49 protein-coding genes (1 of these 49 running past the window's edge) are annotated in these 57,671 nt (G+C 57.5%); 11 read left to right on the forward strand and 38 right to left on the reverse strand.

Annotated features, from left to right (window positions below; all coding sequences use genetic code 11):
- Window positions 1-144: 144 nt before the first annotated feature.
- On the forward strand, window positions 145-1,014 hold the full coding sequence (locus B2590_RS15185) for a DUF6279 family lipoprotein (protein WP_286811770.1): 870 nt from the start codon (window positions 145-147) through the stop codon (window positions 1,012-1,014).
- Between the two features lie 16 nt (window positions 1,015-1,030).
- Here B2590_RS15185 and B2590_RS15190 read toward each other — a convergent pair whose 3' ends face one another.
- From B2590_RS15190 to B2590_RS15210, 5 genes are all read right to left on the reverse strand, one after another.
- Window positions 1,031-1,801: an SDR family oxidoreductase gene (locus B2590_RS15190; protein WP_036204289.1), complete on the reverse strand. Its 771-nt coding sequence runs from the start codon at window positions 1,799-1,801 to the stop codon at window positions 1,031-1,033.
- Between the two features lie 16 nt (window positions 1,802-1,817).
- The gene (locus B2590_RS15195) at window positions 1,818-2,507 is read right to left on the reverse strand and encodes a histidine phosphatase family protein (RefSeq protein WP_286811769.1); all 690 of its coding nucleotides are present in this window, start codon (window positions 2,505-2,507) and stop codon (window positions 1,818-1,820) included.
- Complete coding sequence (locus B2590_RS15200) at window positions 2,507-3,571, reverse strand: phosphotransferase family protein (protein ID WP_286811768.1); 1,065 nt, start codon at window positions 3,569-3,571, stop codon at window positions 2,507-2,509. Before B2590_RS15200 ends, B2590_RS15195 begins: the two co-directional genes overlap by 1 nt.
- A gap of 41 nt (window positions 3,572-3,612) precedes the next feature.
- Entirely contained in the window at window positions 3,613-4,428 is an 816-nt protein-coding gene (locus B2590_RS15205; RefSeq protein WP_286811767.1) for an SDR family oxidoreductase, read from the reverse strand.
- A 210-nt stretch (window positions 4,429-4,638) separates the two neighbouring features.
- The gene (locus tag B2590_RS15210; RefSeq protein WP_286811766.1) at window positions 4,639-5,850 is read right to left on the reverse strand and encodes an acyl-CoA dehydrogenase family protein; all 1,212 of its coding nucleotides are present in this window, start codon (window positions 5,848-5,850) and stop codon (window positions 4,639-4,641) included.
- A gap of 120 nt (window positions 5,851-5,970) precedes the next feature.
- On the opposite strand from B2590_RS15210, the gene B2590_RS15215 reads away from it, so the two are divergent.
- Window positions 5,971-6,864 carry a LysR family transcriptional regulator gene (locus B2590_RS15215; RefSeq protein ID WP_286811765.1) on the forward strand — a complete coding sequence of 298 codons (894 nt, stop codon included), beginning with the start codon at window positions 5,971-5,973 and terminating at the stop codon, window positions 6,862-6,864.
- A gap of 10 nt (window positions 6,865-6,874) precedes the next feature.
- Here the strand turns inward: B2590_RS15215 and B2590_RS15220 are convergent, their stop codons facing one another.
- On the reverse strand, window positions 6,875-7,231 hold the full coding sequence (locus tag B2590_RS15220; protein WP_036204277.1) for a hypothetical protein: 357 nt from the start codon (window positions 7,229-7,231) through the stop codon (window positions 6,875-6,877).
- A gap of 162 nt (window positions 7,232-7,393) precedes the next feature.
- On the opposite strand from B2590_RS15220, the gene B2590_RS15225 reads away from it, so the two are divergent.
- The gene (locus B2590_RS15225; RefSeq protein WP_036204275.1) at window positions 7,394-8,560 is read left to right on the forward strand and encodes an isocitrate/isopropylmalate dehydrogenase family protein; all 1,167 of its coding nucleotides are present in this window, start codon (window positions 7,394-7,396) and stop codon (window positions 8,558-8,560) included.
- Here the strand turns inward: B2590_RS15225 and B2590_RS15230 are convergent.
- The 3 genes from B2590_RS15230 to B2590_RS15240 form a co-directional block, all read right to left on the reverse strand.
- Complete coding sequence (locus B2590_RS15230) at window positions 8,547-9,116, reverse strand: DUF1439 domain-containing protein (protein ID WP_036204273.1); 570 nt, start codon at window positions 9,114-9,116, stop codon at window positions 8,547-8,549. The genes B2590_RS15225 and B2590_RS15230 overlap by 14 nt on opposite strands.
- A gap of 116 nt (window positions 9,117-9,232) precedes the next feature.
- The gene (locus B2590_RS15235; protein WP_007152033.1) at window positions 9,233-9,424 is read right to left on the reverse strand and encodes a CPXCG motif-containing cysteine-rich protein; all 192 of its coding nucleotides are present in this window, start codon (window positions 9,422-9,424) and stop codon (window positions 9,233-9,235) included.
- 5 nt (window positions 9,425-9,429) lie between these two features.
- Window positions 9,430-10,656: a pyridoxal phosphate-dependent aminotransferase gene (locus B2590_RS15240; RefSeq protein WP_286811764.1), complete on the reverse strand. Its 1,227-nt coding sequence runs from the start codon at window positions 10,654-10,656 to the stop codon at window positions 9,430-9,432.
- Between the two features lie 259 nt (window positions 10,657-10,915).
- Between B2590_RS15240 and B2590_RS15245 the strand changes: the two genes are divergently transcribed.
- Window positions 10,916-11,899, forward strand: coding sequence for a D-2-hydroxyacid dehydrogenase (locus tag B2590_RS15245; RefSeq protein ID WP_085681465.1), 984 nt, complete (start codon window positions 10,916-10,918; stop codon window positions 11,897-11,899).
- A gap of 83 nt (window positions 11,900-11,982) precedes the next feature.
- Here the strand turns inward: B2590_RS15245 and B2590_RS15250 are convergent, their stop codons facing one another.
- The 4 genes from B2590_RS15250 to B2590_RS15265 form a co-directional block, all read right to left on the reverse strand.
- Entirely contained in the window at window positions 11,983-12,648 is a 666-nt protein-coding gene (locus B2590_RS15250; protein ID WP_007152036.1) for a LuxR C-terminal-related transcriptional regulator, read from the reverse strand.
- 44 nt (window positions 12,649-12,692) lie between these two features.
- Entirely contained in the window at window positions 12,693-14,639 is a 1,947-nt protein-coding gene (acs, locus tag B2590_RS15255; RefSeq protein ID WP_286811763.1) for an acetate--CoA ligase, read from the reverse strand.
- A gap of 300 nt (window positions 14,640-14,939) precedes the next feature.
- Entirely contained in the window at window positions 14,940-16,478 is a 1,539-nt protein-coding gene (locus B2590_RS15260) for a fatty acyl-CoA reductase (RefSeq protein ID WP_036204264.1), read from the reverse strand.
- A gap of 225 nt (window positions 16,479-16,703) precedes the next feature.
- Window positions 16,704-18,017: an AAA family ATPase gene (locus tag B2590_RS15265; RefSeq protein ID WP_085681467.1), complete on the reverse strand. Its 1,314-nt coding sequence runs from the start codon at window positions 18,015-18,017 to the stop codon at window positions 16,704-16,706.
- 319 nt (window positions 18,018-18,336) lie between these two features.
- On the opposite strand from B2590_RS15265, the gene B2590_RS15270 reads away from it, so the two are divergent.
- From B2590_RS15270 to B2590_RS15285, 4 genes are all read left to right on the forward strand, one after another.
- Complete coding sequence (locus tag B2590_RS15270) at window positions 18,337-20,313, forward strand: HDOD domain-containing protein (RefSeq protein WP_278366803.1); 1,977 nt, start codon at window positions 18,337-18,339, stop codon at window positions 20,311-20,313.
- 23 nt (window positions 20,314-20,336) lie between these two features.
- Window positions 20,337-22,511: an EAL domain-containing response regulator gene (locus B2590_RS15275; RefSeq protein WP_286811771.1), complete on the forward strand. Its 2,175-nt coding sequence runs from the start codon at window positions 20,337-20,339 to the stop codon at window positions 22,509-22,511.
- A 239-nt stretch (window positions 22,512-22,750) separates the two neighbouring features.
- Window positions 22,751-23,404 carry a class I SAM-dependent methyltransferase gene (locus B2590_RS15280; protein WP_007152042.1) on the forward strand — a complete coding sequence of 218 codons (654 nt, stop codon included), beginning with the start codon at window positions 22,751-22,753 and terminating at the stop codon, window positions 23,402-23,404.
- A 49-nt stretch (window positions 23,405-23,453) separates the two neighbouring features.
- Window positions 23,454-24,461: a DUF2156 domain-containing protein gene (locus B2590_RS15285; RefSeq protein WP_199448178.1), complete on the forward strand. Its 1,008-nt coding sequence runs from the start codon at window positions 23,454-23,456 to the stop codon at window positions 24,459-24,461.
- Here B2590_RS15285 and murI read toward each other — a convergent pair.
- Window positions 24,439-25,290 carry a glutamate racemase gene (gene murI, locus B2590_RS15290; RefSeq protein WP_199448179.1) on the reverse strand — a complete coding sequence of 284 codons (852 nt, stop codon included), beginning with the start codon at window positions 25,288-25,290 and terminating at the stop codon, window positions 24,439-24,441. The two genes, B2590_RS15285 and murI, sit on opposite strands and share 23 nt — an antisense overlap.
- Entirely contained in the window at window positions 25,287-26,108 is an 822-nt protein-coding gene (gene nudC / locus B2590_RS15295; protein ID WP_199448180.1) for an NAD(+) diphosphatase, read from the reverse strand. Before nudC ends, murI begins: the two co-directional genes overlap by 4 nt.
- Window positions 26,109-26,250: 142 nt before the next feature.
- Between nudC and plsB the strand changes: the two genes are divergently transcribed.
- Entirely contained in the window at window positions 26,251-28,719 is a 2,469-nt protein-coding gene (gene plsB / locus B2590_RS15300) for a glycerol-3-phosphate 1-O-acyltransferase PlsB (RefSeq protein WP_041335072.1), read from the forward strand.
- Window positions 28,720-28,736: 17 nt separating this feature from the next.
- Here the strand turns inward: plsB and B2590_RS15305 are convergent, their stop codons facing one another.
- The 7 genes from B2590_RS15305 to ppc form a co-directional block, all read right to left on the reverse strand.
- A complete protein-coding gene (locus B2590_RS15305; RefSeq protein WP_075195970.1) occupies window positions 28,737-29,546 on the reverse strand; it encodes a class I SAM-dependent methyltransferase in 810 nt (269 codons plus the stop codon).
- Window positions 29,546-29,908, reverse strand: coding sequence for a UDP pyrophosphate phosphatase (locus tag B2590_RS15310; protein WP_286811760.1), 363 nt, complete (start codon window positions 29,906-29,908; stop codon window positions 29,546-29,548). The genes B2590_RS15305 and B2590_RS15310 overlap by 1 nt, the downstream gene beginning before the upstream one ends.
- Window positions 29,909-29,993: 85 nt before the next feature.
- Complete coding sequence (locus tag B2590_RS15315) at window positions 29,994-30,791, reverse strand: undecaprenyl-diphosphate phosphatase (RefSeq protein WP_036204238.1); 798 nt, start codon at window positions 30,789-30,791, stop codon at window positions 29,994-29,996.
- Between the two features lie 36 nt (window positions 30,792-30,827).
- The gene (gene tsaB, locus B2590_RS15320) at window positions 30,828-31,523 is read right to left on the reverse strand and encodes a tRNA (adenosine(37)-N6)-threonylcarbamoyltransferase complex dimerization subunit type 1 TsaB (RefSeq protein WP_075195972.1); all 696 of its coding nucleotides are present in this window, start codon (window positions 31,521-31,523) and stop codon (window positions 30,828-30,830) included.
- 4 nt (window positions 31,524-31,527) lie between these two features.
- Window positions 31,528-32,181, reverse strand: coding sequence for an adenylate kinase (gene adk, locus B2590_RS15325; protein WP_036204233.1), 654 nt, complete (start codon window positions 32,179-32,181; stop codon window positions 31,528-31,530).
- A 216-nt stretch (window positions 32,182-32,397) separates the two neighbouring features.
- Window positions 32,398-33,768, reverse strand: a complete 1,371-nt coding sequence (locus B2590_RS15330; protein ID WP_036204230.1) for an HDOD domain-containing protein — start codon at window positions 33,766-33,768, stop codon at window positions 32,398-32,400.
- Window positions 33,769-33,806: 38 nt separating this feature from the next.
- The gene (gene ppc, locus B2590_RS15335; protein ID WP_126810480.1) at window positions 33,807-36,452 is read right to left on the reverse strand and encodes a phosphoenolpyruvate carboxylase; all 2,646 of its coding nucleotides are present in this window, start codon (window positions 36,450-36,452) and stop codon (window positions 33,807-33,809) included.
- A 103-nt stretch (window positions 36,453-36,555) separates the two neighbouring features.
- Between ppc and B2590_RS15340 the strand changes: the two genes are divergently transcribed.
- A complete protein-coding gene (locus tag B2590_RS15340; protein WP_007152054.1) occupies window positions 36,556-36,789 on the forward strand; it encodes a hypothetical protein in 234 nt (77 codons plus the stop codon).
- 83 nt (window positions 36,790-36,872) lie between these two features.
- Here the strand turns inward: B2590_RS15340 and B2590_RS15345 are convergent, their stop codons facing one another.
- From B2590_RS15345 to cysM, 5 genes are all read right to left on the reverse strand, one after another.
- Complete coding sequence (locus B2590_RS15345; protein ID WP_007152055.1) at window positions 36,873-37,217, reverse strand: hypothetical protein; 345 nt, start codon at window positions 37,215-37,217, stop codon at window positions 36,873-36,875.
- Between the two features lie 128 nt (window positions 37,218-37,345).
- Window positions 37,346-38,203, reverse strand: coding sequence for a nucleoside triphosphate pyrophosphohydrolase (gene mazG / locus B2590_RS15350; protein WP_286811759.1), 858 nt, complete (start codon window positions 38,201-38,203; stop codon window positions 37,346-37,348).
- On the reverse strand, window positions 38,200-40,437 hold the full coding sequence (gene relA / locus B2590_RS15355; protein ID WP_286811758.1) for a GTP diphosphokinase: 2,238 nt from the start codon (window positions 40,435-40,437) through the stop codon (window positions 38,200-38,202). Before relA ends, mazG begins: the two co-directional genes overlap by 4 nt.
- A gap of 58 nt (window positions 40,438-40,495) precedes the next feature.
- Entirely contained in the window at window positions 40,496-41,833 is a 1,338-nt protein-coding gene (rlmD, locus tag B2590_RS15360; RefSeq protein ID WP_286811757.1) for a 23S rRNA (uracil(1939)-C(5))-methyltransferase RlmD, read from the reverse strand.
- Between the two features lie 36 nt (window positions 41,834-41,869).
- Entirely contained in the window at window positions 41,870-42,763 is an 894-nt protein-coding gene (cysM, locus tag B2590_RS15365) for a cysteine synthase CysM (protein WP_036204217.1), read from the reverse strand.
- Window positions 42,764-43,011: 248 nt separating this feature from the next.
- On the opposite strand from cysM, the gene B2590_RS15370 reads away from it, so the two are divergent.
- Window positions 43,012-45,900: an ATP-binding protein gene (locus tag B2590_RS15370; RefSeq protein ID WP_091641843.1), complete on the forward strand. Its 2,889-nt coding sequence runs from the start codon at window positions 43,012-43,014 to the stop codon at window positions 45,898-45,900.
- A 15-nt stretch (window positions 45,901-45,915) separates the two neighbouring features.
- Here the strand turns inward: B2590_RS15370 and pdxJ are convergent, their stop codons facing one another.
- From pdxJ to B2590_RS15425, 11 genes are all read right to left on the reverse strand, one after another.
- Window positions 45,916-46,650 (reverse strand): pyridoxine 5'-phosphate synthase, encoded by a 735-nt coding sequence (gene pdxJ / locus B2590_RS15375; RefSeq protein ID WP_286811626.1) that lies wholly within the window; start codon window positions 46,648-46,650, stop codon window positions 45,916-45,918.
- Window positions 46,651-46,654: 4 nt separating this feature from the next.
- Window positions 46,655-47,383, reverse strand: coding sequence for a DNA repair protein RecO (gene recO, locus B2590_RS15380; RefSeq protein ID WP_041335061.1), 729 nt, complete (start codon window positions 47,381-47,383; stop codon window positions 46,655-46,657).
- 7 nt (window positions 47,384-47,390) lie between these two features.
- Window positions 47,391-48,308 carry a GTPase Era gene (era, locus tag B2590_RS15385; RefSeq protein ID WP_036204205.1) on the reverse strand — a complete coding sequence of 306 codons (918 nt, stop codon included), beginning with the start codon at window positions 48,306-48,308 and terminating at the stop codon, window positions 47,391-47,393.
- Window positions 48,308-48,997 carry a ribonuclease III gene (rnc, locus tag B2590_RS15390; RefSeq protein WP_007152064.1) on the reverse strand — a complete coding sequence of 230 codons (690 nt, stop codon included), beginning with the start codon at window positions 48,995-48,997 and terminating at the stop codon, window positions 48,308-48,310. The genes era and rnc overlap by 1 nt, the downstream gene beginning before the upstream one ends.
- Window positions 48,994-49,383 (reverse strand): DUF4845 domain-containing protein, encoded by a 390-nt coding sequence (locus B2590_RS15395; RefSeq protein ID WP_036204200.1) that lies wholly within the window; start codon window positions 49,381-49,383, stop codon window positions 48,994-48,996. Before B2590_RS15395 ends, rnc begins: the two co-directional genes overlap by 4 nt.
- A gap of 29 nt (window positions 49,384-49,412) precedes the next feature.
- The gene (gene lepB, locus B2590_RS15400; protein ID WP_036204197.1) at window positions 49,413-50,198 is read right to left on the reverse strand and encodes a signal peptidase I; all 786 of its coding nucleotides are present in this window, start codon (window positions 50,196-50,198) and stop codon (window positions 49,413-49,415) included.
- An 11-nt stretch (window positions 50,199-50,209) separates the two neighbouring features.
- On the reverse strand, window positions 50,210-52,012 hold the full coding sequence (gene lepA / locus B2590_RS15405) for a translation elongation factor 4 (protein ID WP_091641849.1): 1,803 nt from the start codon (window positions 52,010-52,012) through the stop codon (window positions 50,210-50,212).
- A gap of 104 nt (window positions 52,013-52,116) precedes the next feature.
- Window positions 52,117-54,843: a bifunctional diguanylate cyclase/phosphodiesterase gene (locus tag B2590_RS15410; RefSeq protein WP_036204191.1), complete on the reverse strand. Its 2,727-nt coding sequence runs from the start codon at window positions 54,841-54,843 to the stop codon at window positions 52,117-52,119.
- A 143-nt stretch (window positions 54,844-54,986) separates the two neighbouring features.
- Window positions 54,987-56,441, reverse strand: a complete 1,455-nt coding sequence (locus B2590_RS15415; protein ID WP_081899258.1) for a DegQ family serine endoprotease — start codon at window positions 56,439-56,441, stop codon at window positions 54,987-54,989.
- Between the two features lie 106 nt (window positions 56,442-56,547).
- Window positions 56,548-57,006, reverse strand: coding sequence for a SoxR reducing system RseC family protein (locus B2590_RS15420; RefSeq protein ID WP_036204183.1), 459 nt, complete (start codon window positions 57,004-57,006; stop codon window positions 56,548-56,550).
- A protein-coding gene (locus B2590_RS15425) for a MucB/RseB C-terminal domain-containing protein (RefSeq protein WP_414673270.1) crosses the window boundary here: on the reverse strand, window positions 57,003-57,671 show its 3' portion. It continues 381 nt past the right edge of the window; 669 of the gene's 1,050 nt are visible here — the last part of the coding sequence; its start codon lies beyond the right edge, outside the window; the stop codon is at window positions 57,003-57,005. The genes B2590_RS15420 and B2590_RS15425 overlap by 4 nt, the downstream gene beginning before the upstream one ends.

Here is a 57,671-nt window from a genome sequence, read left to right on the forward strand (position 1 = left end):
CGATGAACCATAAAAAAGCCCCGGTTCAACCGGGGCAAGTTTTTTCAAAAGATGCAAAGAATCAACTCTTCAACCTGACTCTGAGGTGTTATACGTCACTCATCGTTTTTGGATCAGGTTACCCGCTTTTCCCGAGGACCGGTCATGATTCGGATTGTTTCCATTGCGTTGCTGGGCCTGGCACTCCTGGCCGGCTGCAGCTCCACCAAGATGGCGTATCGCTATGCGGACTGGGGCATCGTCTGGTGGGTGGACGACTACATACCCATGACCGCCGAACAGGAATCCCGGCTTGAGCAGGACATCCGTGGCCTCCGCCAATGGCATTGCGCCACTGAATTGCCACGCTATTCCGAGTGGCTTGCCCAGTTAAAAAGCGATGTTCGCTCTGGCAACCTGAGTCAATCCACCGTTACCCACCACCAGGAACAGCTGCTTTCCTTTTTTCCCCCACTCATGGAGCGCGCAAGGCCGGCAGCCACACGCCTGTTATCAAGCCTCAGCGATGAACAGGTTCAACAATTGGCCAGCAATATGGAAGAGAGCCAAAAAGAGCTGGAAGACGAGTTCCTGGCGGACAACCCGGAACAAACCCGGGAAGCCCGGGCCGAGCGCACGATGGAACGGGTTGAACGCTGGCTGGGGTCCCTCAACGAGCGACAGCGTGACACGGTCAACGCCTGGTCGGAAGGCCGGGGCAAGCAGACTGAAATCTGGCTGGAGGGGCGTCGGAATTGGCAACAGGCGTTAATCGATGCCCTGACAACGCGAGACAGCGACGATTTTTCAGATCGAGTTCATTATCTAATGAGCAACTACGAAGAAGTTCGGGGGGAACGATACCAGCGGATGATGTCAAAAAGCCGGGCAGCCATGGCCGGCCTGATGACCGATTTACTGCAGCAGGCCGACCAGCGCCACCTTGACCACTTGCTGGAACAGGCGGCAACCATGCAGGGCGATTTCGATACCCTCGCCTGCACCAGCGAGGGTACCGGAAGCCTTAACGGCTAACGTCAGGACGCCCGGCTCAGATCGTCAGGTAACCGCCGTCCACGTTAATGCAGGTGCCTGTGGTATAGCTGGAAGCACCCGACGCCAGGTAAAGGACCGTGCCGGCCATTTCGTCCGGGTCTGCCACCCGCTTCATGGGGATGTGGGCCATCGCCTGCTTCTTGATGGCTTCGTTGCTGGTCAGCGCACTGGCGAACTTGGTGTCGGTCAGCCCCGGCAGCAGGGCGTTTACCCGAACCTTCTGCTGCCCCAGTTCCATGGCGAAGGACTTTGTCATGGATATCACCGCTGCTTTGGTGACGGAATAAATACCCTGGAAATGGCCAGGGTTGACGCCATTGACCGAGGCCACGTTGATAATGGACCCACCGCCATTCTTCTTCATGATCTGTGCGCCGCGGGCACACATGAAGAAATAGCCGCGAATGTTCACGTCCACCGTCTTGTGGTAGGCGCCCAGATCCGTGTCTTCGATGGGGCCGAAATAGGGGTTGGCTGCGGCGTTGTTCACCAGAACATCCAGCTTGCCGTGTTTCGATTCGATGTGCTGCCAGATGTCTTCAATCTGATCCATTTCGCCAATGTGGCAGGCATAGGCTTCGGCGCTGCCCCCGGCTTCGCGGATGCTACTGGCAACCGCCTCGCAACCGTCAATCTTGCGGCTGCTGACAATCACATGGGCGCCGTAGTTCGCCAGGGTGCGAGCAATGCTCTCGCCGATGCCACGGCTGGCGCCGGTAATCAGGGCCACTTTCCCACTCAGATCAAACAGGTCTTGCTTACTCATTCTTCACCTCAGTTCGTTATCGGAAGGTCACCAGGGAGGGATCTTCGGCTTCCAGGTGACTGTAATTGTTGAACACCGCCAGGCTGCGCCGGGCCCCGGAATGCAGAACCCGGGTAACACTGGTATTGGCAATCACGGAATTCATATCCAGGGCCTTGCGATCACTCAGTTCCAGAAGATGCTGGGCGATCACGGCAATCGGGCCGCCGGATGTGGATACCAGGGTCTCGCCACCATCGGCATACTCAATCAGTTGCTCCAGCGACGTAATCACCCGCTGACGGAACGCTTGCCAACTTTCGGTGTATTCGTGATCGTGTCCGCCACTGACCCAGCGCTGCATGGCTTCCTCGAACACCTGCTGGAACGCCCTTGCCGGCTTGGGGAAGGCTGCCAGATCACGCGCCATGCGTTCGCGGTCTTGCCACTCGGGGCGCAAACGCTCCACCACCTGGGTATGATCAAACTCGTTGAAGCCATCCACCGCCAGCATGTCTGGCAGTGCATCACCGTAACCACTGGCGATCGCCTCTACCGTTTCCCTATGGCGCTCCATGTTGCCGCCGAAGACCGCGTTGGGCGTCACCTTGCCCGCAAGCCACCGGCCGAGGACACGCCCCTGCTCCCAGCCACGAGGAGAAAGCTGGTCATAGTTTTCCTTGCCGAAACTGGCCTGCCCGTGGCGAATCAGATAGATCGTTGCCATTACAGGTCACTCGCCTCGATCAGTCGCTGACAGCGTTTTTCCAGGTAGTTCGCGGCATGGCCAAAGGCGGCGAATCGCTTGTCTTTGGTCTGGCCATGGTAAAAACGGTAATAGATCTGCTGGACGATCACCGCCAGCCGGAACAGGCCATAGATCTCGTAGAAATCGAAGTTGTCGATCTTGCGGCTGGATTTCTCCGCGTAGTAAGCGACCACTTCCTTGCGGGTCAGCATGCCCGGCTGGTGGGTCGGCTGTCGACGCAACATCTGGAACGGGCCCTCGTCGTCGGCCTCAATCCAGTAGGCCAGGCTGTTGCCGAGATCCATCAGCGGGTCGCCGATGGTCGCCATTTCCCAATCAAGAACACCAATCACCTCGAACGGGTTGTCCTGATTGAGCACCACATTGTCGAAGCGGTAGTCGTTGTGAATGACCACCTGGGCAACGTCGTCCGGCATCTTGTCGTTCAGCCAGCCCATCACCGTTTCAAAGTCACCCACGTCATCCGTCTTCGCCTTGCGGAAACGGTCACTCCAGCCACCAATCTGGCGCTGCACATAACCGGCGCCCTTACCCAACTTATCAAGGCCGGTGGCCTTGGCATCGACATTGTGCAGGTCCACCAGTTTGTCGATCACATTCAGGCACAGCTTGCGGGTATCCGCCTCACTGAGCTCAAAGTCCTTGGGGAAATCCTGGCGCAGGATGATGCCTTTCAGGCGCTCCATGATGTAAAAATCGCAGCCCAGAACGTCGTGGTCGTCGCAGATGGCGACAATGTTCGGAACATATGGGAATTCGGGCTTGAGAGCCCGCATCACCTTGGCTTCCCGCAACATGTCGTGGGCAGACTTGGCAATATGGCCAAACGGCGGGCGGCGCAACACGTAAGAACGATCGCCATAGTCCACCTGGTACGTCAGATTGGATGCGCCACCGGGATACTGTTTGATCGCAGGCGCGCCTTCCAGGTCCGGGATGGCCTGCTTCATGAAGCGGTCAACGGCCGCAATATCCAGCTCTTCACCTTCGCGGATATCAACAGCCTGGTCGATCTGGGTCATACGGCTCTCCCTTACTTCCTGATTCTGTGTTAAATAATGACTTAGGCCTTGCCGCCCATTTTCTTCATCCAGCGCTTGCTTTCCTGGTACATCAACCAGTCAAACGCCTTGGGCGCGTGGCGTTTGAGTACCCACATGCGACGCTCTTTGGCGTGTGGCAGCACCCAGAAATCGCCTTTCTCTACCGAACGAACGATGTCATCGGCCACGTTTTCAGCAGTGATGGTGGAGCGTTTCATCAGTTTGTTGACGTTCTGCTGAATGCCCGGAATATCCGACCGCATGCTGCTGGTCAGATTGGTCTGGAAAAACGCCGGGCATACGCAGCTAACGTGTATACCGGAGTCTCGCAGCTCCTGGCTGAGGGTTTCCGAGAGCGCAATCACACCGGCCTTGGACACATTGTAGCTGTCCATCAACGGCGCGAGCATAAGCCCGGCCATGGAGGCAATGTTCACAAACGTGCCAGAACCTTGTTTCTTGAACTGCGGGGTAAACGCCTTGCAGCCCCGAACGACACCCAACACGTTGATGTCCATGATCCATTCCCAATCGGCCATGGTGGTGTCTTCGATGGAGCCCGCGGAGGCGACACCAGCGTTGTTCACCACCACGTCTACCCCACCCCATTTGCCGGTGAGGTCCTCGCAGATCTTCTCAAGGTCGGTCAGTCGGCGCACATCGCACTCAACAAAGTAACCTTCGCCACCCGCATTGTTGATCTCCTGCTCTACGGCAATGCCCTGCTCGGGATTAATATCGCCAATACAGACCTTGGCGCCTTCTTTGGCATACCGCAATGCAATAGCCCGGCCCAGGCCGCTGGCCCCGCCGGTTATAAATACTCGCTGTGTCATCTGTGTTTCACCGTTGTCTTAGTTATCTTAATCCGTGCAAGAGCTGAAACCCCGAAAAGCCAACTCGCAAGGTTTGACTGAGCGGACGGACGGGGTGTTCTGAAACTGTACGGAGCCATGGATGGCGGAGTCCAAGCGTCACATGGATGTGCCGAAGGAGCGTGTTTCAGAACACCCCGTCCGTCCGCTCACACTCCGAAACTAGCGGGCTCACTTCCGGTACTTTGCCAGCTCCAGACGAGCAACCATCGCACGGTGAACCTCATCCGGGCCATCAGCCAGGCGCAAAACCCGAGCATAGGCGAACAGCTGAGTCAGTGGGAAATCATCGTCGCTGACACCAGCACCACCGTGAATCTGAATCGTATCGTCCACAATCTGCTGAAGCATCTTCGGAATCACCGCCTTAATCATGGACACTTCCTGCAAGGCTCCAGAGATACCCTTGGTATCCAATGCCCAGGCGCATTTCAGCGTCAGCAAACGCGCCTGCTCAATCGCCATACGGGCATTGGCAATCACATCCGGATTACCGCCCAGTTTAGCGATCGACCGACCAAACGCCTCACGACTGGTCGCCCTTTTGATCATCAACTCCAGAGTACGCTCCGCCGCCCCAATGGCACGCATGCAGTGGTGAACACGCCCCGGTCCAAGACGGCCCTGGGCAATCTCGAAGCCACGGCCGGGGCCCGCAATAAATGCAGTCTTGGGCAGGCGCACGTTGTCAAAGGACACAACACCGTGACCGTAGGGCTCATCATAGGCGCCAAACACCGGCAGCATTCGCTCAATTTTGACCCCAGGGGTATCCAGCGGCACCAACACCATGGAATGGCGGCGGTGCTTATGGGCATCCGGATCGGTCAGGCCCATGAAGATGGCAACCTTGCAATCCGGGTGGCCAACGCCGGTGCTCCACCATTTGCGACCGTTGAGAACAACCTCGTCGCCATCCACAGTGGCCGTGGCTTCCATGTTGGTGGCGTCTGAAGATGCCACAGCTGGTTCTGTCATGCAGAAAGCGGAGCGTACTTCACCGCTTTGCAGACGGGGCAGCCATTCGGCTTTCTGCTCTTCAGAACCGTAGTGAATCAGCACTTCCATATTGCCGGTATCTGGCGCGTTGCAGTTGAATATCTCCGGGGCGATGAAACTGCGGCCGGTTTCTTCGGCAATCAGGGCGTAGTCGGAGTTGAGAAGCCCACACCCATGTTTTTCATCCGGGAAGAACATGTTCCACAGGCCCTGAGCTTTGGCCTTTGCTTTCAGCTCCTTGATGATGGGCAACACCACCCAGCGGTTTTCCTGCGCCATCAGTTCCTTGTGGTACTGCTCTTCAATCGGGAAAATCTCTTCCTGCATGAAAGTTTTGACACGCTTGAGATAGTCCTGGCCCTTCTCGGAAATACTGAAATCCATTGCCATGTCCTCTTGGTTTGACCGATATGAAGCCAGTCTAGTTTTCTGTCCACTATTACGCGACTGAATAATTCTTATCGTTTATCATAAAAATTACTTATTCGCTAAGTGGAGGCGCCCGTGGCACTCAATCGACTGGATCTGAACCTGTTGCACGTTTTCGACACCATCTACCGGGAAGGTAGCCTCACCCGCGCGGCCCGAGCCCTGCATCTCACTCAGCCAGCAGTCAGCCACTCTCTTTCACGCCTGAGAGAACATTTTGACGATCCGCTGTTCAGCCGTCAGGGCAACCAGATGGTGCCCACTCCCCTGGCCCGTCGTTTCCTGGAGTCCATGCGCCCAGGGCTGACCCAGATACAGAGTGCGGTCAACCAGTTCCACGCCTTCGACCCTGCCAATCAGCGCAAAACCTACTCGCTGGCCTTGCGGGATATCCTCGAGTCGACGTTCCTGCCCAAACTGATGGGCCGGCTGGAAAGCTACCCTGAGTTGGAGATTGTCAGCCAGCGGGTGCCCCGGCGGGATATGGAAACCCAGCTAGCAGCGGGCAAACTGGATTTTGCGGTGGATGTGCTGTTGCCCGTCAGCAATCAGACAGGTCATGAACTATTGCGACACGACAGGCTGGTGGTGCTGGCGAGAAAGGGCCACCCGCTCACCAGCGACGGCCTGACCTTGGACAAGTATCTCGAAGCCAAGCATGTACTGGTTTCGTCCCGCTCGGAAGGACCTGGCATTGAGGATTTCGAGTTATCGCGGTTTGGGGTGCAACGAGACATACGCCTGAGGTGCCAGCATTACTACGCCGCCTGCCGGGTGGCTGAGGGAACCGACCTGTTGCTGACCATGCCGGAAAACTACGCGCGGATCATCGCGGAACGGGCTGACATCGATATTCTGACCACTCCGGTAGACCTGCCCGGTATCGATGTGCATCTGTACTGGCACAAGGCCTATGAGCGGGAGCCAGCGCTTATCTGGTTCCGGGGCCAGTTGGCCAGCGTCGTGTAAGTGCCTTCAGTCAGTATGCCCCCACCAGTTTCAGGAAACCAAGAAATCCGGCGGCGGTAATCCCCAGTGACGCTACAACAATGCCGAAGCCCCACCAGATCGCTGCGCCGTCAGACACTTCAGTGTCATGTCCGCGCAAGGTGCGATAAAACGCCCAGGGGCCAAGAATAAAGGCACCCAACACCGCAAACACCAGCCCCACGCTGACGCCCGCAAATGTCCAGGTGGCCAGCACCGTGGCGCGATCAGACACCTGTTCCTTGACGCCATGGCGAAGCAGGAACTGTTTGCAGAAGAACCAGATCAGGGCGAACAGGATGATGACAAACAACAGTCCGCCAACGACGGTAATCAGGCGATAGAACAAGGTAAATCCTCAGTAAAATTAGTCAACCACAGCACTATAACCAGCAATCCATAACTGGTAAAACAAACGAGGGGTTAAATGGTGTGGAATCCCCATGGCACATGACTACACTGAATCACACAACTGACGCTACGATCACAGCAACAGGAAGGAGTATCCGGAATGGCCCAGAAAACCCGAATTGCGGTGACCCCCGGTGATGGCATCGGTCCTGAAGTGGTTGCCGAGGCGGTACACTGCCTGGAGACCCTGCGCAAACGACACGATTTGCCGATGGAGTGGACACGCTTTCCCTGGCCATCCCATGCCTGGCACGAAGAGAACGGCGAATCCATGCCGGCTGATGCTCTGGACCAATTGAAATCCTATGACGCCATTCTCCTTGGCGCTCTGGGCGACCCCGGCCCGGTCGACGACCCGGACCGTTACCTGCTGCCAGACAGTATCTCCCTGGCCCCCCTGCTGGACATGCGCAAGGGATTTGATCAGTGGGTCTGCGAACGGCCCGCCAGGCTGCTTCCCGGTGCTCGCCAGTATCTGGCGGATGAACGCGCCAAGGACATCGACATGCTGGTGATTCGAGAAAACAGCGAGGGCGAGTACGTTAGCCAGGGCGGGCGGCTCCGTAAGGGCGCACCGGATGAAGTGGCTACCCAGATGGAAGTATTCACCCGCCGGGCGACCGACCGGATTATCCGCTATGGCTTCGAGCAGGCCCGCCTGCGAGCCGCCGCACGCGCCGAAGAAGGCCGCACCCGACACTTCCGTACTCTGGACGGTAAAACCTGCGAAAGCCAGGTGTGCATCGTGACCAAACGCAATGCCCTGCGCTATTGGGGAGACATGTACACCGAAGCCTTCGAAGAAATGGCGAAACAGTACCCCGACGTAGCAACGCACCACGAACTGGTGGATGCGGCCTGCATGAAGTTCGTTCAGGCGCCCTGGGCGTTCGATGTGGTGGTGGCCAGCAACCTGCAGGGTGACATCCTGACCGACCTGGCAGCCGTATTGTCCGGCGGCATGGGCGTGGCGCCCTCCTGCAACCTGAACCCCGACGAAAACGGCATGCCCTCGATGTTCGAACCAACCCATGGCAGCGCACCGGATATTGCCGGCCAGGGCCTGGCTGACCCCACAGCAATGCTGTTCACCACGGCACGCATGCTGGAGTGGCTGGGGCGGAAGGACCCGGCTGTGGCCGCTGCCGGGCGGGAATTGTTTGACGCAGTAGCCGCTGATCTGGCGGAGAACGCCGGCAAATCCAGGGGTACACAGGAAATCGGCGCCGCCGTGCGCGAACGCCTGGAATCACTTACTCGGCCATAACGAATTCAAGCCGCCCGGGCGCAACCCTCACGTCCATGGGCACCATGCCGAACATTCGCTGGGTGAAGTCCGCTTCATCCAGCCGATACACCGGCATGGTTTCCAGCATCTGGGCAACCACCCGCATGACGTTATCCGTAACCGGTTTGAGATCCCCTTTGAAAAACGACGAATCGATGCTGCTTTCCAACAGTTGCAGCCGCCGAATGTAGATCGCTTTCTCCTTACTGTCGTAAACAGGCGCTCCTTCCACTTTCAGGGCAATATCGACTGGCAGCTTTGCCATCAGCGCATTCAGGGCGACCTGTCCTCTCAGGTCAATGACCGCCACGTCACGGCCATCCGGGCCAAGGGTAATGTCCGCATTGCTCAGGCTCAGGCTAAGTGGCGACCCGCTCTGCAGCTGCCGGCGATCAAAGTCACTGACGGTATCCTGAAAGTGGCGCTCCAACGTCGCTTCGGAAATGGAATAGGGTGACAGGCTGGCACAGCCGCCTAGAACAAACATGGATAACAGAATAACGGCCGAAAACAGGCGGGTTGATGCGTTGACCATCGAAAGACTCTCCTTTGCAGTTCCTCCTATCCTGAGCCAAGGTGGCTGCCCGGGCAAGCCGGGCAGGTTAATCATCGTTCAGGAATGAATAGACACCGCCGAAGGTTGGCGGGCGGTTATTCGTTCTCGGCCCGGACGGTCACGGAGGGGGTCAGGTTCTCGTCGAGGACCACGTGGACCAGGATGGGCTGACAGCACACCTGGCAGTCCTCCACGTACTCCTGATCTTCCACCGAAGGGTCGACGCTGAGATCCAGCGTCTCCCAACAGTAGGGGCATTGCACAAGCACTGAGTCCAGAGCCGACATGACGGTCAGAACTGCTGCTTGGCCATCCAGGGGATGATCCGGTCGAAGGCTTCATCCAGTTTCTCGCACGTGGTCGAGAAACTGATCCGAACGGCGTTCGTGCACCCTTCCCCGAAGGCATCTCCCGGCACCAGGCAAACACCCGTTTCCTTGAGCATTCTCAGCGCCAGATCGGAGCCGTCCACGTGGGGCGGCAAATCCGGGAATGCAAAGAAGGCGCCACCGGGTTTGTACCCTGTCAGATACGGTGTCTGGTCGACCAATTCCACCACCTTGTCGCGGCGTTCACGGTAGATGTCCACCATGTTCTTGACGCATTGCTGGTCTCCGGTGAGTGCCGCGACGCCCGCGAACTGGGACGGCGTGTTGGCGACAGAGGTGGTGAACATGTGAAAACGCCGCAGCGACTTGATCGCCGCCTGGCTTGCAATCACCCAACCTACCCGCAACCCGGCCATACTGTAGGTCTTCGAGAAGCTGCTGATGCACATGATGTTGTCCAGGTCCATTGAGCAGTTCAATACACTGGCGAAGTCGTCATCGTCAAAGATGAGGTGATCATAGACCTCGTCGGCGTATACCTGGATTCCCCGGTAGGCGCACTCTTCCAGAATGGTCTCGACGGTAGTGCGGGGGTATACGGCCCCGGTGGGGTTATTGGGGTTGTTCAGGATCAGCGCAAACGTGCGCGGCCCCATGGCCCGGATTACTTCGTCCGGATCCAACTGGTGGTCGTTATCCGCCCGGGTGGGCACAAACTTGACCTCACCACCGTTCATGCGAATCAGCGGTGCGTAAAGCAGGAACGACGGGTCAGTCACGATGAACTGCCGGCCTGGCGCGGACGTCGCAGAGATCGCCAGGTACATCGCCTCGGTCGCCCCGCTGGTGATCAGGATGTTGTCCCGGGTCAGCTTGCGATCGTAGCGTGCGCCGTAGTAATCCCGCAGGGCAACCAATAACTCGGGCAGGCCCGCGTCCATGGTGTACCCCGTCTGCCCGGCATTGAGCGCGTCAATATAAGCGTCAATGACATGCTTGGGGGTTGGCAAATCCGGCTGACCGATGGAAAGATGAATGACATCCTTCATGGTGGCCGCCATATTCACCATGCGACGAATGCCCGGCACCGGAACCGCCTGCATCGCCGGGTTCCAACTGGCCTTGTTCTTCCGGTATTTCACTTTACGCGGTTTGGTCTGGCCGGCTTCTCGATTGGCGGCTTCTGCCATAAACACCTCCTGGACGCGGGGCAAAATAGTAGCTACTCCTGCAGGTTAGTCAGTAAACAGGGGCCGTACAAGACATAAAACAGAAAGATTGGATTACCGGAACGAAACGCCGTAGTACCCGCTATAACAAGGGCTACGACCTTTATCTTATATGGGGTCAGGTTGACCAGTTCAGGCTCAGATACCAGACTGTAGACTCGACATCCGGACTGTCGATTCCCGCGGCCGGACGCGGACAAACTGCATTGGCGGAGGACAGATGACCCAACACAGCAAACCGGTTGTAACCGTTCTGACAGCGCCCGGTGAAAACGAGCCTCCTGGCATGGATGCCCTGCGGGCACGAGCAGAGGTTCGCTTTGCCTCTGACGAGCCCACTCTGCGGGACACCTTGCCGGGCACCGACGTAATGATGGTGACGGACTTTCGTACCGAGGCCCTGGCCGCCGCCTGGCCGTCGGCGGACAAACTGCAGTGGATTCACGCCACCAGTGCCGGCGTGGATGCCTTGATGTTCCCGGACCTTATTGAAGGCGACGTTACCGTAACCAACGCCCGAGGTATCTTCGACCGCACCATTGCCGAGTACGTGCTGTGCACGATTCTGATGTTCGCCAAGGATTTCCCCCGCTCCCTGCGCCTGCAGGCTGAGCACAAATGGCAGCACCGGGACACCGAAAGAGCTGAAGGCAAACAGGTACTGATCGTTGGAGCCGGTTCCATCGGCGGGCAGATTGCCCGGCTATGCAAGGCCGCCGGCCTGAAACCCCACGGCATTGCCCGCAAACCCCGCCACGACGATCCGGATTTTGTCGCGGTTCACGGCAATGACGACCTCACCGAGCAACTGGGCCTGGCGGATTTCGTAGTCATCGCCGCCCCACTGACCCCCCAGACCGAAGGCCTATTCAACGAAAAAGCCTTCAAGGCCATGCGCAAGTCCGCCCGCCTGATCAACATTGGTCGCGGGCCCGTGGTGAAAACCGACGACCTGATTGCCGCCCTGAACAACGGCGACATCGCCGGCGCGGCGCTAGACGTGTTCGAGGAAGAGCCCCTACCGGCGGATCATCCGCTCTGGGATATGGAAAATGTCATCATGACCGCCCACATGTCTGGCGATTTTATCGGCTGGAAACGGGCGCTGACCGACCAGTTCCTGGAGAACCTGGACCGCTGGCATCAGGGTGAGGAGCTGTTCAATCTGGTGGATAAGAAATTGGGGTATGCCAGTAAAAAGTGAGCACGCCCGCTCAAACAAAAAAAAGCGGAAATCCCATTCGCAGGGATTTCCGCTTTTTCAATTCAATAGAACCTCTGGGCCAATCAGCTACCAGACAACGACGTATCCGAAGGATCTATCTCCATTTGCTGGATCGCAATTACCGCCTGGGTCCGGTTGCGAACCCCCAGCTTCCGGAACACCGCCGTGATATGGGCCTTGATGGTAGCCTCTGAGACGTCCAGATCATAAGCGATCTGTTTGTTCAAAAGCCCCTCAGCCAGCATACCCAGCACCCGGAACTGCTGCGGCGTCAGTGACGCCAGTTTTTCGGAGAAGTCCGTCATGTCCGAATGCATCCGCTCGATCTTGTCCGCCACACCCTCCGGCAACCAGACGTCCCCTTCCAGGACTGCCTGAATCGCCTCGGTGATGGTTGGCAGAGGCGCCGACTTCGGAATAAAGCCCGACGCCCCGTAGTCGATCGAACGGCGCATCACCTGCATTTCTTCCGATCCTGACACCACCACCACTGGCAGGCCGGGGTACTGCCCGCGCATGAACACGAGCCCCGAAAAGCCGTGGGCGCCCGGCATGTTCAGATCCAGCAACACCAGATCCGCATCCGGATGCGACTCTACCGCCGCCTGCAGCGCCTTGATGCTGTCCACTTCCACTGTCTTGGCATCAGGTACCGCCTGACTGACCGCCTGTTTCAGAGCTGCCCGAAACAGCGGGTGATCATCGGCGACGATAATAGTTTGTGTCATTCAACAGATTCCTCACAGGGTCACAGCCTGATAGCAAGCAGGCCTTACTTGTTCGCACGACCGCTTATCAGGTCATCCACCACGCCCGGGTCCGCCAGAGTGGAGGTGTCGCCCAGCTGATCGTGCTCATTGGATGCGATTTTACGCAAAATACGACGCATAATCTTGCCAGAACGAGTCTTGGGCAGTCCAGGCGCCCACTGAATTACGTCCGGAGACGCAATCGGCCCGATTTCCTTGCGCACCCACTGGACCAGTTCCTTCTTCAACTCGTCGCTGGGTTCCTCGCCATGAACCAGGGTTACATAGACATAAATACCCTGCCCCTTGATTTCGTGGGGGTAACCAACCACAGCTGCTTCGGCAACCTTGTTGTGGGCTACCAGGGCGCTCTCAACCTCAGCGGTCCCCAGGCGGTGGCCGGACACGTTCAGAACATCGTCCACCCGGCCGGTGATCCAGTAGTAGCCGTCTTCATCACGACGGGCACCGTCGCCAGTAAAGTACATTCCCTTGTAGGTACTGAAGTAGGTTTGCTTGAAGCGCTCATGATCACCGTAGATGGTGCGCATCTGGCCAGGCCAGCTGTCCAGGATCACCAGGTTGCCCTCAGTCTTGCCTTCCAGGATATTGCCGTCATTATCCACCAGTGCCGGCTTGACGCCGAAGAACGGCACAGTCGCGGAACCCGGTTTCAGATCGATGGCGCCCGGCAGCGGCGAAATCAGGATGCCGCCAGTTTCCGTCTGCCACCAGGTGTCCACAATCGGGCACTTGCTGTTACCGATTACGCGATGGTACCACTCCCAGGCTTCCGGGTTGATCGGCTCACCCACCGAACCCAGCAGGCGCAAACTGTCGCGGGTGGTGCCGTTCATGCAGGACTCACCTTCGGCCATCAAGGCACGGATGGCGGTAGGTGCGGTGTACAGGATATTGACCTTGTGCTTGTCCACCACCTGACCCATACGGGAGGTATCCGGGTAGTTGGGTACACCTTCAAACAGGACGGTAACAGCACCATTGGCAAGCGGGCCGTACAGAATGTAGCTGTGACCGGTGACCCAGCCAAAGTCCGCCGTACACCAGTAGACGTCGCCATCGTGGTAATCGAAGACGTATTCGTGGGTCATGGAGGTAAAGACCATGTAGCCACCGGTGGTATGCAATACGCCTTTCGGGGCGCCAGTGGAGCCGGAGGTGTACAGCATGAACAGCGGATCTTCGGCGTTCATGGGTTCTGCAGGGCAATCCGTGGACGCGCCCTTCATCAGCTCCTCGTAACTCTCGTCACGACCGTCTTTCCAGGGCACATCACCGCCGGTACGCTTGACCACGATAACCTTGTCCACATCTGCGCCGGCTTCCTTACTCAACGCAGCGTCGACGTTTTTCTTGAGAGGAATCTTGCGGCCGCCGCGGACACCTTCATCAGCCGTTACCACGAATCGGGATTTACCATTAGCAATCCGGGCACCCAGTGCTTCCGGAGAAAACCCGCCGAAGACAACAGAATGGATAGCGCCGATGCGGGCACAGGCCAGCATGGCAACACCCGTTTCAACAATCATGGGCATGTAGATAGTGACAACATCGCCCTTCTTGACGCCCTGATCTTTCAGAACGTTCGCGAACTTACAGGTTTCTTCGTACAGTTCGCGGTAGGTCACGTTGCGGGAATCGGCCGGGGCGTCGCCCTCGAAAATGATGGCCGTCTGATCACCGCGCTTTTCCAGGTGACGGTCCAGGCAGTTAGCGGCGGCGTTCAGTTGGCCGTCTTCAAACCATTTGATGGATAGGTTGTCGTAGTCGTAGGTGGTATTTTTCACCTTCGAGAAGGGCTTGATCCAGTCCAGTCGCTTGCCGTGTTCAGCCCAGAAGGTCTCCGGGTCATTCACCGACTGTTGGTACATCTTCTCGTACTGATCCCGGTTTAGCAGGGCCCGTTTGGCCACGTCCGGACTTACCGGATAAACCTGTTTATCAGTCATTGTGCTCCCCCTTATTAGTCAGAGTCTGTTGTCATTATCGGTTATTTAATAAAGAGCGTGACGGGCAAAAAAGCCCTGAAGACGGATACCCATAGTTCAACACGCGTGCCAGTGAACAATGAATTAGACTAACGTCCCAATCCGCCAGCACTTTTAGCTAGAATGACGGTCTCACGAGGGGTGACCCTATGTTCTGGAGCCTGCCCTAAAGGATAGACCCGCCAGCGGAAACAACAAGTGAGCTTCCGCCCCCCCGGGAACCGGGGGGACGGGTAGAAAGGACAGCCGACTGACCGGGTGTCAGGCGGCTTTCTTGCGGGTCTGGGCAGCCCGCAGGCTGTACAGTTTCCTCTCCTTGAGAGCGTAACGGTTAAGACCTCCGAGGTGGATCTTGCACAGGTACAGCTGCCAGTCGATCTGGCGTGCATCCACCGGGAACAGGACACGATCCAGTTCACCCATGCGGGAAGCCAGGGCCATCAGCGAATCGTTACGGAAGATGTAATCCGGTGCAGTGTAGAAACCAAAGATGGTGGCGAGTGAACGCGTGGTATCGAGGTTTTTGAGAACCTTTAGCTCACGGTTCTGGCCAGCCAGCCTCAGTGCCTTGCCAGCGATGGACAACGGCACGCGCATCCCGCCAACCACAACATCAAACAGCTTGCGATTGACCGCCACAAACGGTTTCGTGGGCCGTCGATAGAACAACTGGTCATACGCTGCATAGTTGGACTTGGCTTCGGCCATCAGGTAGTCAATGAACGTGCCCAGCGAAATTGGGTTTGAACCGCCACTGCAGCATTGATAGATGCGGCGATGCCCAGGCTCGGAAATGGCTTCAGCCAGGGACAGGATAATGCTGTTGGCCACCAGGTCCACCGGAATCACGTCGATAATACCGCTGCGTTTGCCGGGAAACAGGGAGACCTTCTCACGGGCGTAGGCAAGTATGATCGCATCCGCCACCTTCACACCTTCAATCCATCCCGGCGAGGGTTCTTCCAGTGCACTTTCAATGATGGAAGGGCGAACAATTGTGAGTGAGCGCCCGGAAAGGGCTTTCATCAGGAGTTGCTCACCCAGCCATTTGGTAAACGTGTAGGTGTCGCTCCAGCCGTAGTTGTTGGCCTCGCGAATACCCAGGTCCACGAGCTTTTTCTCAAGCACTTTGCCGGAGTATCGGGCCTTCACGTCGGAGATCTTGTCCTGCAGAAGGTGTACAAGCTCTTCCGTTTCATAGTATCCGTCGGTGCTGCGGGGGATAGACTCTCCCGCCGGCTTGATAACGGACTCCGTGATCTGACCGGAATTTTTTCCGTTGACGTAGCAGGTGGATACCTGGATGACCGCCATAGTGCTGTTGAGCTCCGCCAGAGCGGCAACGTTCTCGAGGCAAAGGGTATTGATCTTCAGCGCCTTATCGAGCTCCTCCCGGAAATTTACGCTGGCTGCGGAATTGATAAACGCATCGACCTGCCCGGCAAGAGCACGGAACCGCTCCTGCGTAAGCCCAAAACGGGGTTCAGTCACTTCGCCGGTGATGCAATGAACGCGTTCCTCAAGAAAGCTTTCGAACGCCTCGTTGTCATCGTGCCTAAGGCGCTCGAACACGGAAGAACTCGCGATCTCATTGAGAAATCGTTCCCGCGCTGCCGGATGCCTTTTGTTACCGCGGATAAGCAGATGGATCCCGCCAATATCCGGCACCGTGCGAATCAGTTTTTCCAGTACCACCTTACCAAGAAACCCGGTGGTGCCGGTGATCAACACGTGTTTACCACGTAGTTGCTCAAGAACACCGGACGCTGACGCTCCATTCTGTTGCTGCTGTGTTGCCATGGCGAGAACTCCTTCTCAAATTCACTGTGTAGCCATCAAATGCAGTGGGTTTTACTGCATTTTGCGGGCCACGATTCCGGGAATAAGGCTGATTTTTGCACAGACCGAATGACAGTGCGGTGACATAGAGCAAAGTTACGCTACAAATTGCATCAATAAAATGACCATAAAATAAGGTGACTAAATGCAAAAAAAAGGAATGGAGAGAAACCGGATAAAAGGCGCTCAGGAACCGTTCTTGTCGGTGTCCGCCAGCGAGCGTAGAAGCTGATCCAGGGAGATATTGGACGGCTGCTCCTTAAGCGCCCGAATCAACCGGCTTTGTTCACCAAAACTGATACGGTCGTAGTACGGCTCCCGCTCTGGCTTATTTACTATTGCTTCCGCCTTACGGGGAACTGCCGCAGGGTCAACTTCTGCAGCGAGATGGCGAAGATGAGTCGCCATATGTTCTCGTTGTTCCTTTTCCAGTTTGTCCCAATTGAGAGAGGCTAAACCGGTCTGGATAATCTCAATGGCATCTGCATCCATTCTGCGCCCTAACAGTGCAAAGAGCCCCTGAAACGCTTCATAACGCAGCAGCGGCTTATCATTGCTGTCAGCCAGTATTTCACCGAGCTCTGCTGTCAGCCGCTTGCATTCCTGGGCCGGGTCTTTTGGTGCTTTTGCCTGGCCACCGCCGGACGCAGGCGCCGTATCCGCTGGGCCGGACGACACCCGGTGCCAATACGCCGCAATCCCCGCCTTTCGCGGCGGCAACTGGCGCAGCCGCACGTTCAGCATGTCAGCCAATGTTCGGAATTGACGGCTGGACGGATCAGAAGCCGGCAACAGTGCCACAGGGCGTTGATTCATCACTGACTGGCGCAAGGTTTCGTCACGCCAGATCGCACCCAGGTAATGCAACTGCAACCCCAGGTGCCGAACTGCAGCAGCATCAAGGCGCTGAAACACGGATCGAGCCTGACTTGCACCCTGGGCCATGTTCACCAACACGCTCGGCGTCCTTCGGTAGCCACGACGAATCAGAAGTTTTATCAGGGAGAAGGCATCGGTCAGCGATGCAGGGTCTGGCGTGACCACGACGCAGGCCAGTTCCGCCGCCGCAATCATGTGCATGCCGGTCTTCTGCAAACCGGAGGCCGTGTCTGTGATCACGTAGTCGTAGTTTTTCTCCAGCCTCGACAACGCCTTGAGAACACGCAGGCTTTCTTCAGCGGCCATATCCACACATTGTTCAACTCCCGAGGCGCCGGGAATGATGTGCAAACCCCACTCCGCTTCCATAATCACGTCGCGGAGAGAGCACTCACCGGCCATTACGTTGGCCAGGGTGCGCTCCGGATACCGGCCCAGCATGATACTGACATTAGCCAGATCCGTGTCACCATCCAGCAACAATACTCTGTAACCCTCTCGCGCAAGGGTCAGGGAAAGGTTCAGTGCCACCGATGTTTTTCCGACGCCACCTTTGCCACCGGTTATGGCCAGTGTTCTGGGTTGCTTCGGAATGTGCCTGGAAGTGCGGGAATCGGTCATGAATGCTTAATAGGCGCTGTCTTGTCCGTCGACTGACACGTGATCCGGGTAAAATTTGAGTACTGCGTCAAAGTGTAACCCGGACGGAGTTCTAACTGTAGACAAAAAGAGACGGGTTGAATGCCCGATCATGGACGGTTTTGCGACATTTAACCTGTAAAAAGTTTACACACATCACAACACGGGTAATACTCTGCTTAAAAAAGGACCAATAACTGTTTAATAAATGCAGGTTATTGACTAAGCTCCATCGGGTTAATGTTTATGAACAAGTCGTCAGATACTAACGAAATATCTGGCGCGTTACACAGGCAGGCCTATGCAGATTGCCCCTGACATACAGCTACCGAGTCTCCCGGAGGTTACCCTTCGGGCGCTTGAGGCCTGCCATCAGGATGAAAACTATCGCCGAATAAGTGACATTGTGTCTGCCGACACCGCTCTGGTCACTCGCGTTCTCGCCCTCGCCAACTCGGCACTGTACGGCCCCACCTCGCAAATACGTTCCATTGACCAGGCCCTGCTCCGGCTGGGAACCCGACGTTTTCACACCCTGGTTCTGACTGCTGCATTGCGCCAGATTCTTTACGAACTCGGGGCAGACCAGTGGCAACAGCTGCGGGACTTCTGGCGCCATTCACTGACCACCGCCCTGACGGCCAGGGCTCTGGCAACACTGACCCGCTACCCCGAACCCGACCAGGCGTTCATGTTGGGTATGTTGCACAACGTAGGCGAGCTGATCGCACTGAAAACACCGCCTGGAGAAACCCAGCAATACTACTTTGACCACCAGTCCGATATTGCTGCCGAACTGGTCAATTCATGGGGGCTGGGCCCCATGGCGGTTGACGCTATGCGCTATCAGCAGGCCATGCCAACGGAAATACAGGATGCCGGGCACCTGGTCAAACTGATCAGTCTGGCAACGCGCCTGGCACTCTCGGACGCGGCGGGCATTGCGGCGGCGGGGACCATTTTTGGGCTCAATGAAGAGCTCACGCGAGAGATCAACCGCAGGATCGACCAGGAAGTGAGCGGCGTGGCCGAGTCACTGGGCATTCCGCTATCGGAAGACTACGACGCCCACCATTCCAACCACAAACTCAAACAGACCATACTGAAACAGGCCATGGCCAGCCAGGCGTTGGAACTGTCGCCGATTCGCGGCAGTGCCCAGGAGAGTCTGGCCGCAACCGTCACCAGCCTGACACTGATCACCGGCCTGCCGGCACTGTATTTTGGCCAGGCCGGAGACGGGCTGACACTGCTATCCGCCAGCAACGGCGATACTCCTGACCTTACAGTTGCCAGCGGGCCGGCCACCAGCGTGTTGACCGAGGCCTACAGCAGCGGCACCGCCCTGTGTCTTGGTGACCGCACAACGACTGTGCTGGACCGCCAGCTGCTTTCTCTCTTGAAAACCCCTTCTCTGGTGGCTATTCCCGTTCGGGGGGAAGATCAATGTGCTGGCGTCTTTGTCGTCGGTACCGACCATGACAGTTCCGGTCAGACAGAAGAAATCGGTCGCCTGTTCAGCGCCAAACTGTCTGACGCCGTCACTGCCACGCTAGCCAATAGTGGTACCCAGGACAGTATGGAGTCGGAACTGGCCCGACAGGCCATTCGTCGCCAGGTCCATGAGGTGAGCAACCCGCTGACCATCATCCGGCAATATATCTATCAGCTACGGAACCGGCTGGATGATGACGAAGTACAGGAAGAGCTGGACGTCATACGTGACGAACTCGATCGCGCGGGGGATCTCCTGTTGCAGATCAGCCGGGGTCCGGGCCATGATGCAGCAAACCCGACCGGCGTCTGCAATCTTAATGACGAACTGAGAATTCTGCGGGACTTGCTGGAAGACAGCCTGTTCAGCGGCGACGACATGGCGCTGGAGCTTGACCTGTGCGCGGACCCCACCGATGTTACCGTGCCCGGTGCGGTCATCCGGCAGGTGGTTATCAACCTGGTCCGTAATGCGGCAGAATGCCTTGTTGACGGTGGCGAAGTGGCTATTCACACACAGGCACCAGTCTGGCAGAGCGGAAAAACCTGGGTGGAACTGGAAGTGGCGGACACCGGTAATGGAATTCCCGACGAGGTCCGAAAACACTTGTTTTCACCGGTTCAATCCACCAAGGGCAAGGGCCATAGCGGCCTGGGTCTGAGCGTGGTCAAACAGTTGATTGATGACATGGAGGGCATCATTAGTTGCCGCACGGGGCGCGGAGGGACAGCATTCCGAATTCTGTTTCCCGCGGCGGCAAATAAAAAAAACGATGAAAAATGACGAAGAAACGACGGGCTACTGACATGAAACCTGCGAGCACCGAGTGGACTTACGGCGACGACGGAAAGGCGCACATCCTGGTCGTCGACGATGATCCGAGACTGCTTTCCGGCCTTGCTTCACTGCTCAGAAGCAAGGGGTACGAGGTCACCGAAGCGGAAGGTGGGCGTATGGCCTTTCGCATCCTTGAGACCGAATCGTTCGACCTGGCAATGCTGGATCTTCGCATGCCCGATGTGGACGGATTCGGCGTGATGGAGCGCCTGTCGTCGGAACAACCAGAATGTGGCGTGATTGTCGTGAGCGGTGAAAGCTCATTCAGCTCCGTCAGCCGCGCCCTGCGCAGGGGAGCACTGGACTATATCCGCAAACCGTTCGACCCGGAAGAACTGCTGGCAACGGTCGACGGCGTGCTCGGCAAGCGTTCTCTGCTTCGCGCCCACGAGCACATACGAATGCGCCTGGAAAAGTCCGAGGAACTGCATCGCTACATCGTCAACAGCTCACCCGATATCGTTTTCATGCTCGATGGCGACGGGCATTTCTGTTTTGTGAACAGCAAGATTGAGAGCCTGCTTGGCTACCAGCCCGCTGAGCTGTGCGGGCGTCACTTTCGCCACATCCTGGATGACCGGGACATCGCCCGGGGAACCTATGCCCTGAAAGGCCCGAATATCAGCGCCGACAATCCCCGGACACTGGAAGTTCGCCTCAAGACCCGAGGCAGCCGCAAAGCCACCCGACACTTTGAAATTACCGCGTTTCCGATTGACCCGGAAACCTGGCCCCACACCAATCACGACGACGGCAAGTACGATGGCCGCGAGGCACGCTACTACGGCACTGCCCGCGATGTGACCGAGCGTAAGGAAGCGGAAGCCTTTATCAACTTCCAGGCCTACCACGACTTGCTGACCCGACTGCCAAACCGCGCCCTGTTCAAGGACCGGCTCGACCTGGCCATCACCCACGCGCGCCGCAGTGAGCAGAAGCTGGCCGTGATGTTCCTGGACCTTGACCGCTTCAAGGTCATCAACGACACGCTGGGACATGCCATGGGCGATCGTCTGTTGCAGGCTGTCACACAGCGACTGGAACGGTGTCTGCGCAAAGGGGACACCCTGTCACGCTTCGGTGGCGATGAATTCACTCTGCTGTTGCCGTCGATCCACGGTTACGAGGACGCACGACAGATTTCAAAGAAGTTGATCAAGGCCCTGCGCGCGCCTTTCCAACTCGGCGAACACGAAGTTTTCGTGGGTGTGAGCATTGGCATTGCCACCTATCCGGAAGCCGGCGAATCCATGGATCAACTGATCCAGAACGCCGATATTGCCATGTATCACGTCAAAGCACGGGGCAAGGATGGCTATCGTTTCTACTCGGAAAGCATGAGCATTGACACTGCCAACCGCCTGAGCCTGGAAAGGGACCTGCGGATGGCGCTGGAGCGCGATGAGTTGCGGGTGTTCTATCAGCCGCAAGTCTGTTCCTCGAGCAATCGCGTGGTGGGTTTGGAAGCGCTGGTGCGCTGGCAACATCCGGAAAGGGGATTGCTCTACCCACGGGACTTCCTGCCGCTGGCGGAAGAAACCAAACTCATTGCCAAACTCAGTGAATGCGTACTCGACCAGGCCTGCCACGATGTCGGCCAGTGGATTCGAGAAGGACACAGCGACCTGCGACTGGCCGTAAACCTGTCCCCGGTCCAGGTGGAGCACCCAAGGTTTGTAGAGACCCTGATGGCTCAACTCCACGCCCACGGCTTCCCGCCCCAAAACCTGGAAATCGAGATCACTGAAAACGTGATCATGAACGATCTTGAGCAGATCAGTCAGAAACTCCGGGAATTAGCGTCATTGGGCGTCAGAATTGCCATTGATGATTTCGGCACCGGCTACTCCTCCCTGAACTACATTCACCGGCTGCCCATTCACACCCTGAAAGTGGATCAGTCCTTCGTCAAAGCCATTCGCAGAGGCGAAGATGGTGCCTGTATTGTAAACGCCATTGTCGCCATGGCCCATGGACTGAAACTTCAGATCGTGGCGGAGGGTGTGGAAACGGACGAACAGCTCACCTACCTCAAAAGCCTGGGATGCCACCAGGTTCAGGGATTCTTCTACGGCCCGGCACGGCCTGCAGACGTCATCGGCAAAACCCTCGGACATACCCCGGCGCGCGCCGTAGCTTTTTAACCTCCCGCATTATCGACACTCCATTGTCGGACAGTCAGATCTAAAATGTTGATCTGGTTTGCAAAGTGTTGCTGTTCGTTACGTTATGTATCTGGAAATGCGCGGTACTGCACATAATTCCCCCACCGGCTTCTCTAAGCTCAAATCCATCAGGCGCTTCCTTCAATTCACCTGACGGTGAATCAACAATCACAAGAAGAACGGAAGCATCCCCAGGATATGGACAGGCAGAAGTCACCATGCGCGATAAATACAAATACATTGGCCCGGTATACGATTTTCTGAGCAACCTCTACAGCGGCAAGAACATCCACCGCTGCAAGACCGCCATGCTCGATGTGGAAACCGTCAAGCCCGGCGCCCGCATCCTGTTTGCAGGCGTGGGCCATGGCCGTGACGCGATCCGTGCCGCAGAACTGGGCGCGGACGTGACCGTGGTGGACCTCTCCGAGACCATGCTGCGCAAGTTTGCCGAAGCCCAGGAAAAAGAGGCGCCGCACCTGACCATCCGCCGCATTCACAGCGACATCATGAAGGTCGATGAGTTCGAACAGTACGACATGGTGGTCGCCAACTTTTTCCTCAACGTGTTTGACGAAGACATGATGGTGCGGGTGCTGGAGCATCTGATCCGTCTGGGCAAGGCCGACGCCAGGGTGGTTGTGGGTGACTTCTGCTACCCCACCGGCAACATTGTGGCCCGCCTGTTCAAGAAGATGTACTGGTACATGGCCGTCTTCATCTTCTGGCTGTTCGCCAACAATGCCTTCCACAAGATTTACAACTACCCCGAACACATGCAGCGCCTTGGCCTGCACGTTACCGAGAAAAAGCATTTCAAGCTGCTGAACATGAACTGTTACTGGTCGATCCTGGGACGGAAACAGGTGTAGACACGAGGCCTCACGCCGGATTTACAACAATAAACGGGGGAGTTTCACAATGTCAGACCAGATCCTTTCACTCGATGGCGTACGCTCTCTGGACGAAGGTGTATTTACCTTTCCGGAGCGCATCAGTTACCTCAAGAAGTACGGCACCCATTCCCAGTCGTTCTCGACGTTGCAACCCGAAATGCAGTATTTCGATGTGCCCGGCGTTGGCTACCTGGCGTATATGCGCAAATGGGGCGGCACGTTCGTGCTCTCCGATCCTGTCACCGCACCGGAACACTTTGAGGTGATTTTGGAACAGTTTCACCAACGCTTCCCTTCCGCCTGCTACATCCAGGTTTCCAAACCTGTCGTGGACTACCTTTACCGCCGCTTTGGCCTGTTTGGCACCCAGTTTGGCAGCGAATCCCGTATCAACCTGAAAAACTGGTCGCTCAGCGGGAAGAAGAAACAGATCCTGCGCACGGCCCTCAACCAGGCGGAAAAAAACGGCATTACCGTGAAGGAGCGCTTCAGCGATGACCACACCCGCGAAATTTCCGATGCCTGGATTCGCACCCGTAAATGCAAGAGCAAGGAGATCCGTTTCCTGATACGTCCCATGGAGATGGAGTACCGGGAGAACGAACGCCATTTCTACGCGTACCAGGATGGCAAGGCCGTGGGCTTTATCTACTTCGACCCCATCTACCGCAATAACGAGATCATCAGTTACGTGCCTAACATCTCAAGGGCTAACGCGGATTTCCGCCAGGGTATTTTCTACACCCTGATGGCCCATGCCATGGATGTGTTCAAGGCCGAAGGCGTGCCCTATCTGGACCTGGGTTTAATTCCGCTATCCCTGGACCCGGCTACCGAGCATCAGGAAAGCCGACTGCTCAAGCGCATCATGCACGGCCTGTATGAGAAGGGGAACTTCCTCTACAACTTCAAGGGCCTGGAATTTACCAAGTCACGATTCCGTGGCGAGAACTTTAAAACCTACTGTTGCCACCGCCGATCCTTACCGGCACTGGAGTTCCTGGCCATGTTCAAGCTGACCCGATTGCTGTAGCACCGACTGCCGACGAGGACCAGTTACCACGGATGTCGTTGGTGGCCAGGCCAAGCCCATCCAGGAACTCCCCGATACCTCGTGGGATGTCCCCGGAAAACAGAGCGGCATCAACCACATCCCCATCGTTGTTGAGGGCCATAAGACTTTTCACTTCCAGCCCCTGCTGTTCGAATAACCAGGCCGCCCGGCGGGCGATCGCCTCTCCGGAATCCACCCAGTGTTTTACGGTCGGCAACTGGCTCTGCAGCAGATCCTTTATCAGCGGGTAATGAGTGCAGCCCAGAACCACAGTGTCCACGCCCACGTCCCGGAACGGTTGCAATGCCACGGACAAGGCCTGTTCGGGGACTGGCGAACCGGACACCAGATTTTCGATCCATTGCACCAAGTCCGGATGCCCCAGCCGTTCCACCGTGCAATCACTGGCAAACTCGTCAATCAGGTCGGCAAGATAGGGCCGGCGAACAGTGGCGGGGGTGGCCAGCAAACCAATACGACGGTTTTCAGACACCGCCGCCGCAGGCTTTACCGCCGGCACCACGCCGATCACCGGTATCGATGTCATGGCCCGAAGATGCGGCAACACCACCGTGCTCGCGGTGTTGCACGCCACCACAATGACATCACAGGGGAATTCCGACAGCGCCAGCCGGATCAGTGTCTGGCTGCGTTCAATGACCACCGCTTCCGGCTGGGCGCCGTAAGGAAAGCCAGCGTTATCAGCCAGGTACACCAACTTCACCCCCGGCAACTGTTGGTGGATACAAGCAGCAACGCTCAATCCGCCAACGCCTGAATCAAAGACCAGCACTCTCGGCGCAGTCACGACGGTGCCCCCTGCCCCTTAATTTCCCGCACCATGGCCTGGATCAGGCCGCCGGAGATGGTGGTCACCGGCGGCACAGGTGGCATATCGCCCGGCAGAAACCAGTCCGCTTCAGCAATTTCGTCTTCCTGCAGCACCAGCTCGCCACCGGCGTAGTCCGCAAAAAAGCCCAGCATTAACTGATGGGGAAACGGCCATGGCTGAGAGGAGTGGTAGCGAACCCCACTAACCTCAAGGCCGGTTTCCTCTTTCACTTCCCGGGCAACCGCCGCTTCGATGGTTTCACCCGGCTCCACAAAGCCCGCAATCAGGCTGAAATAATGACGCTTCGTCCGCGATGACCGGGCCAGCAACATGCGTTCACCACGGCGAATAACCACAATCACGCAGGGCGCCAGCCTGGGATACCAGGGAATGCCGCAGGGCTTGCACCACTTGGCCCGCTCCAACGGGTGCAGCTCTGTCAATTCGCCACAGCGGCCGCAGAAGCGATGGTCCCGCCACCATTGGTGTACCTGGAACGCGGTACCCAGCATTTCCGCGGGGGCGTCCTCCATCATCAGCAGCGCTTCCCGAAGCGTCACCGGTTCTGTAGACCCGGCCAGTCTGGACGCGTCGGCTTCGGCCACGTAGACAGGCTTGCCGTCCATCTGGCCAACATACACCGGCCCGATATCACCACACGTGTCAGGGGCAACCATCCGCCAGGGCTTCAGCCAGCCAACGTCGGGCTTCAGCACCGCATCACCGTCAATGGCCAACACAAGATCGTCATCGTCGGGCCCTTTCGAAGACCAGCCGGGAGTCCATAACGCCATAATCCGTGTCCAGAAGCTATTATGTGGGTAGAGCTGGAAATGTATCACAGCGGCACAACACAACAGAACGACCGCATGGCTTTCCGCACTGCACGCAACCAAGTAAACTTACCGCCTGTTTTATGAACCGGAGCGACCGTTTATGCGTTTTTTCCTGGGCCTTCGCAGCCTGATCCTGACCCTTTTTCGCAAAATCCTGTTTTTGTGGGTCCGGACGGATGTGAGCGGTAACAGCGTGGAAGCCCTGGGAGTAGACCCGGAAAAACCGGTTTGCTACGTACTGCAGTACAGCTCGCTGTCCAGCCGATTGGTCCTGGAACAGGAGGTGCTGCGAGCCGGCTTACCTGGTGCCGAGTCGTCCCTGCCGGTCAAGAACGGTCCGAACCACTCCTTCTTTTTTCTCTACCGTCGGATTGGTGGTCTTTTCCGTCGTCGCCAGACGCCCGTTCCCACCGGTGAGTTCCGGGCGCTGGTTCGCCATGGCCTGGAACACCCTGAGCAGGATGTTCAGATCGTCCCTGTGTCGCTGTTCTGGGGGCGCTCCCCGGACAAGGAAAAATCGCTGGTCAAACTGCTGCTGTCCGACACCTGGTCCGTGGCTGGGCGTTTGCAGAAGTTCCTGATCATTATGGTGCATGGGCGCAGCACTTACGTGCAGTTCAATCAGCCCCTGTCCCTGAAGCAGGTGATTGACGAATACCGCCATAGCGAGGAACGCGCCAACCGTAAGCTCGCCCGCATTCTCCGTACCCATTTCCGCAGGGTGCGCCAAGCCGTGCTCGGCCCGGACCTGTCTCACCGCCGCACATTGGTAGGTGGACTGGTGCGGACCCAGGCGGTCAAGGAAGCCATCCGGGAAACCGCCCGCAAGGATGACATCCCCCCGGAAAAGGTGCGCGCCAAGGCGTACAAATATGCGGACGAGATCGCTGCCAGCATGTCCATCGTGACCATACGTTTCCTGGAAGTGGTGCTGTCTTGGCTGTGGAACCGTATCTACAACGGCATCGCTATCAACAACATCCGCGTTGCCAAGGAAGAAGCCCAGGACAATGCCGTGGTGTATGTTCCCTGCCATCGCTCCCATATTGATTACCTGCTGCTGTCCTACGTGCTCTATAAGAACGGGCTGATGCCCCCGCACATTGCCGCCGGCATCAACCTGAACATGCCTATTGTTGGCCCCATCCTGCGACGCGGCGGCGCGTTCTTCATGCGTCGGAGCTTCCGTGACAACCCGCTCTACGCCACCGTGTTCAACGAATACATGCACGTGATGTTCTCCCGAGGCTATTCCGTTGAGTACTTCGTGGAGGGCGGGCGCAGCCGCACCGGCCGCATGCTTCAGCCTCGGCCCGGCATGCTGTCCATGACCGTCCGCAGCTTTCTGCGAGACCATCGCAAGCCCATCGTGTTCGTCCCGGTATACATTGGTTACGAGAAGGTGATGGAAGGCCGTTCTTACCTCGGTGAGCTACGGGGCAAGAAAAAACAGAAAGAGAGCGTGTTCGCGATTGCCAAGACGGTTCGCAAGTTGAGCAACTCGTTTGGCCAGGTCGCTGTAAACTTCGGTGAAGCCATTCCTCTTGCGGAGGTACTGGACGAGGTCGAACCAAGCTGGCGGGAAGAAGCCTACGATTCCGAATACCGGCCAAAATGGCTCAACCAGGCGGTGTCTGAACTGTCCAATCGTGTTGCGTCCAGCATTAACGCATCTGTCGCCGTCAATCCCATTGGCATGACCGCAACGGTGTTGCTGGGCACCGATCGCCTGGCTATGGATGAAGGCCAGTTGATCCGCCTGATGGACCAGTATGCCGACCTGCTGAAAGCCTTTCCCTACGCCGACACCATCACGCTGCCGGAAGGCAGTGGCAAGGATTGGGTCAACTACTGCGAAAACATGGGCCTGATCACCCGCCAGCCCCAGAAACTGGGTGACATCATTGCGCTGGAAGGCAGCAACGCGATTCTGATGACCTATTACCGCAACAATATCCAGCATCTGTTTGCTCTGCCTTCTCTGATCGCGAGCCTGTTTGAGAACAAGAACTCCCTGCGCCGGGACAAAATTGAGTTCCTGGCCAGCGTGGCGTACCCCTATCTGAAATCCGAACTGTTCCTCAAGTACGACGCCGAGGAGATTGACGGGGTCATCAACCAATGGATCGACGTTCTATTGGAGAAAGGGTTGCTGTTCGAAGAAGAGGAAGACAGGATCAGCCGCCCTGAGGAGGGCACCGATGCCATGCTGCGCCTGCGGGTTCTGTCACGGTTCATCATCCAGACCCTAGAGCGCTATCACATTGCCATCGGCATCCTGCGCAAATACGGGTCGGGCAAGATTACCGCCGGCGAACTGGAAGAGCAGAGCACGCTTCTGGCCGAACGCATGTCCATCCTGTTCGGCCTCAATGCGCCGGAGTTCTTCGACAAGACCCTGTTCCGTAACTTCATTGCCAACATGCAGCACAATGGCGTTATCACCACCGATGACGACGGGCTGTTGTGCTACACCGACGGCCTGGATGAAGTGGCGGAAGACGCACGGTTGGTGCTCAGTGTGGAAAAACGCCAGGCCATTCAGCAGGTGACCATGCTTGGGGCCTGAGCGAGACCGGTGACCACCTATCCGGCGGGAAACGCCTTGATGGAGTAGATATCGTACCGGCTGCTCTTCCCTTCAATACGGGTGGTGGGTTCGGGGCCACTCACTGGCTCCGCCTTGCGCGGGCGTTTGACGACAACCCGATAGGTTGCCACTGCCAACGCGGCCTTCAACAACGCTGGTGAATCATCGTCGTCTCCCACCACCGTGCGGAACACCTGCATTTCCTTCTTGACCAGGGCCGACTTGTCGCGATGGGGAAACATCGGGTCAAGGTAGATCACATCCGCGGCGCCCGCGCCCGCCTGCGATAACCAGTCGATACTGCTACCCGACTGCAATGCCATCCGGGCGACAATGGGCGCGCTCTGCTCGTTCAGGGCCGCACGGGAAAGTCCATCACTAAGCAACGCATGGATAACCGGCGAACGTTCGAAAAGGGTTAACCTGCAGCCCAGGGAGGCCAGTACGAACGCGTCCTGGCCAAGACCGGCCGTTGCATCCAGAACATGAAGGGGCTGGCGGGCTTTCTTCAGGCCAACAGCCTTGGCAATCAGTTGTCCGGTGCCACCGCCGTGTTCTCTCCGGTATCCCGCCTTTCCGGTCACGAACTCGGCTCTGACAGGCCCTGGAGCCCCCTTGCCGGTAACCTGCAGGCCAAGACCATTTTCATCCAGAAACAGCAGCACTGGGTAATCCCGCACGTCTCGCGGACGAAGCGTACCCAGCAAAGGCAACGATAATGCTTCAGACAGGGAACGTGCAGCGTGGAGATCGCCAAGGGGGCTGCAGCCAACGGCAAGTTCAGACAGGGTGTTTCCTGGCGACATCAAACCAGGATATCGATGCCTGAGAGCCCTGCATCCGCAATATCGCCTCCGGCGGCGACATCGGCAAACGTGGACAGGGCTCTGGAGGTGCTCAGGGAAACTTCATCGGCACGGAAACGCTCCAGGCGCACGTCCTCCGCGGCTTGACGTGCCTCGACACGGCGTTCTAGCGACTCAGCAGAAGGAACCGGCCGTTGTTCGGCGTTGGGGGGCCGTGCATCGGTGAGATCACGGCGAACGGCCTGGCTGTCGTTATCGGGGGCGGACGCAGGCGCACGAGCGATGTCACTGCGCTCACGAACCGGGCTGCTGTTGCCGGACTGGAAAGGAATACTGCTGTTTGGGTTAACACCACCGATCATTCTGGCACACCGGTTAAAAAGACCACAGGTAGTGGATTATGGAAGATCCTGGACCAATTTTAAAGCAGGCTGTTCAATGTTTGCACTACCAGAGCATGACAAGCAACAGCAGACCGAGTACCAGGCGGTATATAACGAACGGCATCAGGCCAAGTCTCTCAAGGAACTTGAGAAACAGGTGGATACAAACCACGGCACTGACAAATGACAGCGCAGCACCCAGGGCAATAGCCGCCCAGTCGGTTGCCCCGCCCTGCTCCACCAGCTCCAGGGTTTTCAGCAGACCGGCGGCGAGAATCAGCGGGATCGACAACAGGAACGAGAATCGGGCGGCGGCCTCCCGTCCAAACCCGAGAAACAGAGCCGCCGTGATGGTAATACCGGATCGGGAGGTGCCCGGAATGAGAGCCAGCGCCTGGGCGACGCCAATGATCACCGCATCTTTCATGGTCAATGCCGGCAGGTCCCGGTTGCGACGTCCCACCGCGTCCGACCACCACAACACCAAACCAAAACCGATGGTCGAAACCGCAATCACCAACCCGGAACGCAGGGAGGTTTCAATGAAATCATTAAGCAACAGACCAGCCAGTCCGGCTGGAATGGTGCCGGCGATGACCGCCCACGCAAGGCCACTATCCTGCCCGACACGGCCCCGAACCGTATCTCCAACCCAGGCAACCGTGAGACGGCCCACTTCCGCGCGAAAGTACCAGATCACCGCTGCCAACGTCCCTACATGCACGGCGACATCGAACGCAAGGCCTTGATCCGGCCAGCCAAATACCTGTGAGGGAAGGATCAGATGGGCCGAACTGCTGATCGGAAGAAATTCCGTCAGCCCCTGTATAACGGCCAATACAATAATGTGCCACAGTTCCATCGGCAGTGATTCCGGGTGGTAGCAGTGAGGTTGTTGTTAGCGGCCGGGCAGTTTTTTCCAGGCCACTTCATCACGAATGTATACCGGTTGTGCCTGTTCGGCCGGTACCCCGGCTCCCGCATGAAAGGCACGGGCGGCGATCTCCGCCACTCTGGAAGCCCTGGGCACCAGAGTCTCGTCGATGCGGTCCATGGTTGCGGCAACATCGGCCGGGAAATTTTCTTTCAGGCTCCACCCCTGACCGGCACCAAACCACCGGGATGCGCCATCGGCCAGAGTCACAGACGCCGGAGCGCAGACCTGCTCGTGACCCATCAACTCCGGTTGCCCATCTCGGCACATATAACAGGCCCAATAGGCTTCACCCATGCGGGCATCGAAGGCCACTGCAACGGCGTCGCCGTCCAGCATTTGCCAATGCTGTATCGCATCCTCCGCAACGGCAGCCAGGGATGACACTGGAATAACGGGGATTCCGAGACCATAGGCCAAGCCCTGGACAACCCCCGTAGCAATGCGAAGGCCCGTGAACGAGCCCGGACCACAGGCAAATGCGAGCGCATCGAGGTCCGCCGGCACCAGTTCCTTCTCGGCGAGAAGCTCGCGGATCATCGGCATCAACAGGCGGGTGTGTCCGCGGGGAGCCAGCTCGAACCGCTCCACCAGGCTGTTATCCACCAGCAGGGCTGCTGAGCAGCCCTCTGATGAGGTATCCAGTGCCAGTAGTTTCACAGGGTTACTTCAGTTGGGTAAGAATCTGGTCGCGAATGTCATCCAGGCTGCCCACGCCTTTTACGCGCACATATTTCGGCGCAGCGGCAGGGGCTTCTTTCGCCCAGTCCTGATAGTAACCGACCAGTGGCGCGGTTTGCTCGTGGTAGATCTTCAGGCGTTTACGGACGGTTTCTTCCTTGTCGTCCTCGCGCTGGATGAGGGCATCGCCAGTCTCGTCGTCTTTACCTTCGGTCTTGGGCGGATCGTACTTCACATGATAGATGCGACCACTGCCCTCGTGCACCCGACGACCTGACAGACGGCTTACGATTTCCTCGTCATCAACGGCGATTTCCACCACATAGTCAATAACAATACCCTGGTCTTTCAGGGCCTCGGCCTGGGGAATAGTGCGGGGGAAACCGTCGAGCAGGAAGCCGTTCTTGCAGTCAGGCTGCTTAACCCGTTCTTCGATGAGCGCAATGATGATGTCATCAGACACCAGGCCGCCAGAAGCCATCACTTCCTTGACCTGCTTGCCAAGATCGGACTCGGCTTTCACCGCCGCGCGAAGCATGTCGCCGGTCGAAATCTGCGGGATTTCAAACCGTTCGGTGATGAACTGGGCCTGCGTACCCTTGCCTGCGCCTGGCGCGCCTAACATGATGATTCTCATAACGCTGTGCTCCCGTTGTAGTCATTATCATTTGAAAAGCTGTTGCAAAACCCGGCGGCTTTGCGACAGCTTCTCGGCAGCAACGAGCCCGCAGCCCCTGCCAAGGAAGGCGCATTATACGAACTCAGCCCCCTCATAGAAAGTGGACCTCCGTAGCATGCACCAAAAGGTTACATCGGGCTGTGAGTTGCGGCTGTAGCTGATAGTGCTCGACGGTCAGGATGACAGGGATAACGCCAGCGCGTCCAGCTCCCCGGAAACGCTGTCAATCTCCTCGTTCAAACGAGCAACGTCCCCTTCGGAAAGCCCGAGGGACGACGCAAGGGAGGCGACATCATCCGGGTTGAACTCATCCCCAATCCCCCTTTCCTTCAGCAGCCCATTGGCCAGCTGGACCATGAGCACATACTGTTCATGCTCGCCATGGTAGCCCTCCTGCTGATGCATGCCCGCGGCCTTGACCACCGGGTCAGGCAGTTCCCAAAGTCGGTGAAGGATGCCGCCAATGGCGCCGTGGCCAACCGCCAGCATCTGTTGATCGTTGCTGGCCCCGAACACCTGTTGCTCCAGCGAGTGCATGCTGGCGTCGGGATTAGCTTCCCGCAGCGAATTCAGCTCGTCAAACTCCTGGGGAAACAGGTGGCCGATCAGCAGTAGGCCGAAGTTGTGCAGCAAGCCACACAGATACGCCAGGCCTTTATCGGAATGGCACTTTGGCGCCATACGCTGGCAAACAAACGCGTTATACAGGGAGTGGCGCCAGAACTGGTCCATCCCCAGCATGCCCTGACGGGGCACTTCGAAAGCGCGCACGGACGCGATACCCAGCGCGATATGGGCCACACGATCAAACCCAAGAACCCGGGTCACCGCTTCCTGTACCGAGTTGATCTGACCGGGATAGTTGAACAGGGCAGAACGGGCATAGCGCATGATCTGCGCGGTAAGGCTGGGATCAAACTCTATCAGCTCGCCCAGTTCGCGGGCGGTCGCCTCGGAATTGGCCGTCAAACGGAGAATGCGCAGCGCCAGCGCTGGCATGGGCGGCAGACGGTAAAGCTTCTGCAGCTTGTCGGCCACTTCTTCCAGCGTCAGGGCATCACGCTCATCGTTGTTTTGCCCGCGAATCGCCAGGTGGCCCTGAGTGGCATCCGCCAGGGCCCTTGCCAGAGAGGTACGGTCCAACTCGAGAAGCGTGTTGTCGGTCCCGCAGCACATGAGGGTGCGGGGGTATCCCAGGATATCCTCATCAACGAGCACCGGCAGATCGTAGGCAGCCCCGACCGGCGGCTGGAAGCCCGGATCACAGTCGGCAAACAGCCGGGCGGACTGGCGAGCCGTTAACGGCTGCAGGCGTCGGCCAGTTTGCTTGTGCACCAGGTCCATATCCAGACTGGTGTTGTAACCGTGAACGGCCATGACGACGCCATTGATGTCGATCAGGGGCGTTGCCCGGATAAACTCATCCTGAGGACGCCCGGACGCCATGACCGCGGCGTCAAAGCTAAGTACCTGATCAATCTCAAGTTCCCGATAGGCAATTCCTTTGCCGGTTAAAAAGCGTTCCAGTCTTGCCGCTAACGCCACGGCGTTACTCCTGTCTTTTATGATCCGCTGAACCTGCTTTAGCCGGTGTTCCGCATGCCGGCCGCAATACCGGCCATGGTTACCTTGAGTGCGCGCTCAACCATCTCGGGCACTTCGCCCTTGCCCTCGCCCTCACGGTCACGCTTGAGCAGTTCCGCCTGTAAATAGTGTAGCGGATCAGTATACGGATTACGTACACGCATGGAATGGGCAAATACAGGTTCCTGTTCCAGCAAGGTGTCCTGCTGCTTCAATTCCAGCAAATGGCGGATGCAGCCCTGCAGGCGCTCCCGCAGGTTCTTGCCGAGTTCAAGCAGTTTTGGATCATCGACCAACGTCTTTTCGTAGTAGCTGGCAATTCGCAGGTCAGATTTTGCCAGCACCATTTCCAGCATATCCACGTAGGTTTTGAAGAACGGCCATTGCTGCATCATCTCCCGCAGCACCGGCACGCGGTCGTTGTGAAATGCCTCCTCCAGGGCAACGTCGCTACCCAGCCAGCTGGGCAGCATCATCCGCATCTGGGTCCACGCGAAAATCCAGGGAATGGCCCGCAGGCTTTCCACGCCACCGCCGGGTTTGCGTCGTGCCGGGCGGCTACCCAGGGCCAGCTTGCCCAGCGCCTGCTCCGGAGTGACCTGGCGGAAATAGGGAACAAAGTCCGGATTCTCCCGAACCACGTCACGGTATGCTTTGAGGGAGCGTTCGGTGAGCCAGTCCATAGCCTCCCGCCATTCCGGCTCTGGCCCTCGCGGTGGCGCCAGGGTGGCTTCAATCACCGCCGTGGTGTACAGCGTCAGGCTCTGTTCCGCCAGCCGGGGAAGGCCAAACTTGAAGCGGATCATCTCGCCCTGCTCGGTGATCCGGAAACTGCCGTTCACCGAACCCGGCGGTTGAGACAGGATTGCACGGTTGGCCGGGCCACCACCACGGCCGACGGTGCCACCGCGGCCATGAAACAGCGTGAGGTGGACGCCATACTGATTGGCGACCTCGGTGAGCTTTTCCTGAGCCTGGTACTGAGCCCACGCGGCCATCATCTGACCAGCGTCTTTGGAGGAATCGGAATAGCCGATCATGACTTCCTGCCGGCCTTCGCAATAGTCCCGATACCAGTCCACGCTGTAGAGCGCCGCCATACTGTCAGGGGCGCCGCGCAGGTCATCCAGGGTCTCAAAGAGGGGCACTACCCGCATCGGGTTTTTCATACCCGCTTCACGTAGCAGCAAAATCACGTTCAGCACATCCGACGGTTTGCTGGCCATGGAGATGACATAGGAACCCAGCGCTTCCGGCGTCTGCTCTGCCACCACTTCGCAGGTAGCCAGCACCTCGGCGACTTCGTCGGAGGGTTTCCAGTGCCTGGGTATCAGTGGCCGGCGCCCCTTGAGTTCGCGCACCAGGAAATCCTGGCGTTCCTGTTCGGACCAGGACAGATAATCGCCCAGCCCCAGGTAATCCACCATTTCCGCAACCGCCTCGGCATGACGGGTCGACTCCTGGCGGATGTCCAGGCGAATCAGAGGCAAGCCAAAGGTGTGGGCGCGGCGAATGGTGTCCAGCAGCGGACCATTGGCAATGGATTCCAGCCCGCAGTCCACCAGGGACCGATAACAAAGCTCCAGCGGCCCTGTGAAGTCCTCGTTGGCAAACAGAATGCCGGTGGCGTCGGAGGGCTCGCCGGCAACCCTGGCTTCCGCCCAGTCCCGGGTTTTGATCAGTTTTTCCCTCAGCCCGGCCAGCACCTGGCGATAGGGCTCCCGGGTATCACCAACGACGTCCCGCAGCTCATCACTGGCCTGCCACATGGACAATTCCGCTCGCAGGGACTGGATGTCCCGCAGGTAGAGATCGGCTGCCATCCAGCGGCCCAGCAGGAACACCTTGCGGGTTACTTCATGGGTTACATTGGGGTTGCCATCGCGATCACCGCCCATCCAGGAGGCTATCCGGATGGGCGACGCGTCCAGCGGTAACCCCTTCCCCGTGGCGTCTGAAAGCGATAGATCCAGGCTTCTCAGAAAACGCGGCAATGCCTGCCACAGACTGTTCTCAATAACGGCAAATCCCCACTTGGCTTCGTCAACCGCCGTCGGGCGCTCATGCCGAATCTCATCCGTGTGCCAGGCTTCGGTGACCAGTTGCGACAGGCGTCCGACGATTTCATCGCGCTCCGCGGGCAACAGGTCCTCATGATCCAGTCGGGCCAGGCAATCGGACATTTCGTCGTACTTCATGATCAGCGTACGGCGGGCCACTTCGGTGGGATGTGCTGTCAGAACGTACTCGATACGAAGGTCAGCCACTCGCCTGTGCAGTTCATCGGCACTGACGCCACCGTCTTTGAGGCGGCCAAACACCTCTTCGAGGGATTCCACCATCAGGTCCGATTGATGACCCCGCTTGCGGCGGATGCCGTGGTATTGTTCCGCCAGATTGGCCAGGTTCAGGAACTGGTTAAAGGCGCGGGTTACCGGCAGCAACTCGTCATCACGAAGCTTGCCCAGCAGGTTGACCAGGCGCTGGCCGGAACCGCTTTCCTGGCGACGGTCGGCCTTGGCAGCCGCCCGCACTTCTTCTATCAACTCGTAGCAATCTTGCCCGGGGTGACGCTGGATACTCTGCCCCAGCAACTCGCCCAGCATGCGAACGTTTTCTCGAAGGTCAGGGTGTAGCTCGGTCACATTGACGTCCTTTTAAATTGACGGAGGCGAAGTAAACTAACGATACTGTTTACTCTCATAAAGCCTTTCTAACGATTAAAGCCTGTCGCCGCAAGGAGTATCCATGAAAGTAACCGATCTGCCCAAACACTGGGAAAGCAAGAAAGAGTCCGTTGAGCGGAGCCACGATTACAATCTCCGCTTGCCACTGGAAGATGCCGCACGCATAGCAGCGCTGGCCGAACTTTACCCGGACCGTTCAGAGAGTGACATACTGAATGACATGATTGGCGCCGCGCTGGACGACCTGGTCAGGCTGAGCCCGTTGAAGGACAAGCTGGAAGGCAAGGATAAATAAAGCGGGGGCACTTCGCTACGGGGTGGCAAAACCACCCCGTCGGGTCTTGCAGAGTCGTCGCGATTAATCAGGTGTTGGCCTGATCAGGCAACCGATTCGAGCTGGCGCGCCTTCAGCCGCTGGATATGCTTCTGGCTGAGACTGATGAAGCGCGGCGTCATCCCCTGATCTTCATAGATTTCGAAGCCGTCTTCATCGAACGCAACAACCTTTGATCCCTGAACGTACGGGAAGCTGGTTTCCAGTTCATCAAGAGCAGCGGAAATCAGATCTCGCATCAGGTCTTGGGAAGACTTCATCGGATACAACGCGGCCAGTTTCTCCAGTCGCTTGTGATGCTGGTCAGAGAGATCGGCAAAATACGCATCACGGGTCAGCCGACCACGTGCATGCTTGTCCCAGTAGTTGACCAGATCTTTGATTTTCATGGTGCCTTCACTCCTGCATCTTCTTGGTGGCCCACAGGGTGCACGAAATGTGTGCATCCTTAACCGGAAGTGTAGACGAAGCGACCGCACCCGGGGCGGAAAACTTGGTAACGGATTGTACTTATCCGTTACGCTTTACGAGTCTTTTCTACCCCTTTGACGGCTTGCCAGACAGCGTCCAATGCCTCCAGCGATTCGCCGTCGAGATTGCGGCCTTCGCGTTCGAGGTATTCCTCAATAGCACGGAATCGCGTCTCAAACTTGTGATTGGTGCTATTGAGGGCCTGCTCAGGATTAACACTCATAAAACGTGCCAGATTGACACAAACGAAGAGCAGGTCGCCTAGCTCGTCTTCCACAGCGTCCACATGACCAGCGCCGGAACACGCGCTATACCAGGCCTCCTTTAACTCATCGATCTCTTCGTGAAGCTTGTCGAAGACCGGCTCAACCTCTGGCCAGTCAAACCCATGATTGGCGGCCCTGCGCTGAAGTTTCTCAGCACGCACCATTGCGGGGAGCGTCCGGGCAACGCCCTCGAGCCGGCTTGATCGCTCTGCCTCCGCAGACGTCTCTGGCTTCGCTGCCCGCTCCTCTGCCTTGATACGTTCCCAACTTGCCTTGATGTCAGCCTCGCTGGGTCGGTTGTCCGGATCGATCCGGCTTTCCAGAGTGCCTTCCGGGAAAACGTGGGGATGGCGCCGGACCAGCTTGCGCACGAGGTTGTCGACCACTGAGTCGAAGTCAAAGTGGTTGTCTTCTTTTCCCATCTGGCTGTAGAAGATTACCTGGAACAGCAGATCACCCAGCTCATCTTCCAGATGCGGATAGTCCTCACGGTCGATGGCATCCGCAACCTCATAGGCCTCTTCAATGGTATGGGGCACGATGGTTTTGTAGCTCTGGCGGGTATCCCACGGGCATCCGGACTCCGGATCCCGCAGTCGCGCCATCAACGTTTTGAGATCATCAATGGAATAGCTCATGATCGCTTTCGCCTGACATCAATGATATTGGGGAGATTGCGAATCTGGGCAAGCAACTTGGCCAACTGGTCGAGGCTGGAAATTTCCAGGGTCACGGTCATGGTGGCCGTATTCTCATCCTTGTTGGATAAGGTGTTGAGAGCCAGAACGTCACTTTTGGAGGACGACAGCACCTGGGTGATATCCCGCAACAAACCGGAACGGTCGTAGGCTTCAATTTCGACATCAACAGGATACACGGCCACAGGCTGACCGCCCCAACTCACCTCGATAATCCGATTAGGCTCGAACTCCTTCAGATTCAGGAAAGTGATGCAGTCCTGCCGATGCACAGTGACGCCACGGCCGACGGTGATGTAGCCGCCGATCGGATCACCGGGCAGGGGTTTGCAGCATTTCGCCACCTGGGTCTTGAGCTTGCCAACGCCCAGAATCTGGATATCCGATTCGGTGTCATAGGGCTTGCGCCTCTGGGTACTGAGCTTCAGATCCAGTTGCTCGGATTTCGGCTCCAGCATCTGCTGGGCGACGTTGGCCACGTGGGTGGGGCGAAGATCGCCTGCGCCCACCGCCGCAAACATATCCTCGGCGGCTTGATAGTTCACTTTGCGGGCCAGGTCGTTGAGATCCACTTCGTACAGCGACAGGCGTTTGAATTCGTCTTCCAGGATCGCCCGGCCATCGACAATGTTGCGGTCGCGGTCTTGCTGCTTGAACCAGTGGGTGACCTTGGCCCGGGCACGGGAAGTCTGGATATAGCCCAGGCTCGGGTTAAGCCAGTCACGGCTGGGCGCCTGGTTATTGGACGTGAGAATGGATATCTGGTCGCCGGTCTTCAGCGGATAAGTCAGCGGCACGATACGGCTATTAACCTTGGCCCCGCGACAGGCATGACCGATTTCCGTGTGCACACGATAGGCGAAGTCCACCGGCGTCGCGCCTTGTGGCAGGTCCACCACATGGCCTTCGGGCGTGAACACATAGACCCGATCGGAGGCGACATCGGATTTGAGATGATCCGCCAGCCCGGACAGGTCGCCGAGTTCCTCCTGCCACTCCAGCACTTGCCGCAGCCAGTTGATCTTGGCGTCATAGCCCACGGACCGGTTGCCCTTATCCATGCCTTTGTAGAGCCAGTGAGCACAAACGCCAAGCTCAGCTTCCTCATGCATGGCCTGGGTACGGATCTGCACTTCCATCACCTTGCCTTCAGGGCCGATGACAGCCGTGTGCAGGGACTGATACCCGTTTTCCTTGGGATTGGCAACGTAGTCGTCGAATTCGTTGGGAATATGGCGCCAGAGTGTGTGCACGATACCAAGCGCGGCGTAACAGTCACGGACCTCAGGCACCAGGATACGGACGGCCCGAACATCGTACACCTGGGAAAAGTCGATGCCCTTGCGCCGCATCTTCCGCCAGATACTGTAGATGTGCTTCGCACGCCCTGAAAGCTCACCGTCTATTCCAGACGCAACCAGTTCGTCCTTGATGGTGGTGATGACACGCTTGATGTAGCTTTCGCGGTCAAGCCGTTTTTCATCGAGCAGCTTGGCGATCTTTTTGTAAGCGGTTTCGTGCAGGTAGCGGAACGAAAGATCTTCCAGTTCCCACTTGATGTGACCGATTCCCAGTCGATGCGCCAGCGGCGCATAGATATCAAACACCTCGCGGGCCACACGCATGCGCTTCTCTTCAGACGCGTTTTTCACCGCACGAATGGCGCAGGTCCGCTCTGCAAGCTTGATCAGCGCCACCCGGACGTCGTCGATCATGGTGACCAGCATCTTGCGAACGTTATCGAGCTGGCCCTCGGTCTGGCCCAGCACATTACCCTTAAGAGGGTGATGGATGGACGATATTGCCGCCATCTGCTGAACACCATCAATCAGCCCGGCCACCTCATCGCCGAACTCCTTGCGGATGTCCTCCAGGGGAATCCGTTCCTCCCGCACTGCCCGGTAGAGAATTGCTGCCACCAGGCTGGTCTGGTCGAGGTGCAGCTCCACCAGTACCTGAGCCATTTCGATGCCGGTTCGGAAGCTGCTGGCACCCGGGGCCCAGACCCTGTCCTCGCGTACCGCCTGTACATCAATCGCGGCGGCCATTTCACAGGCCCGCCGGAACTGTTCAGCATCCTCAAGATGCGTCTGTGACTCGATCTGACGGACCCAACGCTCGATATCAACCTGGCCGTCACCCGTCACTGCATAGTCTTCGCGAACTTTTACCATATCGCTCTTGTTCTTCCTGGTCGCTTATCCGGCCATCCCTGACCGGTCCCGAGAGGCATCAATTATCCACGCGCTCGAACATCGCCATGGATTCAACATGAGTGGTGTGGGGAAACATGTCCATAACGCCCGCCCTCACCAGTCGATAACCATTACGTACCATCACCCCTGCGTCCCTGGCCAGCGTGGCCGGGTTACAGGAGACATAAACAATTCGCTTCGCACCAAAGGCTGTCAGGTATTCACACACCTCCTGGGCTCCGGAACGCGGCGGATCAATCAGGATTTTGTCAAACCCTTCCGCTGCCCACGGTTGTGCTGTGAAATCCGCCTGCAAGTCAGCGCCGTGGAATGCGACATTCGATAGCCCGTTGAGTTCCGCATTTTCCCGCCCGCGGACGACCATGGCATCGTCACCTTCCACTCCAACCACCTGCCCGGCACGGCGAGCCAGCGGCAGGGTGAAATTACCCAGTCCGCAAAACAGGTCCAACACCCGCTCGCCGGGTTGGATGTCCAGCCACTCGACGGCCCGATGTACCATGTTGCGATTGATGTCCACATTGACCTGGGTAAAGTCCATGGGATGGAACTTCATGGTCAGGTCGAATTCCTCCATGTCGTAGGACAGTCGCTCTTCGCCGGTCTCGGGCCAGATTCTGTGAACCGTATCCGGCCCTTTCGGTTGCAGATAGATATGCAAGTCATGGGCCTGGCCGAACTCGATCAACGACTGCCTGTCGGAATCGCTCAACGGGTCCATGTTGCGGAATATCATCGCCGCCGAATCGTCGCCGCAGGCGACTTCCACCTGCGGTATGCGACGATAGGCGTCCATGCCATGAAGAAGTTCACGTAGCGGCGTGATGCGATCGCCGATACGCGGATCCAACACCACGCAACGATCAATATCGGTCAGGAAACTGTTGCGCTTTTCCCGGAACCCGACCAGCACCGATTCCCGTGCTGGCACGTATTTCACGCCCAGCCGTGCCTTGCGACGATAGCCCAGAGCCGGGGAACGCATGGGCGCCACCCACTCGTCCGGTTCAATGCCCCCAAAATGGGCAAAATGCTCCCGCAGGGTATCTTCCTTGAACCGGATCTGGGCATCGCCACTCATGTGCTGAAGACTACACCCACCACACAGGTCGGCAAAGTCGCAGGGCGGAGTCATACGCGCGTCGTCGGCTTCAAGCACTTCCACAGCACGTAATTCATCGAACTTGCTGCGTGTACTGGTAAATTTGGCCATGACCGTCTCGCCAGGCAGGGCGCCGTCGACGAACTGTGCCTTACCGTTGTCCCGGGCGATGCCCCGGCCATCGTGACTGAGGGTTTCAATCACACAGCGCACCGGTTCGCTTGGCAGGGCCTTCCTGCGTCTTCTACTCATAGAAAGTCTCTTAACTGGATTCAGGTCTTGATGGGTTCAGGCACCGGGAAACACACCGGTGGAAAGGTAACGATCACCCCGGTCACAGATAATGGCCACGATCACCGCGTTTTCAACCTGTGCCGACAGCTTGAGGGCTGCAGCGATGGAGCCACCTGATGAAACACCACAGAAAATGCCTTCCTCACTGGCCAGGGCACGCATGGTGTCCTCAGCTTCCTGCTGGCCGATGTCCATGACCGTGTCCACACGGGTGGCATCAAAAATTTTCGGCAGGTATGGCTCCGGCCAGCGCCGGATACCGGGGATAGACGCCCCTTCCTGGGGCTGCAGGCCAACAATCTGGATATCGGGATTCCGTTCCTTGAAATACCTGGACACGCCCATGATGGTTCCGGTGGTACCCATGGAGCTGACAAAATGCGTAACCCGCCCTGCCGTCTGCTCCCAGATTTCCGGGCCGGTGGTGCGGTAATGCGCCAGCGGGTTGTCCTGGTTGGCAAACTGATCCAGCACTTTACCCTTGCCTTCCGCTTCCATTTGTTGGGCCAGGTCGCGGGCGGTTTCCATGCCTTCCTCTTTGGTGACGGTGACAATCTCCGCCCCATAGGCGCGCATCGACGCCCGACGCTCCTCGCTCATGTTCGCTGGCATGATCAGCACCATACGGTAGCCCTTGATGGCAGCCGCCATCGCCAGGGCAATTCCGGTATTTCCACTGGTGGCTTCGATCAGGGTATCGCCCGGTTTGATTTCACCCCGTCGCTCTGCTTCCTGGATCATGCTGATAGCAGGACGATCTTTCACCGAACCGGCGGGGTTATTACCCTCAAGCTTGGCCAGAATCACATTGCTGGTCTCGCCCGGAAGTCGCTGCAGACGCACAAGAGGCGTATGCCCTACATAATCTTCGATGGTCGGGAAATGCATGTTGTAACCTTCCTCAATTCTTCCGGAACCCCGCCGCCAGCGGGTAACGCCGACGACACAAGCCTGTGATACACTCCGGGTTCGCATGATACGCGGAATATCCGCAGTCTCCCAATACAGCTTCTCGCTATATCCATGACTGTGGGCTATATCCGGGGACGCCATCACGGCCAGACTGCGTGGAATCAACTATTCTGACAGGGAAGAATGCCGGATATCAGGCCGGCGACGTCAATCGGGAACTCACTATGCGGCGCTGGGGCATACGCAAAAAAGTACTGGTGGTGACACTCGTCCCCACCCTTCTGACCACGTTGATGCTGGGGCTTTTCTTCACCTACAGCTGGGTCAACAACATTGAAAGCCTCCTGCAGGATCGTGGCGAGTCGCTTTCGCGGCAGCTGTCAGCCGGCTCGGAATACGGCCTGTTCACTGCCAACAGAAGCCTGCTCAGCAGCCTCTCCAACGCCCTTCTGGAAGAGCAGGATGTGCGCTCGATTACCTTCTTCGACAGCGAGCATAACCGGCTGCTGCACACAGGCCCCGGCAGCTCCGACGATATTGGCAAGGACACGTTGACCGGCGAAGAAGCGGTACGGGTTACCCGCACCGACAGTACTGTTTTCGTGACACCGGTCTATCTCCAGGACCTGATGATCGAAAGCATGCTGGACCCGGATTCCCGCCAGAACGTGGGGGCGGGCAAGAAACCGATCGGCTGGGTAACCGTGGAGATGTCCCACATACGCACCGAAAAGGAAACCTATAAAGCGCTGCTGATTTCCCTGTTGCTCGTCTTAGGCGGCGTACTCCTCAGCCTGATGATTGCGCTACGCATGAGCCGCTCGTTTACCGATCCTGTCTTTGAACTCAATGAGGCGGTGGCCAAACTCAAGGAAGGCAAACTGGACACTCGGGTCTATACCCGCGCCGGCCCTGAATTCGAGCAATTGGAATCCGGCCTGAACGCCATGGCCGGGGAACTGAGCAAAGCCCAGGCGGAAATGCAGCAGAACATTGACCAGGCCACGGAAGACCTGAGAGAAACCCTGGAAACCATCGAAATCCAGAACATCGAACTCGATTTCGCCCGCAAGGAAGCCCTGGAAGCCAGCCGCATCAAATCGGAATTCCTGGCCAACATGTCCCATGAAATCCGCACCCCGCTGAATGGCATCATCGGCTTCACCGAGTTACTGCTTAAAAGCCCGCTACCGCGCCAGCAGCGGGATCACCTGAGCACCATCCGCAAGTCATCGGAAATACTGCTGACCATCATCAACGACATTCTCGATTTCTCCAAGATCGAGGCCGGCAAACTCATCCTCGACCGCATTCCCTTCCAGCTCCGGGACATCGTAGAAGAGGTCATGGTCATGCTGGCTCCGGCGGCTCACAGCAAGAACCTGGACCTGGTACCACTGGTCTACAATGATGTACCCGACAACATCATGGGCGATCCCCTACGGGTAAAGCAGGTGATCACCAACCTGGTCAACAATGCCATCAAGTTCACCCAGACCGGTGAAGTGGTCCTGCGCGCCAGCCTTGAAGAAGAAGATAAAGAGAGTAACCGGATCACCCTGAGACTCAGCATTACCGATTCCGGTGTCGGGCTCTCGCGAGCTCAGCAGCAGTCCCTGTTCAACGCCTTCAGCCAAGCCGACGCGTCTACTGCCCGGCAATACGGTGGCACCGGACTGGGGCTTGCGATCTCCAAGCGCCTGGTTGAGGAAATGGGCGGCAAGATCGGGCTTGAGAGTGAGCTGGGCAAGGGCTCCACGTTCTGGTTTACCCTGACCTCGGAACTGTCTTCTAACGGCGAAGCCATCGCGCCCAAAGACTCTTTGCGCGGCGAAAGGGCCATCTACCTTGACCAACAGAAAACCACCGGCCTGGCGGTAGAACATATGCTCCGGGAATGGGGCATGACGGTCGACCGGGTTTCATCACCGGGTGCCATGCAGGAGCAGATAGAGGAAGCTCAAAAAGAGCAGTCCGGTTACGCCGTTGCGGTTGTCGGCATCACCCGTCACCTGCTGAATTCAAGCCAATACTGCTCGTTAGTACGGTCCCTGGAGCTGGAGCGGGATTGCCGCACACTGCTGTTGACCCCTACCCTTGAAACTCACGATACACCGCTATCGGGGCTGGCCAGTGGCCACCTGACCAAGCCAGTATGCCGCGACTCCCTGTACGACGAACTGTTGCTGCTGGTGCACGGTATCAGCAACCGGCAACGCCAGTTGCCGGATCATTCCCATGCCATTAGCCGTGAGTTGCCAACCCAATCAACACGCGTACCCAGAGTGCTGGCGGTGGACGACAACGATGCCAACCTGAAGCTGGTAATGACCCTGCTCAACGACTGCGGCGTTGTAGCTGAGGGAGCAACCAGCGGCTTTGAAGCGCTGAGCAAGGCGCGCCAACACTCGTTCGACCTGGTTTTCATGGATCTTCAGATGCCCGGAATGGACGGGGTGGAAACCACTGAGAGATTGAGAAGCCTTGATGGCGCCAGCCATCGTACTCCGATCATTGCGCTCACGGCCCATGCCCTTGCAGAGGAGCAGGACCGCCTGATCCAGCAGGGATTCGATGGCTACCTGGCCAAACCCATTAGCAACAGCCAACTGATCGACATTATTCATGACTACACTGGCTATACCTGCCACCCCGACCCGGATGATGGACACCTGCCGGTACCCGAGGTGCGCGATACACGCCGCTCGGTTCGCCCGTCAACCAGAAAGAAACAGCCTGACTGTGTCAGCGTGGCCGAAAGCGTACAGTTGGCCGCCGGAAAAGCAGATCTGGCCGAGGAACTGTTCAGCATGCTGATCGAACAGATCCATACCGACATTAACCAGGTGCCGGCACTCTGGAGCAAAGGCGACATGGACGAGCTACTGGAGTGCGTCCACAAACTGCATGGCGCCACGCGTTACTGTGGCGTGCCGGAGTTACGCGCTGCTGCAAACCAACTGGAAACCGCCTTGAAGTGCGCAGCGCCGGATATGGAGTACCAGAAGAATCAATTGCTTGCAGCCATGGAGCGCTTGCAGACCTGGAGCGAACAAACTGACTGGCAGCAGTTGTTCCGGCAGCAAAACCCTCGGCAGGCAACCGTGGACTGAGGGACGATCAGCGCCTTAGGTTCGGGCGCTTTCGAGGATTGCTTTCATATCCTTTACCGCTTCTTTGAGCCCGGTAAACACCGCCCTGGCAATGATGGCATGGCCAATGTTGAGTTCGTTGATACCCGCGATGGAGGCAACGCGTTCAGTGTTGTGGTAGTGCAGACCGTGGCCGGCGTTGACCACCAACCCTTTCTTGCGAGCGTAAGTCACTGCGTCCTGCAAGGTGTTAAAAGCCGCCTCAACAATCTGAGGGTCTGTCGCTTCCGCGTATTCTCCCGTGTGCAGTTCCACCACCGGCGCACCGCAACGGACTGCCGCATCAATCTGCGTTACATCCGGATCGATAAACAGGGAGACCTCGGCACCAACCTTTGCCAACCTGTCACAGGCTTTAGCCACCCGCGCCTCCTGGCCGTCTACATCCAGGCCGCCTTCAGTTGTCAGCTCTTCACGCTTTTCGGGCACCAGACACACACATTCCGGCCGCACCTGCTCGGCGAATGCCAGCATCGCATCAGTGACCGCCATTTCCAGGTTCATCTTGGTGGTGAGGATTTCCTTCAGCAGGAGCACATCACGGTCCTGGATGTGCCTGCGATCTTCGCGGGGATGGATGGTGATACCATCGGCACCCGCCTCTTCCGCCAGAATCGCAGCCTGTACCGGATCCGGATATCGGGTTCCCCTGGCCTGACGCAAGGTAGCAACATGATCAATATTCACACCCAGCAAAACTCTGGGCTTCATTGAGCTAGAGGTCATTACGGTCTCCTCGATGATGACTGAACAGGCTTCTGCTATGGAGCACCTTGCCCTGCAACAGGTAGTCCACAAGTACCCTTGTTACCCGCTTGGCGATGCGCCGGCACTCCGCAGATTCGAGGTCGCCATCAGCCAGCGCCAACAGTGTATCCCCGGGCAGGTTCCGGAGCCTGGAGCCCGGCGAGGGCTCGGCCAGAATCCCCTGCTCCGGATCATAGCAATAAAGCCCACCGGCCTCGACCGGCTGCCCACTATCCATCGCCTGATCCCAGACGAAGTCATACCCGAGTTCCGCAGCCAGGGATTGCTCGAAACGTCGAAGAACCGGCTCCACGTCACTGGCTTCCGACAACTCAGCAATCACATCAATGTAGGCAGCAAAGAGTTGGTGGTGAGGGTCGGCCATTGGCAGCAGACGCTGCAATAACTCATTCACGTAAAGACCGCTGTACAGGGAGAGAGTGCGCTTCAGGGTGGGGCCGCTGCGAACGTCCGCCTGAGTCAGCGTCTTCAGGTCGCTGCGTCCGGTCCAGTCCAGCAACAAAGGCTGGAACGGTTGCAACTGCGCCTTGAGCGGGCTCTTTGCGCTGTTGCCACCACGGGCAATCACGGTTACCCGGCCCGCGTTGAGGGAAAACACATCCACCATCAGACTGGTTTCGCGCCAGGGCCGGCGGTGGAGGACATACGCGGGCTCCTGTTGCATTGGCCCCGTCATAGCTGCCTCAGAAGTCGTTCATACCCAGGCTTTTCAATGCCCGGTCGCTGTCCGCCCAACCTCGCTTGACCTTGACCCAGAGCCTCAGCATGACTTTACTGTCGAACAGGCGCTCCATATCCGTTCTGGCTTCCTGACCGATGCGCCGCAGGCGTTCGCCCTTGTCGCCAATAATGATCTTCTTCTGGCCCTCACGCTCTACCAGTATCAGCGCAGAAATGTGAAGAGTCTTACCGTCCTTGCGAAATTCTTCGATCTCGACCGCCACGGAGTAAGGCAGTTCTGCTCCCAGTTGCCGGGTAATTTTCTCCCGCACCATTTCGGAAGCCATAAACCGTTCGCTGCGATCCGTGATCTGGTCATCCGGGTAAAAATGCACACTTTCCGGCAGGAACCGACTGACCGCAGCCTCCAGCGGCTCCAGGTTCATCCCCTTGAGAGCTGATAACGGAATGATTTCGGCAAACTCGCGCTTCCGGGATAGCATATCGAGGTGCGGCAACAGGGCCTCCCGATTTTCAATGCGGTCGACCTTGTTCACTGCCAGAATCACCGGGCATTTCAGGCTACTGAGCTTCTCCAGAACCATTTCGTCCGCCGTCGTCCACGCCATCTGGTCGACAACAAACACAGCGACATCGACATCCTTGAGGGCCGATGTCGCCGCCTTGTTCATATACCGGTTAATAGCGCGAGGTTCTTCTTCGTGCATCCCCGGCGTATCCACGTAAATTGCCTGAACCGGGCCTTCGGTCTTGATGCCCAGTACCTGATGACGGGTTGTCTGGGGTTTACGGGACGTAATACTGAGCTTCTGGCCCAGAATGTGGTTCAGCAATGTGGACTTGCCCACATTGGGCCGACCGACGATCGCCACAAAACCACAACGGCTGTCCGGGTTTTCCGGACGAGTCACATCATTCATCAGTCATTCTCCACACCCAGTTGCTTAAGGGCATTGCGGGCGGCCTGCTGCTCGGCGATTCGACGGCTATTGCCCGTGCCGGTCGTTTTTCGGTCAAGTGATGGCAGGGCACAGGAAACATGGAACGTCTGGGCGTGGGCTTCACCATCCACGGAAATGACGTCATAGCGAGGCAGCGGAAACTGCCGTGACTGCAGGTACTCCTGGAGCCGGGTTTTGGGGTCTTTCTGGGTATCCTGCAGATCCAGCTTTTGAAGGCGTACCTCAAACCAGCGCAAAACCTGTTCCCGACAGGTGTGAAAATCACTGTCCAGGTATATGGCACCGATGATGGATTCAACAGCGTCGGCAAGAATGGATTCACGACGGAAACCACCGCTCTTCATTTCACCGGAACCCAGCCTGAGGTACTTGCCCAATTCGAATTCACGGCCAATTTCCGCGAGGGTTACACCCTTGACCATACGGGCTCTCAGACGGCTCAACTGGCCTTCCCGGGCTTTTTCAAAATGCAGGTACAGGTATTCAGCGATGACCATGTTAACGATGGAATCACCCAGGAACTCCAGGCGCTCATTGTTCTGGTTGCCAAAACTCCTGTGGGTCAGCGCCAGCAACAGCCGCTCAGGCGTCTTGAACTGGTAGCCGATACGTCGCTGTAACTGCTCGAGATCCGGTTGCGAACTCACTTGCCCTTCATCTCATACTCATGTTGAAAATGGATAACGGTATCCACATTACGGAACAGGTTGTTACGGACTTCGTAATCCACATTGATGATGACCAGATCCCCGTCCTTCTCAACGGTGATGTTCTTTTCATCAAAACCGCGAACATTGTTCACGCTAAGTCGCTTGTTTATCAGACTTCTCACCTGAGCAGGCCCCATGGTGGAAAGGTCCTCTGTTCCTTCCAGGCTCTCAAGCGCTTCCTGAATGGTAATGTCATCAAGATACGCTGGCCCCAGCTTGATGGCCAGTGTCAGCAAGCCGCCGAAAAAGAGCACCATAATCATGATAACGAGCGCCGATGCACCCGACTGCCGATGCATGGAGGAAAGACTGTTCTTCTTCATGTTAGATACACCCCTGAATAACAACGTACTTATTCCAAACCGCCCACTCGGTCAAAGGATGGCAGACTGGTGAGCGATTGCCAGTGCATCCAGATCGCGAACGCCTTGCCAACGACCATTTCATCCGGAACAAAGCCCCAATAGCGACTGTCATTACTGTTGTCCCGATTATCACCCATCACGAAATACTCGCCTTCCGGCACCACCCACTCGCCTTCACCAGAGCGCCCCGTGCGCCCCAGGGTCAGGAAGATGTCGTGCTCAACGTCGCCCAGGTATTCACGTCTCAGCTCCACTGGTGGCAGCCGGGCAACAAAGCGCGTCTCCACTTTATCGCCGTTGATAAACAGCTCCCGATCCTGGTATCGGATACGGTCTCCCGGAAGCCCGACCACCCGCTTGATGTAATTGGTGCTACCGTCATCCGGATAGCGGAACACCATGATGTCACCGCGCTGGGGGTCATCCACTGCCAGGATTTTGTTGCCCGCAACCGGCAGGCGAAGCCCGTAGGCGTATTTGTTAACGAGGATGAAGTCTCCGACTTCAAGGGTAGGCAACATGGAGCCGGACGGAATCTGGAAAGGCTCCACCAGAAACGAGCGCAGAACCAGCACCACCGCCAGCACCGGGAAGAACGAACGGCTAAGATCAACGAGGTAAGGCTCCTTCGGTTCTTCCTCAGCCTCAACCTCCCCGCTGGCGCCTTCTGCGACCGCGAGCCTGCGCTTACGCAGAAATACAACATCCAACAGCCAGATCAGCCCCGTTGCAAACGTCAGAACAACCAGAACCAGGGGGAAATCAATATCCATTCAGGTGCCTTTTAGTTATCCACTTTCAATACGGCAAGGAATGCTTCCTGAGGCACCTCAACATTGCCCAGTTGCTTCATGCGCTTCTTACCTTCTTTCTGCTTCTGCAGCAGTTTCTTCTTCCGGCTGACGTCGCCACCGTAACACTTGGCGGTGACGTTCTTGCGAAGCGCCTTGACGGTCACTCGCGCTACCACCTGATTCCCGATAGCCGCCTGAATGGCGATGTCGAACATCTGGCGCGGAATCAGCTCTTTCATCTTGTCGATCAGAGCGCGACCCCGGTAGTGGGACTGGTCCTTATGGACAATCAGCGCCAGGGCGTCCACGCGCTCGCCGTTGATCAGCACATCGAGGCGCACCAGGTTGGCCGCCTGGAACCGCACAAACTGATAGTCCAGCGATGCGAACCCGCGACTGGCGGACTTGATCCGGTCGAAAAAGTCCAGCACCACCTCGGCCATCGGCAACTCGTAAGTCACCTGAACCTGGGTGGACATAAAGTGCATGTTCTTCTGGATGCCGCGCTTTTCCTCACAGAGGGCGATCACGTTGCCCAGGTGTTCCTGGGGCACCAGAATGCTGGCCTCCACGATTGGCTCGCGCATTTCCTCAATGGACCCAATATCCGGAAGACTTGAGGGGTTGTCCACCGACAGGGTCTCACCTTGCTTGGTAACGACTTCATAGATAACCGTCGGGGCCGTGGTAATCAGGTCAATGTCGTATTCCCGCTCCAGCCGCTCCTGGACGATCTCCATGTGGAGCATGCCCAGGAAGCCGCAACGGAAACCGAATCCGAGGGCATCCGAGCTCTCCGGTTCGAAGAACAGCGAGGCGTCGTTCAGGGTCAGCTTTTCAAGAGCATCCCGGAAATCGTTGTAGTCATCGGAACTGACGGGAAACAGGCCCGCATAGACCTGAGGCTTGACCTTCTTGAAGCCGGGCAGCATCGGGATGTCGTCCGAGCCTTTCTGCTGAACGATGGTGTCACCCACCGGCGCCCCATGAATGTCCTTGATGCCGGCCACCACAAAGCCGACATCCCCGGATTCCAGAATATCCGTGTCTTTGGGTTTGGGATTGAAAATACCGACCTTGTCCGCATTCCAGGCCTTGCCCGTCGACTTCATGACGATCTTGTCGCCCTTCTTGAGGGTGCCCTCAGTCACCCTGACCAACGACACAACCCCCAGGTAGTTGTCGAACCAGGAGTCAATAATCAGTGCCTGCAAGGGTGCTTTTCGATCACCCTTGGGTGGCGGGATTTTCCTGATCAGATCTTCCAGAACATCCTCGACGCCCAAACCACTCTTGGCGCTGCAGCGCACGGCGTCGGTTGCCTCTATACCAATGATGTCCTCAATTTCCTGGGCTACGCGATCCGGCTCAGCCTGCGGCAGGTCCATCTTGTTGAGCACCGGAACCACTTCCAGCCCCTGTTCAATCGCGGTGTAACAGTTGGCGACAGACTGGGCCTCAACGCCCTGGCCGGCATCCACCACCAGCAACGCACCTTCACAGGCGTACAGTGAACGCGATACCTCGTAGGAGAAGTCGACGTGGCCGGGTGTATCGATGAAATTCAGTTTGTATTCAATGCCGTCCCGAGCCTTGTAGTTCAGAGTCACACTCTGGGCCTTGATGGTAATACCACGCTCACGCTCAAGATCCATGGAATCAAGGACCTGCTCAGCCATCTCGCGTTCTGTCAGGCCACCGCAGATCTGGATAAAGCGGTCTGCCAGAGTGGATTTACCATGGTCAATATGGGCGATTATCGAAAAATTTCGGATTCGGCTCAGTTCAGTCACAGACAATGAATACTCGCAAAAGACGAAGGATTGAGCCCGGAAGGGCCGTTGCCGGAGTCCGGCGACGGCGTGATTTTACCGGTTACCGGCCGCTATTGCCATGATCAGGAGATCAGCGGCCGTTCATATTGCCGAATAAGGAAGCCGATAAGCGCATCCTCGTCCAGCGGGTAACTGAACAAGTTGCCCTGACACTGGGCGCAACCGGCGCTTTTGAGGAAGCTCAACTGCTGAGGCGTTTCCACACCCTCGGCAACAACGGTCAAGTGTAACTTTCTGGCCAGTGCGATCACCGCCGAGGCAACATCGGTTGCACTGACGTTGTACGGGATGTCGCGAATAAAACGATGGTCAATCTTGATAACGTCCAATGGCAACTGCTGGAGCGCCACCAGAGAACAGGAACCGGTGCCAAAATCATCCAGGATCAGGCAGACACCCATGTCGTGCAGGGACACAAGGAGCTCTCTCAGCATGCGCGGGTCTTCATTCAGAAGCTCCGCTGGCATTTCAAGTTCAAGCCGCTCTGGCGACACCCCCGTTTCGGTAATGACCTGGCGCATCATATCCAGAAACCCGGAATCCGTCAGTTGGCGAACGGACAGGTTGACCGCCATTTTCAACGATTCAAACCCAGCCCGTTCGAGGGCCTGAACCTGGATACAGGCCTGCCTCAGCGCCAGCTCGCCAAGGCGTATGATCAGGCCCGTTTCCTCGGCCAGGGTAATGAATTGCTGGGCACTGACCAGCCCCTTCTCGGGGTGGTGCCAGCGCAGGAAAGCCTCGACGCCAATCACCCGCTCACTCTCGAGATCCACCTTGGGCTGGTAATGCAGCACAAACCGATCGCCTTCCAGTGCCGTCGCCAGTTCTTCCTGCTGAAGCAGCCGCCTGGCTGCCTTGATGTTCATGGCCGGGGTAAAGAACTGGTAGGTGTTGCGCCCTAACTCCTTGGCCCGGTACATGGCCAGGTCGGCGTATTTCATCAGCGTGCCAGGGTCCTCACTGTCATGGGGGATCATGGTAATACCGATACTGACGGTAACGCCCACTTCGTGATCGTTGAGACGAATTCGCTGGCACAGCCTCCGCAGTATGGCTTCGGCAACCTTGCCAGCGTCATCGGGACCGCTGATTCGTGACAACAGCACCACGAACTCGTCGCCACCCAGCCGGGCCACCGAATCTTCCTCCCGCACGCAGCCGGATAACCACTGGGAAACCTGCTTCAGCAGTTCGTCGCCACTATCGTGGCCGAGGGTATCGTTGATACGTTTGAAGCCGTCAAGATCCAGGAACATCAGGGCGGCCGGCTCTTCCGTGCGACGACTTCTGCGCACCACATGGTTAAGCCTGTCACGGAACAACTGCCGATTGGCAAGCCCGGTCAGCGGATCGTAGAACGCCAGGCGATGCAGTTCCGTCTGCGCCGCTTTCAGCTGGGTCAGGTCACGGAGGCTCAACACCACCCCATTCACGCCGGGCACCGTCAACATGGCTGTGAACGTGCCTTCCATATCCCGCCACTGGCCTTGCGCATCGCGTATACGACCACGGATCACCGGCATCTGCTTCCCAGGTGATTTGACCGCTTCATCAAACCCGGACTTTAACTGCGGCCAATCCTCGGCATGCACCAGGGAGGCCAACTCCAGACCATAAACCTTGTCGGGATCGAAGCCCAAAATGTCGTGACTGGACGGACTGGCGTAACGCGGTGTGCCATCGCGATCCAGCACAAGAGTCACGTTCGCGGCACCTTCGGTAATAGCCCGGTAGCGCCCCGCGCCAATCTGCGCCATGATCCGGCCACGAATCATGGTCAACACGAACAGGAACATCAGCAGACTGATAACAATACCAGAACCGAGAACGATGGGCGGCCGCGGATCAGACGCCAGGTAGTCAAACGCCGGTGTGGAACGGGTTTGCAGCAACCAGTCGCGCCCACCATGGGTAATGGTCTGACTCATCTCAAAACTGAAATCCTCATCCAGGGAGCCCAGGTTTGACCCATACATCTGCGTATCCCGTGACACCTCCCCGCTATCGTAGATCTTCACGTCCAGGAATGGAGAGATCAGGCCGACGATGCCATCGAGCAGGGTGTTCATCCGAAAGGCGCTGAACACATAACCGGCGAGCATCATCTGCCGCTCAACACGACTTTCAGGTATTTCCCCACCCTGGTAAACCGGGTAATACATCAGGAAGCCAGCCTGATCCTCCGCCACTTCCTCCTGAACCAGCACGACTTTACCCGTCACTTTTGGCTCGGCATGGTCCCGTGCCCTCGCCATGGCATGCCGGTGCACCGGATCACTGAAGGCGTCGTAACCAAGTGCCTTGCGATTCCGCTCCGTTCCGGGCTCCAGATACACCATGGGGTAGTAATCCGGCCCGGTACCAAGAGGCGTCACGAGGTAATTGAGGACACCATCTTTCCTGACCGACGCGATGTGGTCCGCCATCTGGCGGACACCTATTCTTTTCACGTAGCCAATGCCCTGGATGCCCGGGTAATACCGGTTGATATCCACATTGTCGACGTATTCACGCCAATCGTCCCTATCCACTTCACCGGCAACGGCAAACAGGCCCGCACTGCCGGCCAATACCTGCTCATAATTCAGCAGGCGCTCTTCAATAGCAGTTCGCAGCTGTAGTGACTGTGTTTTGAAACGGGCTTCGGTACGGTCTTCGACCAGGCGAATGGAAACTTGCCATAACAGGACGGTGACAGCGAGAGATGCAATCAGCACTAGCCATGCTGCCCACGAGTAGCGCAGCTGGAGCAGTTTCCGGAGGGGAAGTTCCTTTCTGTTCATCATTCTCGTGCAGGTCCGATCCGTGGCCAGTAATCTGATTATTTTGGGAAGTATAACAAAAGCCCCACTGGCTGTCGTTTAAACGACCCCCAGCAGGGCTCTCAGTTTTGTACCATTTTGTGTCCGCCGATCCGGCGGATCAACCGTCAGGGCTTCATCACCAGATAAGTGGCCCGCCCCTGGCGAACAACGCGCACCGAGACGGCGCTGTCGTCTGGCAAGGAGGACACCGCTTCGCGGAAATCCTCCACAGAGGTGACTTTGCGGCGGTTCAGCTCGGTGATCACATCCCGTGGACGGATACCCGCATCAAGCGCTGGCCCGCGGGCAACATCTGCCACAAGCACGCCCCCAGATATCCCCAGCGACTCCTGAAGCTCAGTTGGCAGAGGCTCAACCGTCATCCCCAATGGCGCCGATGATGGGCCGTTGTTGCTGGACGCTGGAGCGGAGGCCTGCTCCGAACCCTCTTCCGGCAGTTTGCCGATTTCAACGTCCAGTGTAATCTGCCGGCCTTCCCTCATTACTTCCATGGTGGCCGTTTCACCGACCGGCGTACGCCCTACCATCGGAGGCAGATCCGAAGACAACGTCACGTCCTCGCCCTCGTACTCAAGCACAATATCACCCGCCTGCAATCCCGCTTTCTCGGCAGGCGAGCCCGCCATCACTTCTGCAACCAGGGCGCCTCGAGGACGCTTAAGGCCAAATGACTCCGCCAGATCTCGATTAACCTCCTGTATCAGCACACCCAGCCAGCCACGGGAAACCGATCCATCGTCCCGAAGCTGCCGGAACACATTCATGGCATCATCAATGGGGATTGCAAAGGACACCCCCATGAATCCACCCGAGCGGGTGTAGATCTGGGAGTTAATACCCACAACCTCGCCGTCCAGGTTAAACAGTGGCCCGCCGGAGTTACCCGGGTTGATAGCAACGTCAGTCTGGATAAACGGAACGTAGTTTTCCGATGGCAGTGAACGGCCCAGGGCGCTGACAATGCCCGCTGTTACGGTGTAATCAAAACCAAAGGGCGAGCCGATAGCCAGGACCCACTCACCCACTTTCAGGTCATTGGAGCGCCCGATCCGCACCACAGGCAAGTCGTCGCCGCCCTCAATCTTCAGAACCGCCATGTCCGAACGTGGGTCAGTGCCAATCAGTTTGGCAGGCAATTCTCGACGGTCATTCAGGCGCACAATGATCTCGTCGGCCCCTTCCACCACATGGTTATTGGTCAACACATAGCCATCACTGGAAACGATAAACCCGGACCCCATGGACTGACGCGGGGCTGAACCACCAGGGCTGCCGCCAAACGGTGACTGGGGACCGCGGAAGAAATCCTGGAAAAACTCCGGTAACTGCTCAAGCTGTCGATCGTTAAAAGGGAGACCGTTTGAGCGGCCACGATTCGCTGACTTGGGCTCGGTCGTTGTACTGATGTTGACCACAGCATTCGAGTTCTCTTCGACCAACTCGGTAAAGTCAGGGAGACTGCGAGCTGAGACAGACTGAGCCAGAGACAAGGGAACAAGAAGACACAAAAGATACCAGACGAACACAATGGAACCCTGGCGCTGAGGCCGGCGCAGCATGTCTTGATCGTTCTTTACTTCAGGCATTAAAGACCCCCTGTTCAGCGGACGTTATAAACTCAATGTGCGGTCAAAGCCGATAATTTCAACAGAGCCTGTTGGAACATCATTCCGGGGAAGCGACCACCCCCTGCCTGACCTCCACCAGTGTCGGCTCCCAGGTTCCCGCTTTACGTGACTGCCCCCTGCGAGCGGCCAGGAAGCCCAGGGCAAGTCCCGCCGCAGCCCCCATCATGGCGACGGCCTCACTGGCCGCGTGGCCTGCCGACAACTGGTGCCCCAAAACAGCCCCGGCCACCATCGACACCAATGGCAGGGCGTAAACAAGCAGGGAAGCACCAAGCAGCGCGGACTCATCAATGGCCACCGTCACCTCATCACCCACCTCGGCACCAAGGCTGTTGGCCACCAGAACCTGATTGGCCCTGCCTCCTGAAACACCGGCCAGTGCACGCTGGCCACAGCCATGACGAGCCGAGCAACTTTCACAGGCGCTGGTGCGAATCGTCTGCACCCATACCCGGTCGCCGGCAACACCGACAACCCTCCCGGTTTCCGTAATCATTTCCGGCCTCCGCCGAACGCCAGGGTATCGTCAATCGTCACTGATTCGGCCACCTTACGGGCCGTCGTCGGTGGAACTTCCCCAACCACAGTCACGAAAAACGCGATGTCATCCACACTGAGCTGTTTCATGTACACCGTGGTGGCGCCAATTCGCGAAGCGCCGGTGGGCATCACCATCTTCCGTGCTGGTTCGACAAACACAGAAAAGGCTGCCAGCCCATCCGAGAACGCCACTGCCTGCCCTTTGCCTGATCGCGGGGCAGCGGCGGGAACAAAACCATCCGGGCGCCACTCAAGCGTCCAACCATCCATCCGTGCCGCGGGAGACGACGTCTGTTTCGGTTTCAATTCCCGTTTGATGGCCTCTCCCTCCGTTTGCACGATAAATTCGCTATCCGGGAGAGAGTCCGTTATTTCAAGGCTGGTGAACTGAAAATGCTCAAGCACCTCACCGCCGACGGAACGCACATGGCTCTTCACCAACAGACCGGTGGATTTTTCCAGCCATAGCTGGTGACTGTATCGAAGATCATCCCTCGCCCTGAGCCCGAGCTTGACCACATCGTAACCAGCAATACGATCATCGCCCACCAGCTCTGGCTGATACCATTGACTGACCGGCATCAACTGATGGGAAAATGCCTCGGCAAAAGGACCCGACGG

Origin of the sequence: Marinobacter sp. UBA3604 (genome assembly GCF_002375325.1) — a bacterium.
GTDB lineage: Bacteria > Pseudomonadota > Gammaproteobacteria > Pseudomonadales > Oleiphilaceae > Marinobacter > Marinobacter salarius.

Excerpts from the sequence above, each read along its gene's own strand:
- B2590_RS15185 (WP_286811770.1), top strand. The coding sequence starts at position 145 with ATGATTCGGATTGTTTCCATTGCGTTGCTGGGCCTGGCACTCCTGGCC.
- B2590_RS15190 (WP_036204289.1), bottom strand. The coding sequence starts at position 1,801 with ATGAGTAAGCAAGACCTGTTTGATCTGAGTGGGAAAGTGGCCCTGATT.
- B2590_RS15195 (WP_286811769.1), bottom strand. The coding sequence starts at position 2,507 with ATGGCAACGATCTATCTGATTCGCCACGGGCAGGCCAGTTTCGGCAAG.
- B2590_RS15200 (WP_286811768.1), bottom strand. The coding sequence starts at position 3,571 with ATGACCCAGATCGACCAGGCTGTTGATATCCGCGAAGGTGAAGAGCTG.
- B2590_RS15205 (WP_286811767.1), bottom strand. The coding sequence starts at position 4,428 with ATGACACAGCGAGTATTTATAACCGGCGGGGCCAGCGGCCTGGGCCGG.
- B2590_RS15210 (WP_286811766.1), bottom strand. The coding sequence starts at position 5,850 with ATGGATTTCAGTATTTCCGAGAAGGGCCAGGACTATCTCAAGCGTGTC.
- B2590_RS15225 (WP_036204275.1), top strand. The coding sequence starts at position 7,394 with ATGGCCCAGAAAACCCGAATTGCGGTGACCCCCGGTGATGGCATCGGT.
- B2590_RS15230 (WP_036204273.1), bottom strand. The coding sequence starts at position 9,116 with ATGGTCAACGCATCAACCCGCCTGTTTTCGGCCGTTATTCTGTTATCC.
- B2590_RS15235 (WP_007152033.1), bottom strand. The coding sequence starts at position 9,424 with ATGTCGGCTCTGGACTCAGTGCTTGTGCAATGCCCCTACTGTTGGGAG.
- B2590_RS15240 (WP_286811764.1), bottom strand. The coding sequence starts at position 10,656 with ATGGCAGAAGCCGCCAATCGAGAAGCCGGCCAGACCAAACCGCGTAAA.
- B2590_RS15245 (WP_085681465.1), top strand. The coding sequence starts at position 10,916 with ATGACCCAACACAGCAAACCGGTTGTAACCGTTCTGACAGCGCCCGGT.
- B2590_RS15250 (WP_007152036.1), bottom strand. The coding sequence starts at position 12,648 with ATGACACAAACTATTATCGTCGCCGATGATCACCCGCTGTTTCGGGCA.
- acs (WP_286811763.1), bottom strand. The coding sequence starts at position 14,639 with ATGACTGATAAACAGGTTTATCCGGTAAGTCCGGACGTGGCCAAACGG.
- B2590_RS15260 (WP_036204264.1), bottom strand. The coding sequence starts at position 16,478 with ATGGCAACACAGCAGCAACAGAATGGAGCGTCAGCGTCCGGTGTTCTT.
- B2590_RS15265 (WP_085681467.1), bottom strand. The coding sequence starts at position 18,017 with ATGACCGATTCCCGCACTTCCAGGCACATTCCGAAGCAACCCAGAACA.
- B2590_RS15270 (WP_278366803.1), top strand. The coding sequence starts at position 18,337 with ATGCAGATTGCCCCTGACATACAGCTACCGAGTCTCCCGGAGGTTACC.
- B2590_RS15275 (WP_286811771.1), top strand. The coding sequence starts at position 20,337 with ATGAAACCTGCGAGCACCGAGTGGACTTACGGCGACGACGGAAAGGCG.
- B2590_RS15280 (WP_007152042.1), top strand. The coding sequence starts at position 22,751 with ATGCGCGATAAATACAAATACATTGGCCCGGTATACGATTTTCTGAGC.
- B2590_RS15285 (WP_199448178.1), top strand. The coding sequence starts at position 23,454 with ATGTCAGACCAGATCCTTTCACTCGATGGCGTACGCTCTCTGGACGAA.
- nudC (WP_199448180.1), bottom strand. The coding sequence starts at position 26,108 with ATGGCGTTATGGACTCCCGGCTGGTCTTCGAAAGGGCCCGACGATGAC.
- plsB (WP_041335072.1), top strand. The coding sequence starts at position 26,251 with ATGCGTTTTTTCCTGGGCCTTCGCAGCCTGATCCTGACCCTTTTTCGC.
- B2590_RS15305 (WP_075195970.1), bottom strand. The coding sequence starts at position 29,546 with ATGTCGCCAGGAAACACCCTGTCTGAACTTGCCGTTGGCTGCAGCCCC.
- B2590_RS15310 (WP_286811760.1), bottom strand. The coding sequence starts at position 29,908 with ATGATCGGTGGTGTTAACCCAAACAGCAGTATTCCTTTCCAGTCCGGC.
- B2590_RS15315 (WP_036204238.1), bottom strand. The coding sequence starts at position 30,791 with ATGGAACTGTGGCACATTATTGTATTGGCCGTTATACAGGGGCTGACG.
- adk (WP_036204233.1), bottom strand. The coding sequence starts at position 32,181 with ATGAGAATCATCATGTTAGGCGCGCCAGGCGCAGGCAAGGGTACGCAG.
- B2590_RS15340 (WP_007152054.1), top strand. The coding sequence starts at position 36,556 with ATGAAAGTAACCGATCTGCCCAAACACTGGGAAAGCAAGAAAGAGTCC.
- B2590_RS15345 (WP_007152055.1), bottom strand. The coding sequence starts at position 37,217 with ATGAAAATCAAAGATCTGGTCAACTACTGGGACAAGCATGCACGTGGT.
- mazG (WP_286811759.1), bottom strand. The coding sequence starts at position 38,203 with ATGAGCTATTCCATTGATGATCTCAAAACGTTGATGGCGCGACTGCGG.
- relA (WP_286811758.1), bottom strand. The coding sequence starts at position 40,437 with ATGGTAAAAGTTCGCGAAGACTATGCAGTGACGGGTGACGGCCAGGTT.
- rlmD (WP_286811757.1), bottom strand. The coding sequence starts at position 41,833 with ATGAGTAGAAGACGCAGGAAGGCCCTGCCAAGCGAACCGGTGCGCTGT.
- cysM (WP_036204217.1), bottom strand. The coding sequence starts at position 42,763 with ATGCATTTCCCGACCATCGAAGATTATGTAGGGCATACGCCTCTTGTG.
- B2590_RS15370 (WP_091641843.1), top strand. The coding sequence starts at position 43,012 with ATGCGGCGCTGGGGCATACGCAAAAAAGTACTGGTGGTGACACTCGTC.
- pdxJ (WP_286811626.1), bottom strand. The coding sequence starts at position 46,650 with ATGAAGCCCAGAGTTTTGCTGGGTGTGAATATTGATCATGTTGCTACC.
- recO (WP_041335061.1), bottom strand. The coding sequence starts at position 47,383 with ATGACGGGGCCAATGCAACAGGAGCCCGCGTATGTCCTCCACCGCCGG.
- era (WP_036204205.1), bottom strand. The coding sequence starts at position 48,308 with ATGAATGATGTGACTCGTCCGGAAAACCCGGACAGCCGTTGTGGTTTT.
- B2590_RS15395 (WP_036204200.1), bottom strand. The coding sequence starts at position 49,383 with ATGAAGAAGAACAGTCTTTCCTCCATGCATCGGCAGTCGGGTGCATCG.
- lepB (WP_036204197.1), bottom strand. The coding sequence starts at position 50,198 with ATGGATATTGATTTCCCCCTGGTTCTGGTTGTTCTGACGTTTGCAACG.
- B2590_RS15410 (WP_036204191.1), bottom strand. The coding sequence starts at position 54,843 with ATGATGAACAGAAAGGAACTTCCCCTCCGGAAACTGCTCCAGCTGCGC.
- B2590_RS15415 (WP_081899258.1), bottom strand. The coding sequence starts at position 56,441 with ATGCTGCGCCGGCCTCAGCGCCAGGGTTCCATTGTGTTCGTCTGGTAT.
- B2590_RS15420 (WP_036204183.1), bottom strand. The coding sequence starts at position 57,006 with ATGATTACGGAAACCGGGAGGGTTGTCGGTGTTGCCGGCGACCGGGTA.